At 68.6% G+C, this 57256-nt stretch carries 56 protein-coding genes and 1 pseudogene (2 of these 57 cut by a window edge); 26 read left to right on the top strand and 31 right to left on the bottom strand.

Annotated features, from left to right (window positions below; translation table 11 throughout):
• From A3CU_RS46235 to A3CU_RS0123375, 4 genes are all read right to left on the bottom strand, one after another.
• Positions 1-269 carry the start of an ABC transporter ATP-binding protein gene (locus A3CU_RS46235; RefSeq protein ID WP_156960513.1) on the bottom strand. Its footprint begins 1825 nt before the window's first position, so the window shows 269 of its 2094 coding nt (coding positions 1-269); its start codon is at positions 267-269; its stop codon lies off the left edge, out of view.
• A complete protein-coding gene (locus A3CU_RS49980; protein ID WP_245617282.1) occupies positions 266-1159 on the bottom strand; it encodes an ABC transporter permease in 894 nt (297 codons plus the stop codon). Before A3CU_RS49980 ends, A3CU_RS46235 begins: the two co-directional genes overlap by 4 nt.
• Before the next feature lie 10 nt (positions 1160-1169).
• Entirely contained in the window at positions 1170-2144 is a 975-nt protein-coding gene (locus A3CU_RS0123380) for an ABC transporter permease (protein ID WP_027944356.1), read from the bottom strand.
• A gap of 170 nt (positions 2145-2314) precedes the next feature.
• Positions 2315-3487 (bottom strand): acyl-CoA dehydrogenase family protein, encoded by a 1173-nt coding sequence (locus A3CU_RS0123375; protein ID WP_027944355.1) that lies wholly within the window; start codon positions 3485-3487, stop codon positions 2315-2317.
• Positions 3488-3787: 300 nt separating this feature from the next.
• Here A3CU_RS0123375 and A3CU_RS0123370 point away from each other — a divergent pair, with 300 nt between their 5' ends.
• Positions 3788-4477 carry a 4'-phosphopantetheinyl transferase family protein gene (locus tag A3CU_RS0123370; RefSeq protein ID WP_027944354.1) on the top strand — a complete coding sequence of 230 codons (690 nt, stop codon included), beginning with the start codon at positions 3788-3790 and terminating at the stop codon, positions 4475-4477.
• A gap of 9 nt (positions 4478-4486) precedes the next feature.
• Here the strand turns inward: A3CU_RS0123370 and A3CU_RS0123365 are convergent, their stop codons facing one another.
• Positions 4487-5659: an isochorismate synthase gene (locus tag A3CU_RS0123365; RefSeq protein ID WP_027944353.1), complete on the bottom strand. Its 1173-nt coding sequence runs from the start codon at positions 5657-5659 to the stop codon at positions 4487-4489.
• A 95-nt stretch (positions 5660-5754) separates the two neighbouring features.
• Positions 5755-6066, bottom strand: coding sequence for an integration host factor, actinobacterial type (gene mihF / locus A3CU_RS0123360; protein ID WP_027944352.1), 312 nt, complete (start codon positions 6064-6066; stop codon positions 5755-5757).
• A gap of 225 nt (positions 6067-6291) precedes the next feature.
• Between mihF and A3CU_RS0123355 the strand changes: the two genes are divergently transcribed.
• The 7 genes from A3CU_RS0123355 to A3CU_RS0123325 all read left to right on the top strand — a co-directional run bounded on the left by A3CU_RS0123355 (position 6292) and on the right by A3CU_RS0123325 (position 13328).
• Positions 6292-7920, top strand: a complete 1629-nt coding sequence (locus A3CU_RS0123355) for a long-chain fatty acid--CoA ligase (protein ID WP_027944351.1) — start codon at positions 6292-6294, stop codon at positions 7918-7920.
• 584 nt (positions 7921-8504) lie between these two features.
• Entirely contained in the window at positions 8505-9638 is a 1134-nt protein-coding gene (locus A3CU_RS0123350; RefSeq protein WP_084143625.1) for a C39 family peptidase, read from the top strand.
• 162 nt (positions 9639-9800) lie between these two features.
• Complete coding sequence (locus tag A3CU_RS0123345) at positions 9801-10901, top strand: S-(hydroxymethyl)mycothiol dehydrogenase (protein WP_027944349.1); 1101 nt, start codon at positions 9801-9803, stop codon at positions 10899-10901.
• 33 nt (positions 10902-10934) lie between these two features.
• On the top strand, positions 10935-11717 hold the full coding sequence (locus A3CU_RS55730) for a hypothetical protein (RefSeq protein WP_052372026.1): 783 nt from the start codon (positions 10935-10937) through the stop codon (positions 11715-11717).
• Between the two features lie 85 nt (positions 11718-11802).
• Entirely contained in the window at positions 11803-12471 is a 669-nt protein-coding gene (locus tag A3CU_RS46230) for a TetR/AcrR family transcriptional regulator (protein WP_052372024.1), read from the top strand.
• A gap of 66 nt (positions 12472-12537) precedes the next feature.
• Positions 12538-12807, top strand: a complete 270-nt coding sequence (locus A3CU_RS0123330; protein WP_027944347.1) for a helix-turn-helix transcriptional regulator — start codon at positions 12538-12540, stop codon at positions 12805-12807.
• Positions 12804-13328 (top strand): DUF2178 domain-containing protein, encoded by a 525-nt coding sequence (locus tag A3CU_RS0123325; RefSeq protein WP_027944346.1) that lies wholly within the window; start codon positions 12804-12806, stop codon positions 13326-13328. The genes A3CU_RS0123330 and A3CU_RS0123325 overlap by 4 nt, the downstream gene beginning before the upstream one ends.
• 214 nt (positions 13329-13542) lie before the next feature.
• Here the strand turns inward: A3CU_RS0123325 and A3CU_RS0123320 are convergent, their stop codons facing one another.
• From A3CU_RS0123320 to A3CU_RS0123295, 6 genes are all read right to left on the bottom strand, one after another.
• Complete coding sequence (locus tag A3CU_RS0123320) at positions 13543-14001, bottom strand: PaaI family thioesterase (protein ID WP_027944345.1); 459 nt, start codon at positions 13999-14001, stop codon at positions 13543-13545.
• A 147-nt stretch (positions 14002-14148) separates the two neighbouring features.
• Positions 14149-15459: a citrate synthase gene (locus A3CU_RS0123315; protein WP_043842209.1), complete on the bottom strand. Its 1311-nt coding sequence runs from the start codon at positions 15457-15459 to the stop codon at positions 14149-14151.
• A 192-nt stretch (positions 15460-15651) separates the two neighbouring features.
• Complete coding sequence (locus A3CU_RS0123310; protein ID WP_027944343.1) at positions 15652-16629, bottom strand: carbohydrate kinase family protein; 978 nt, start codon at positions 16627-16629, stop codon at positions 15652-15654.
• 86 nt (positions 16630-16715) lie between these two features.
• Positions 16716-17312, bottom strand: coding sequence for a maleylpyruvate isomerase family mycothiol-dependent enzyme (locus A3CU_RS0123305; protein WP_027944342.1), 597 nt, complete (start codon positions 17310-17312; stop codon positions 16716-16718).
• Positions 17313-17373: 61 nt separating this feature from the next.
• On the bottom strand, positions 17374-18339 hold the full coding sequence (locus A3CU_RS0123300; RefSeq protein ID WP_027944341.1) for an RNA polymerase subunit sigma-70: 966 nt from the start codon (positions 18337-18339) through the stop codon (positions 17374-17376).
• A 132-nt stretch (positions 18340-18471) separates the two neighbouring features.
• Positions 18472-19074, bottom strand: a complete 603-nt coding sequence (locus tag A3CU_RS0123295) for a TetR/AcrR family transcriptional regulator (protein WP_027944340.1) — start codon at positions 19072-19074, stop codon at positions 18472-18474.
• Between the two features lie 74 nt (positions 19075-19148).
• Here A3CU_RS0123295 and A3CU_RS0123290 point away from each other — a divergent pair, with 74 nt between their 5' ends.
• Positions 19149-20288 carry an acyl-CoA dehydrogenase family protein gene (locus A3CU_RS0123290; RefSeq protein WP_027944339.1) on the top strand — a complete coding sequence of 380 codons (1140 nt, stop codon included), beginning with the start codon at positions 19149-19151 and terminating at the stop codon, positions 20286-20288.
• A gap of 19 nt (positions 20289-20307) precedes the next feature.
• Here A3CU_RS0123290 and A3CU_RS0123285 read toward each other — a convergent pair whose 3' ends face one another.
• The 3 genes from A3CU_RS0123285 to A3CU_RS0123270 all read right to left on the bottom strand — a co-directional run bounded on the left by A3CU_RS0123285 (position 20308) and on the right by A3CU_RS0123270 (position 23464).
• The gene (locus A3CU_RS0123285) at positions 20308-21111 is read right to left on the bottom strand and encodes an ArsR/SmtB family transcription factor (RefSeq protein ID WP_425388276.1); all 804 of its coding nucleotides are present in this window, start codon (positions 21109-21111) and stop codon (positions 20308-20310) included.
• Between the two features lie 113 nt (positions 21112-21224).
• Entirely contained in the window at positions 21225-22436 is a 1212-nt protein-coding gene (locus A3CU_RS0123275) for an amidohydrolase (protein WP_027944337.1), read from the bottom strand.
• A gap of 53 nt (positions 22437-22489) precedes the next feature.
• Entirely contained in the window at positions 22490-23464 is a 975-nt protein-coding gene (locus A3CU_RS0123270; protein ID WP_027944336.1) for an aldose 1-epimerase family protein, read from the bottom strand.
• Between the two features lie 133 nt (positions 23465-23597).
• Here A3CU_RS0123270 and A3CU_RS0123265 point away from each other — a divergent pair, with 133 nt between their 5' ends.
• Positions 23598-24161 carry a TetR/AcrR family transcriptional regulator gene (locus A3CU_RS0123265; RefSeq protein WP_027944335.1) on the top strand — a complete coding sequence of 188 codons (564 nt, stop codon included), beginning with the start codon at positions 23598-23600 and terminating at the stop codon, positions 24159-24161.
• A gap of 61 nt (positions 24162-24222) precedes the next feature.
• Positions 24223-25029: an MBL fold metallo-hydrolase gene (locus A3CU_RS0123260; protein ID WP_027944334.1), complete on the top strand. Its 807-nt coding sequence runs from the start codon at positions 24223-24225 to the stop codon at positions 25027-25029.
• Here the strand turns inward: A3CU_RS0123260 and A3CU_RS0123255 are convergent.
• The 9 genes from A3CU_RS0123255 to A3CU_RS0123215 form a co-directional block, all read right to left on the bottom strand.
• Entirely contained in the window at positions 25022-26293 is a 1272-nt protein-coding gene (locus A3CU_RS0123255) for an MFS transporter (protein ID WP_027944333.1), read from the bottom strand. The genes A3CU_RS0123260 and A3CU_RS0123255 overlap by 8 nt on opposite strands.
• A gap of 273 nt (positions 26294-26566) precedes the next feature.
• Positions 26567-27238 carry a pyridoxamine 5'-phosphate oxidase gene (gene pdxH / locus A3CU_RS0123250; protein ID WP_027944332.1) on the bottom strand — a complete coding sequence of 224 codons (672 nt, stop codon included), beginning with the start codon at positions 27236-27238 and terminating at the stop codon, positions 26567-26569.
• A 514-nt stretch (positions 27239-27752) separates the two neighbouring features.
• Positions 27753-28793 carry a hypothetical protein gene (locus A3CU_RS0123245; protein WP_156960512.1) on the bottom strand — a complete coding sequence of 347 codons (1041 nt, stop codon included), beginning with the start codon at positions 28791-28793 and terminating at the stop codon, positions 27753-27755.
• Between the two features lie 748 nt (positions 28794-29541).
• Entirely contained in the window at positions 29542-30297 is a 756-nt protein-coding gene (locus tag A3CU_RS0123240; RefSeq protein ID WP_027944330.1) for an urease accessory protein UreD, read from the bottom strand.
• Entirely contained in the window at positions 30294-30950 is a 657-nt protein-coding gene (gene ureG / locus A3CU_RS0123235) for an urease accessory protein UreG (protein WP_027944329.1), read from the bottom strand. Before ureG ends, A3CU_RS0123240 begins: the two co-directional genes overlap by 4 nt.
• 121 nt (positions 30951-31071) lie before the next feature.
• Positions 31072-31758 carry an urease accessory protein UreF gene (locus A3CU_RS0123230; RefSeq protein ID WP_027944328.1) on the bottom strand — a complete coding sequence of 229 codons (687 nt, stop codon included), beginning with the start codon at positions 31756-31758 and terminating at the stop codon, positions 31072-31074.
• Positions 31759-31760: 2 nt separating this feature from the next.
• Entirely contained in the window at positions 31761-33479 is a 1719-nt protein-coding gene (locus tag A3CU_RS0123225) for an urease subunit alpha (protein WP_027944327.1), read from the bottom strand.
• Entirely contained in the window at positions 33476-33778 is a 303-nt protein-coding gene (locus A3CU_RS0123220) for an urease subunit beta (RefSeq protein WP_027944326.1), read from the bottom strand. The genes A3CU_RS0123225 and A3CU_RS0123220 overlap by 4 nt, the downstream gene beginning before the upstream one ends.
• Positions 33779-34008: 230 nt before the next feature.
• Positions 34009-34311 (bottom strand): urease subunit gamma, encoded by a 303-nt coding sequence (locus tag A3CU_RS0123215; protein WP_027944325.1) that lies wholly within the window; start codon positions 34309-34311, stop codon positions 34009-34011.
• Positions 34312-34582: 271 nt separating this feature from the next.
• On the opposite strand from A3CU_RS0123215, the gene A3CU_RS0123210 reads away from it, so the two are divergent.
• The 8 genes from A3CU_RS0123210 to sepH all read left to right on the top strand — a co-directional run bounded on the left by A3CU_RS0123210 (position 34583) and on the right by sepH (position 42849).
• On the top strand, positions 34583-35701 hold the full coding sequence (locus A3CU_RS0123210; protein ID WP_027944324.1) for a citrate synthase 2: 1119 nt from the start codon (positions 34583-34585) through the stop codon (positions 35699-35701).
• A 255-nt stretch (positions 35702-35956) separates the two neighbouring features.
• On the top strand, positions 35957-36793 hold the full coding sequence (locus A3CU_RS0123205; RefSeq protein WP_027944323.1) for an ABC transporter ATP-binding protein: 837 nt from the start codon (positions 35957-35959) through the stop codon (positions 36791-36793).
• Positions 36790-37605: an ABC transporter permease gene (locus A3CU_RS0123200; protein ID WP_027944322.1), complete on the top strand. Its 816-nt coding sequence runs from the start codon at positions 36790-36792 to the stop codon at positions 37603-37605. Before A3CU_RS0123205 ends, A3CU_RS0123200 begins: the two co-directional genes overlap by 4 nt.
• Positions 37569-38741 (top strand): sensor histidine kinase, encoded by a 1173-nt coding sequence (locus A3CU_RS0123195; protein WP_245617280.1) that lies wholly within the window; start codon positions 37569-37571, stop codon positions 38739-38741. Before A3CU_RS0123200 ends, A3CU_RS0123195 begins: the two co-directional genes overlap by 37 nt.
• Positions 38738-39355, top strand: a complete 618-nt coding sequence (locus A3CU_RS0123190) for a response regulator (protein ID WP_027944320.1) — start codon at positions 38738-38740, stop codon at positions 39353-39355. The genes A3CU_RS0123195 and A3CU_RS0123190 overlap by 4 nt, the downstream gene beginning before the upstream one ends.
• A gap of 63 nt (positions 39356-39418) precedes the next feature.
• A complete protein-coding gene (locus tag A3CU_RS0123185; RefSeq protein WP_027944319.1) occupies positions 39419-40777 on the top strand; it encodes a serine hydrolase domain-containing protein in 1359 nt (452 codons plus the stop codon).
• A 69-nt stretch (positions 40778-40846) separates the two neighbouring features.
• Entirely contained in the window at positions 40847-41968 is a 1122-nt protein-coding gene (serC, locus tag A3CU_RS0123180; protein WP_027944318.1) for a phosphoserine transaminase, read from the top strand.
• A 113-nt stretch (positions 41969-42081) separates the two neighbouring features.
• The gene (gene sepH / locus A3CU_RS0123175; RefSeq protein WP_027944317.1) at positions 42082-42849 is read left to right on the top strand and encodes a septation protein SepH; all 768 of its coding nucleotides are present in this window, start codon (positions 42082-42084) and stop codon (positions 42847-42849) included.
• Between the two features lie 213 nt (positions 42850-43062).
• Here sepH and A3CU_RS0123170 read toward each other — a convergent pair whose 3' ends face one another.
• A complete protein-coding gene (locus A3CU_RS0123170; protein ID WP_027944316.1) occupies positions 43063-43683 on the bottom strand; it encodes a DUF2537 domain-containing protein in 621 nt (206 codons plus the stop codon).
• Positions 43684-43712: 29 nt separating this feature from the next.
• The gene (locus tag A3CU_RS0123165; protein ID WP_043842203.1) at positions 43713-44504 is read right to left on the bottom strand and encodes a TrmH family RNA methyltransferase; all 792 of its coding nucleotides are present in this window, start codon (positions 44502-44504) and stop codon (positions 43713-43715) included.
• A 229-nt stretch (positions 44505-44733) separates the two neighbouring features.
• On the opposite strand from A3CU_RS0123165, the gene A3CU_RS0123160 reads away from it, so the two are divergent.
• The 4 genes from A3CU_RS0123160 (at position 44734) to A3CU_RS0123145 (ending at position 48955) form a co-directional block, all read left to right on the top strand.
• Positions 44734-46230, top strand: coding sequence for a glutamate-cysteine ligase family protein (locus tag A3CU_RS0123160; RefSeq protein ID WP_027944314.1), 1497 nt, complete (start codon positions 44734-44736; stop codon positions 46228-46230).
• A gap of 132 nt (positions 46231-46362) precedes the next feature.
• Positions 46363-46983: a superoxide dismutase gene (locus A3CU_RS0123155; protein ID WP_027944313.1), complete on the top strand. Its 621-nt coding sequence runs from the start codon at positions 46363-46365 to the stop codon at positions 46981-46983.
• 109 nt (positions 46984-47092) lie between these two features.
• Positions 47093-47881, top strand: a complete 789-nt coding sequence (locus A3CU_RS0123150) for an arylamine N-acetyltransferase family protein (protein ID WP_027944312.1) — start codon at positions 47093-47095, stop codon at positions 47879-47881.
• Positions 47882-47989: 108 nt separating this feature from the next.
• On the top strand, positions 47990-48955 hold the full coding sequence (locus tag A3CU_RS0123145) for a hypothetical protein (protein WP_027944311.1): 966 nt from the start codon (positions 47990-47992) through the stop codon (positions 48953-48955).
• Here the strand turns inward: A3CU_RS0123145 and A3CU_RS46225 are convergent.
• The 3 genes from A3CU_RS46225 to A3CU_RS0123130 all read right to left on the bottom strand — a co-directional run bounded on the left by A3CU_RS46225 (position 48902) and on the right by A3CU_RS0123130 (position 52287).
• Complete coding sequence (locus tag A3CU_RS46225) at positions 48902-50278, bottom strand: MFS transporter (protein WP_084143621.1); 1377 nt, start codon at positions 50276-50278, stop codon at positions 48902-48904. The genes A3CU_RS0123145 and A3CU_RS46225 overlap by 54 nt on opposite strands.
• A 92-nt stretch (positions 50279-50370) precedes the next feature.
• The gene (locus A3CU_RS0123135; protein ID WP_043842249.1) at positions 50371-50793 is read right to left on the bottom strand and encodes a MarR family winged helix-turn-helix transcriptional regulator; all 423 of its coding nucleotides are present in this window, start codon (positions 50791-50793) and stop codon (positions 50371-50373) included.
• Between the two features lie 54 nt (positions 50794-50847).
• A complete protein-coding gene (locus A3CU_RS0123130) occupies positions 50848-52287 on the bottom strand; it encodes an NCS2 family permease (protein WP_084143619.1) in 1440 nt (479 codons plus the stop codon).
• A gap of 74 nt (positions 52288-52361) precedes the next feature.
• Here A3CU_RS0123130 and A3CU_RS0123125 point away from each other — a divergent pair, with 74 nt between their 5' ends.
• Together A3CU_RS0123125 and A3CU_RS46220 are read left to right on the top strand one after the other, a co-directional pair.
• Entirely contained in the window at positions 52362-52649 is a 288-nt protein-coding gene (locus tag A3CU_RS0123125) for a DUF2530 domain-containing protein (RefSeq protein WP_245617278.1), read from the top strand.
• Positions 52650-52767: 118 nt separating this feature from the next.
• Positions 52768-53352 (top strand): RDD family protein, encoded by a 585-nt coding sequence (locus tag A3CU_RS46220; protein ID WP_156960511.1) that lies wholly within the window; start codon positions 52768-52770, stop codon positions 53350-53352.
• 190 nt (positions 53353-53542) lie between these two features.
• Here A3CU_RS46220 and A3CU_RS0123115 read toward each other — a convergent pair whose 3' ends face one another.
• Both A3CU_RS0123115 and A3CU_RS0123110 read right to left on the bottom strand, forming a co-directional pair.
• Positions 53543-56293 carry a sacsin N-terminal ATP-binding-like domain-containing protein gene (locus tag A3CU_RS0123115; protein ID WP_043842201.1) on the bottom strand — a complete coding sequence of 917 codons (2751 nt, stop codon included), beginning with the start codon at positions 56291-56293 and terminating at the stop codon, positions 53543-53545.
• A gap of 7 nt (positions 56294-56300) precedes the next feature.
• On the bottom strand, positions 56301-57083 hold the full coding sequence (locus A3CU_RS0123110; RefSeq protein WP_027944306.1) for a DUF3027 domain-containing protein: 783 nt from the start codon (positions 57081-57083) through the stop codon (positions 56301-56303).
• Positions 57084-57185: 102 nt separating this feature from the next.
• Here A3CU_RS0123110 and A3CU_RS46215 point away from each other — a divergent pair.
• Positions 57186-57256 (top strand): annotated as a pseudogene (locus A3CU_RS46215) (glutaminyl-peptide cyclotransferase) (it continues 657 nt past the right edge of the window).

Here is a 57256-nt window from a genome sequence, read left to right as displayed (position 1 = left end):
CGCTTGCCGCGGATGGTCGAGAGGTCACGGTCACTCAACCCGATCAGTTCGCGCCCGGAGAACCGGATCGATCCGGACACCCGGGCCCGCTCGGGCAGCAGGCCCATCACCGCCAGCGACGAAACGGACTTGCCCGAGCCGGACTCCCCGACGATCGCGAGCACCTCGCCCCGGTCGATCCGGTAGCTCAACCCGCGCACCGCATGTACCTCGGTGTCCTGGCCGGGGAAGCCGACCTCCAGCCCGCTCACTTCCAGCACCGGTGTCACGACCGGCCTCCGGTGGGGTCGAGCGCGTCACGCAGGCCGTCACCGGCGAAACTGACCGCGAGCACGCCAACGATCAGCAGCAGCCCCGCGGGCAGGAACAACCACGACGAAGTGAGCGCGAACGGCGCGCCGTCACGGATCAGCGTGCCCAGCGAAACGTCGGGCGGTTGCACGCCGAACCCGAAGTAACTCAGGCCCGTCTCGGCAAGCACGGCCGTGCCGACGTTGATCGTCGCATCGACGATCAGCAACGACGCCATGTTCGGCAGGATGTGTCGCCCGATGATGCGCCACGCGCTCTCGCCCGCGTACTTCGCCGCCTTCACGAACTCGCGTTCCTTCAACGAAAGCGTCAGCCCGCGCACGATCCGTGCCGTGATCATCCACAGGAACGCGGCCAGCATCAGCACGAACATCAGCCAGCCCTGGCGCCGCAGCCACTGGCTCATGATCGCCAGGAGGAGGAACGAGGGCAGCACCAGCAGCAGGTCCACCAGCCACATCAGCGCCCGGTCCGCCCAACCGCCGAAATAACCCGCGGCCGCGCCGACGATCGCCGCCAGCCCGGTGGCGATCAACGCGACCAGGAGCCCGATGGACAGCGACTTCTGCAGGCCGTGCATGGTTTGCACGAATACGTCGCCACCGATCTGGGTGGTGCCGAACCAGTGTCGCGGGCTCGGCGGGGAAAGGTAGGCGTTCGGGTCCTGGCTGGCGTAGGTCCACGGCGAAAAGAGCGGTGCGACGAACGCGAGCGCGTACATCAGCAGAATTACCACGATTCCGCCGACAGCGAGTTTCTTCCGCAGGAACCTGCGCAATACCAGCTTGCCGCGGCTGACATGTTCCGGAACCGGCTGGCTTGGCGCGTCGGAAGTGCTGTGCGTCATGACCATGGCGCTACACCCGCACCCTCGGGTCGAGGGCGGAATACAACACGTCCGACAACCAGCCGGAGACGAGAATGCAAACCGCCACGAACAGCGTGACCGTCGCGGTTATGTTGGTGTCCTGCTGACCGATCCCGTACACCAGCCAATCTCCCATGCCGTACCAGCTGAACAGGTTCTCGGTGAACACCCCACCCGTGATCAACGTGCCGAAACCGAATGCGAACAGCGTGGCCATCGGGATCAACGCGGTCCGCATGCCATGTTTGAACAGTGCTTTTCGCCGGGTGAGGCCCTTGGCCCTGGCGGTGCGCAGGAAGTCGGAACCGAGCACGTCGAGCATCGCGCTGCGCTGATACCGGGAATAGAGCGCGATTTGACCGAGCGCGATGGTCAGCGTCGGCACGATGAGATGGCGAACCCGGTCGCCGACCGACGCCCAGAAGCCACCGGTGAAATTCGGCGTCGTCTCCCCCGTGAACTGGAGTACGTTGCTCCCCGCGGCCTGGTTGATCTGCAGCGCGCCCTGCTTGAGCAACAGGCCGAGCAGGAACACGGGGGTGGACAGGATGACGAACGATGCAATGGTGACCAGGTAGTCGCTGAACCGGTACTGGCGGATCGCGCCGATCACGCCGGCCAGCACCCCGACCACGATGCCGATCACGGTGCCGAGCAGGAACAGCCGCAGGCTCACCCCGACGCGGCGGCCCAACTCGCTGGTGATCGGGGCACCGTCGATCGTCTGCCCGAAGTCCCCGTGCAGCACCCCGCCCAGCCAGCTGAAGTACCGCGCCGGCACCGGTTCGTCGAGGTGCAGGTCGTGTGCCTTGGCGGCGAGCGTTTCCGCCGACGGCGGCGGGTTCCGGGTCAGCAGCACGTCGAGCGGATGGAAGGTCAGCGAGGCCAGCGTGTACGCCAGGAAGGTGGCGATAAGGCACAGCACGAGGTAGTTCACGAGGCGGCGCGTCAAGAATCCGGTCACGTACGAAGTTCCTTCCGCACGGCCCGTTTCGCCGCACCGATGTAGGCTAGGTCACATTCGTTGGTTACCAACCCTACAAAGGTTTGGACGTTCGTTACAGTCCGATTTCGATCGATAACCGTAAGTATTACGGCCCCACGCCGGAGCGAGAGCCGTGCGGGAGGCAGGCGTCAGCCCAGCACGCCACTGACCTTGACGTGCCCCTTGAGCAGGTTGCGCGCGATCGTCCGGCGCTGGATCTCGTCCGTACCCTCGTAGATGCGCAGCAGGCGCAGCTCGCGATACCAGCGCTCGATCGGCAGCTCACGGGTGTAGCCCATGCCGCCATGGATCTGCAGGACCCGGTCGACGATCTCGTTCGCCTTCTGCCCGCCATAGAGCTTCGCGACGGACTGGGCGTGGCGTGAGTCCATGCCCGAGTCCACCTGCCACGCCGCGTGCAACACCAGCCAGCGCAACGCTTCGAGTTCGACCCCGGAATCGGCGATCAGCCACTGGATCGCCTGCCGGGTGGCGATCGGCGCGCCGAAGGTCTCCCGCGTGTTCGCGTACTCGATCGCCATCGAGATCAATCGCTCGCAGGAGCCGATGGCCCGTGCGGGCAGCAGGTACCGGCCCCGCCCGATCCACTGCATGGCCAGGGTGAAGCCCTGGCCCAGCTCGCCGAGGATCTGCGTCTCGGGCACCCGGACGTCGGAGAACACCAGCGAGGCCGGGCCCCATTCGCCCATGGTGTCGATGGGTTCGGACTTCCAGCCCAGGTCGCGGTCGACGAGGAAGCAGGTCACCCCGCCATCGGCGCCCTTGGCCGGGTCGGTCACCGCGAAGACCATGACGAAGTCGGCCTCGTTGCCGCCGGTGATGAAGGTCTTCTCGCCGTTGATGATCCAGTCGGCACCGTCCTTGCGCGCCGAGGTCCGGATCGCCTTGGCGTCCGAGCCGGCGCCGGGCTCGGTGATCGCGAAGCACGACTTCCGCTCGCCCGAGATGGTCGGCAGGAGGTAGCGCTCCTTCTGCTCCTCGTTGGCGTAGTACAGGATGTTGTCCGCCTGGCCGCCGAACCGGAACGGCACGAACGTCTTGCCCAACTCGGCTTCCAGCAGCGCGGTCAGCACGGCGGAGAGCCCCATGCCGCCGTATTCCTCGGGTGTCTGCACGCCCCAGAACCCGGACTCCTTCGCCTTGAGCTGCAACGCCGTGAGTTCCTCGGCGGGCAGGCCGGGCTCGCCACGGCGTTCCCGCCGGAGGACCTCCGGCTCCAGCGGCATCAGTTCACGCTGGACGAACGTGCGCACCCAGTCGCGGACCTCGCGCTCCTCGGTGCTCAGGCTGAAGTCGACCATCGGACCTCCCATTCGGTCGCGGCTCGAGCGCACCTGGGCCGCCGCTCCCGTGACTAAGCGCTCGCTTAGTTCACGGTACTTACCGGCCGGAAACGACACAACCCACGCGAGTCCCACGCTCCCGTCGCGCGAGTCCCACACTCCCGACACGCGAGTCCCACACTCCCGACGCGCGAGTCCCACGTTCCCGTCACGCGAGTCCCACACTCCCGTCACGCGAGTCCCACGTTCACGGCGACCGGAAGGTGGAACACGCGCTACGGGATTGTGGGACTCGCGTCAGTAGGTAAGTTGGGCAGCGTGATCGAATGTGGCGTTTGGTGGGCGCTTCCGCTGCCGGTTGAACCGCGCTACCTGGACCTGCTGGATCCACTGGAGCAGGACCGCTATCACGCCTACCGCCAGGAAATCGACCGGCGCCGGTTCCTCACCGGGCGGGTCCTGGCGAAGACCGTCGTCGGCGAGTTCCTCGGCCGTCCACCCGAGGCGATGAAGTTCGACGCGACCTGCGAGGACTGCGGCAAGCCGCACGGCCGGCCGAGAATCGCGGGCGCACGGTTTTCCATCTCGCACTCCGGCGACCGGATCGGTCTCGCGGTCACCACGGACACGCCGGTCGGCCTCGATGTCGAGACCACCGGCCGCGGCGCGGACGATTCGCTGATCTCCTACTCGCTCAACGAAACCGAGCAGGCGGACCTGGCCGGGTTGGCGGGCGAGGAGCGCGTCCAGGCGTTCTTCCGGTACTGGACCCGCAAGGAAGCGCTGATGAAGGCGACCGGGCGGGGACTGAAGATCCCGTTGACGAGCATGACACTTTCCGGTCCGGGAGAACCGGCCCGGCTCGTCGCGTCGGCCGACGCCGCGCTGCGGCCCGAGACGACCCGGCTGGCCGACCTCGAACCGGGCGAGGGCTACCGCGCCGCGATCGCCGTGCTGACCGCCGACGAAATCAAGGTGACCGAGCAACGCTGGGATGCCCCCGCGTAACCGTCGCGCTCAGAGGTCGAGGCCCATTGCGCGCAACAGGGTCTGGAACTTGGCGGAAGTCTCGTCGAGTTCGGCCTTGGGATCGGAGGCCGGGACGATGCCGCCGCCCGCGTACAACCGCAGCGACCGCGGCCCGGCCTCGGCGCAGCGAATCGATACCGCCCATTCGCCGTCGCCCTGGGCGTCCATCCAGCCGACCGTGCCCGCGTAGTAGCCCCGGTCGAACGGCTCCAGCTCGTTGACCAGCCGCCGGGCCTCGGCGGTGGGCGAGCCGCAGATGGCCGGGGTCGGGTGCAGGGCGGCGGCCAGGCGCAGCGCGGTGACGTCCGGGTCGACCAGCTCACCGGTGACGACGGTGCCGAGGTGCCAAATGGTGGGCGTCGAGACGAGCGAGGGCTTGCGGGGCACGTCGAGGCGGCGGCAGAACGGCCGCAGCGTCTCCACAACCGCCTCGGTCAGCACCGCATGCTCGATGTGGTCCTTGCGGGAGGAGGCGAGGGTTTCCGCGTTTTCCCGATCGGTCACCGGGTCCGCCGAGCGGGGCGCCGAACCCGCGTGCGGATGCGAGACCACCCGTCCGCCGTACCGGGAAAGCAGCAGTTCAGGCGTGGCTCCGGCCAGGGTCCGGCCACCCGGCAGGCCCGCGGCGAAGATGTAGCGGCCCGCGCCGTCGGCCACGAGATTGCGCAGGATGGCGCGCAACGGGACGTCGGAATCGAAGTCGAGATCCAGCGCCCGGGCCAGGACGACCTTGCGCATCCCACGGTCGCCGAGCGTCTTGATCGCTCTGGCCACGGCCTCCACGTGGCGCACCGGCTCGGGCACCGCGCGCACCGCGACCGGCGCCGCGACGGCTTCGCGCGACCCGGCCCGCGCAGGCCCGGTCACATACGAGGTTTCAGGCAGCACGATGTGCCCGGGAGCGGCCTCGGTGTCGAAGGGAAGCACACCGACCGCGAGCCGCGGACCAGGCTCGGAGTGCATGAGTGGCCCGTTCCTACCGGATTTCGACAGTAACGGGTCACTCATCTCACTCAAGGCAGCGGAGACGGCATCGCTGAGGTATACGGCATCGGTTCCGGTGAAAGTCCGGTGAGAACCTGATCCGTAGATCGTGTGCCGGTCGGTGCCGAAGAAAAAGTCACCGGGGTGATAGTCCGCGAGCAGTTCTCCTGCATCCATACGGACATTCTCCCCCGGGCACGGGTTCGTGTCCGGCCTGCGAGTGGAAAGTGTCGCCAGGGCAACACTTTCCACTCATAAGCAGAAATTCCGAGTTACTTGAGGGCGTCGATGAGGGCTTCGCGCTGACGGTCGCCCAGGCCCGCGGCACGCCGGTCCGGGTCGATACCGGCCTGCTCCAGCAACGCCGCCACCTTGACCGCGCCCAGGCCGGGTACCGCCTTGAGCAGCTGCGTCACCTTCGTCTTACCAATGGTCTTGTCCTCCTTCGCCTTCAGAAGCACCTTGTCGATGCTCTGCTTGCCGGATTTGATCGACGCGAGCAACTCGGAGCGCGCCTTCCGGGCCTCGGCCGCCTTGGCCAGGGCCTCCGCGCGCTGCTCCGGGGTCAACGTAGGCAGAGCCAACGTACTAGTCCTTCCTCTATCGGCTGTCCCGCTTTCGCGGCGTGACCCGACTCCCAGCGTGCTTGCCCGAGCAAGCGCTGGCCAGACCGTCGGGTCCACGGCCCCAGTAAACGCCACCTGGGCCGATGCCGGAAATCGACACGCGCGCACTCGCCCGGTCGAGGGGTCCCGATCTAGAGTCTGCGGTGACGAATTTCATACCTGAGAGCCCGCGGGAGTTCCTCAATGTTGAGCACGATGCAGGACGGACAACTGTCCCTGGCCAACCTGCTCCGCCACGGCTGCCACGTCCACGGGGCCAGCGAAGCCATCACCTGGACCGGTTCAGAAGCGCGACGCGAGAGCTACGCCGAACTCGGCCGGCACGCCGCACGGCTCGCCAACGCGCTGCGCGCACTCGGCATCACCGGTGACCAGCGCGTCGGCACCTTCATGTGGAACAACACCGAGCACCTCGCCGCCTACTTGGCAGTCCCGGCGATGGGTGCCGTGCTGCACACCCTCAACGTCCGGCTCTTCCCCGAACAACTGGTCTACATCGCCAACCACGCCGAGGACGAGGTCGTCCTGGTCGACGGGTCCCTCGCGCCGCTGCTGTCCCGGCACCTGCCCGCGATGGAAACCGTCAAGCACGTGCTCGTCGCGAACGGCGACCCCGGCGCGCTGGAGGCACCCCGCGGCGTCGAGGTGCACGCCTACGACGAGGTTCTGACCGCCCAGCCGGACACCTTCGACTGGCCGTCGGTGGAGGAACGGTGGGCCGCCGCGATGTGCTACACGTCCGGGACCACCGGGGACCCGAAGGGCGTCGTCTACTCGCACCGGTCGATCTGGCTGCACTCGATGCAGGTGTGCATGACCGACAGCATGGCGCTCGCCCAGAGTGACAAGGCGCTGGCGATCGTGCCGATGTTCCACGCGATGGCGTGGGGATTGCCTTACGCCGCGATCATGGTCGGCGCGTCACTGCTCCTGCCGGACCGGTTCCTGCAACCGGAGCCGGTCGCCCGGATGCTCGCCGCCGAGAAACCCACCCTCGCGGGCGCGGTGCCGACCATCTGGCAGGGCCTGCTCCACCATCTCGAAACCAATCCACAGGACATCTCGCATCTGCGGGAGGTCATCGTCGGCGGCTCGGCTGCCCCGCCCTCGCTGATGCATGCGTTCGAGGAACGTCACGACGTGCCCATCGTGCACGCCTGGGGTATGACCGAGACCTCACCGCTGGGTAGCGTCGCGCGGCCACCGGTACAGGCCACCGGCGAGCAGGTCTGGGCGTATCGCTACACCCAGGGCCGGTTCCCGGCTTCGGTGCGCGCCCGCCTGATCGGCGATGCGGGTCAGGAACTGCCTTGGGACAACGAATCCGTGGGCGAACTGGAGGTCCAGGGTCCGTGGGTCGCGGCGTCGTACTACGGCGGCGCGGACGTCGACCCGGAGAAGTTCCACGACGGCTGGCTGCGCACCGGGGACGTGGGCAAGATCAGTCCCGACGGGTTCCTCACCCTCACCGACCGGGCCAAGGACGTGATCAAGTCCGGCGGCGAGTGGATCTCCTCGGTGGACCTGGAAAACCTCGTGATGAGCCATCCCGCGGTGGCCGAGGCGGCGGTGATCGGGGTGCCGGACGAGAAATGGGACGAGCGCCCGCTGGTGGCGGTGGTGCCGGCCGAGGGTAAATCGGTGACCGCCGCCGAGCTGCGTGATTTCCTGGCCGCCCAGGTCGCGAAGTGGCAGCTTCCGGAGCATTGGACGTTCATCGACGAAGTGCCCAAGACCAGCGTCGGCAAGTTCGACAAGAAGCGCCTGCGGGGCTCCTACGCCGAAGGCAAGCTCGATGTAACCCACTTCTAGCGCAGGACACACGCACCCGAACCAGGAGCACGCCCGCCTGAACCGGGAACTCGCCCGCCTGAACCGAGAACACGCGCACCTGAACCGGGAACACGCGATCCTGAACCGGGAACTCGCCCGCCTGAGCCGGGGACACGCCGGGCTTGGCGTGTCCCCGGTTCAGGAAGCTGTGTCCCCGGTTCGGGAGGCCGAATTCTGGGTTGGGGACGGCGAATTCTGGCTTCAGGCACCTGAGTTCGGGCTTCACGCACCTGAGTCGCGGGTTCAGACGCGTGACCGCGCGCCTGAACCGGGAACACACGCGCCCGAACCGGGGACACGCCGGGGCTGGACCGGGAACACACGCGCCCGAACCGGGAACACACGCGATCCTGAACCGGGGACACGCGCGCCTGAACCGGGAACTCGCGCGTCTGAACCGGGAACTCGCGCGCCTGAGCCGGGGACACGCCGGGCTTGGCGTGTCCCCGGTCCAGGAAGCTGTGTCCCCAGCTCGGGGTCAGAGGGGTTAGTTGCGGGGTCAGACGCTTGGTAGCCCGGGGTGCTGGGTGGTGCAGCGCTTGCTCGGCGGGGGTGCTGTCGCCATGATGGCGACGGTGACCGCCCTGCCCGCCGAAGCCCAGACCGCGCCCGTCGACTACCACGAGTTCGCCACGCCCGGCGGGCTGTGGATCGGCAAAGCCGGCATCGTCGACTACTCCGGCAAGACCTACTCCTACGCCCGGTGGACCACTCCGGTCCGGCAGCAGGGTTTCGACGCGACCCAGCTGATCGCGTCGTGGAACGCGCGGACCCCGGAGGGGACCTGGATCGAGGTCGAAGCGCAGGGCTGGACCAACAACGGCGTACGGACCGCCTGGTACGTGCTGGGCCGGTGGGCCAGCGGCGACACCGACATCCAGCGCACGAGCGTCGGCGGGCAGGACGACGCGAACGCGACGGTGGACGTGGACACGCTGGAGATGAAACCCGGCGTGACGTTGCGCTCGTATCACCTGCGGGTCAACCTCTACCGCGAGGAAGGCTGCCACGATGCCCCGGCCGTCATCCGGATCGGCGCGATGACCTCGGCCATCCCCGACCGGTTCGACGTTCCGGCGGCCAAACCGGGCAGGGCCACCGGAATCGAACTGCCGGTGCCCGCCTACGCGCAGAACCTCCACAAAGGACGGTTTCCGGAGTACGGCGGTGGCGGCGAAAACTGGTGCAGCCCGACATCGACGGAGATGGTCGTCGAATACTGGGGCCGGCGGCCCAGCGAGGCGGACATGTCGTGGATTCCCGCCGGATACCCCGACCGCACCGTCGCCTACGCGGCCCGCTACACCTACGACCACGCCTACGAAGGCACCGGGAACTGGCCGTTCAACACGGCCTATGCGGCGAAGTTCGGGCTGCACGGGCACATCACGCGGCTGCGTTCGCTCGCCGACGTCGAGGGCTACATCGCCCGCGGAATTCCGGTGATCACGTCACAGTCGTTCCTCGCGAGCGAACTCGACGGCGCCGGGTACGGCACCGCCGGTCACATCATGGTGGTCGTCGGGTTCACCGAGGACGGCGACGTGATCGTCAACGACCCTGCCCGCGACAAGGACGTGCGAAGCGTGTACAAGCGTGCACAGTTCGAGAAGGTCTGGCTGCGCACCAAGCGCTACACGGACTCCGGGTCGGTCGCGGACGGCTCGGGCGGCATCGCCTACATCATCACCACTTAGCCGAACTGTCCCGCTGACCTGCGTAAACGACTGAGGCCGGGCGTAGCATGCAGGAAGATGCGGGCTATCTCGCTATCGCGATCGCCATGGTTTCCGTGGCAAGCTCCAAAGGTCGCTATCCGCACACGTCCTCCAACGACACGCGCGAGAAAGGTGATCCACATGCCGCACGAGGTACAGGGAGTGGTTTCCCGGGCAAAGGGCGAGCCGGTCTCATTGGAGACCGTGATCGTGCCCGACCCGGGGCCTGGTGAAGCGGTGGTCTCGGTGAGGGCATGCGGGGTCTGCCACACCGACCTGCACTATCGCGAGGGCGGCATCAACGACGAGTTCCCGTTCCTGCTGGGCCACGAGGCCGCCGGCTACGTCGAGCAGGTCGGTGACGGGGTCACCGATGTCGCGCCGGGCGACTTCGTCATCCTGAACTGGCGCGCGGTGTGCGGCATCTGCCGGGCCTGCAAGCGCGGCCGCCCGTGGTACTGCTTCAACACGCACAATGCGTCACAGCCGATGACCCTGGCCGACGGCACCAAGCTCACCCCGGCGCTGGGCATCGGCGCGTTCCTGGAGAAGACGCTGGTGCACGCCGGGCAGTGCACCAAGGTCAACCCCGAGGCGGAGCCCGCGGCGGCCGGGCTGCTCGGCTGCGGGGTGATGGCCGGGCTCGGCGCGGCGATCAACACCGGCGCGGTCACCCGCGGCGACACGGTCGCGGTGATCGGCTGTGGTGGGGTCGGCGACGCGGCCATCGCGGGCGCGTACCTGGCCGGAGCGCGCACGATCATCGCGATCGACACCGACGACGGGAAGCTGGCCTGGGCCAAGGACTTCGGCGCCACGCACACGTTCAACTCCCGTGGGCGCAGCCACGACGAGGTGGTCCAGGCCACCCAGGATCTGACCGAGTCGTTCGGCGCCGACGTGGTGATCGACGCGGTCGGCCGGCCGGAGACCTGGAAGCAGGCCTTCTACGGGCGGGACCTGGCCGGCACCGTGGTGCTGGTCGGCGTGCCGACGCCGGAGATGCGCCTGAACGACATGCCGCTGATCGACTTCTTCGCGCGGGGCGGCTCGCTGAAGTCCTCGTGGTACGGCGACTGCCTGCCCTCACGGGACTTCCCGATGCTGGTCGACCTGTACCTGCAGGGCCGGCTGCCGCTGGACAAGTTCGTCACCGAGCGGATCGGCGTCGACCAGGTGGAGCACGCCTTCGAGCGAATGCACAAGGGAGAGGTGCTCCGTAGCGTCGTCGAGTTCGGCTGAGCGGTCTTGCCTTCCCGCCCCAGCAAAGAACATTTGTTCACCGACGAGGACTTTCCGGCCGACCCCTACCCCGGGGTCCGGCCGGACCGGTCCTTCCTGCACCGCGACGGCCGCGGCTACGAGTTGCCGGACCCGCTCGCGGTGGACGGCCGCATCCCCGTGCTCGCCTACGGCTCAAACGCGTGTCCGTCGAAGATCACTTGGCTGCGGGAGAACCTGGGCCTGCGCGGCGACGTGATCGTGTTGCGCGCCCGGTGCACCGGGATCGCCGCGGTGTGGGCGTCGGGTGTGCGGCTGCGTGACGGGCAGCGCACGGCGACGCTGGCCGCCATGCCGGGTGTGGTCGAAACGCACGCCGTGTGGCTCGCCACCCCGGAACAACTCGCCGTGCTCGACGTGTGCGAGGGCCGTGGGAAGCGTTACCACCTGGCCCGTCTCGGCACCTCGCGGCCGGCGGGGCCCACCGTCACCGTGGACGGGCTGAAGTACGTCTCAGAGTCCGTGTTTCCGCCCGATGTAACCACGGGCACGCGCGCCGGAGGCCTCCGATTTGGGGAGGTAGGCCGCCGACCTCGGAAGGCATGGATCACGCGGGAGTCACGGCCTGGCTACCCGAATCCGATCGCGTGCACTTTGAAACACTGGATGGGCCTGCCCGAGGTATTCGCCTACGTCGGCGCTTCTCCGGCCCGGATGCCGTTGCTCGTCAACGGCCGGCCGGTGCGGGTTGAAGAGTTGCCGCATCCCGGCGCCCAGGCGTTGAAGGGCGTGCCCGCGTCTTCGCACGGACTCAACGTTTCAGTCATTCAACGATGACGGAAGACCGGTCAAATCGCTCGCCATTTCGATAACATCACGCTCGTCAGGGGGCGTGGTCGTCGGAACGGCAAAGCGGGGTGCAATGGCTGAGGAAGCGCAGCGGGCTTTTGCGCCGTCCGCGTCCGAGGATTCCCCGGCGTCGAGTGCCGGTGCGGCCAATGGCCGGGCACGGCCGGGCGGGGTGCGGGTCTCCGACGACCTGCTGCTCGACGCCGCGCGGACCTGTGTGCTGGCGGCCGGCCTGCGCCGCACCACCCTCGCCGAGATCGCCCGCACCGCGGGGGTAAGCCGGATGACGCTGTACCGGCGTTTCCCCGATGTCGGCAGCATCCTGTCCGCGCTGATGACCAGGGAATTCGGCGCGGTGCTGCGCGAGGCCGACGCCGCGGGCGAGAGCGCACGCACCGCCCGCGAGCGGCTGACCCGCAGCGCCGTCGCGGCGGTACGCCTGCTCAACGCGAACCCGCTGCTGCGTGCCGTGGTCGACAAGGACGCCGAGGTCCTGGCGCCCTACGTGGTGGTGCGCCTCGGCCGCACGCAGCGGTTCGGTGAGCAGGTCATCTCCGCGCTGCTACGGGCCGGCCGCGAGGACGGCTCGATTCGCGCCGGCGACCTCGCGGCCCAGGCCAGGGCGCTGCTCCTGGTCATCCAGTCCTTCGTCCTGTCCCTGCGCGCGGCCACCTCCGGCATCGAGGCCGAGTCCCTGCTCGATGAGCTGGCCCAACAGCTGGACGGCGCCCTCCGACCCTGATCGACCGCACGACCTTGACGTTGGCCAGACTTGCCAACGTGTTGGGTTTTTGCAACACTACATTGTATGAGCCCAGTGAGACGTGGCAAAGAGCTACCGATTTACAACCGGCTCTCGGTACTTCGCGCCGAGCGAGGCATGAGCCGCGTGGCGCTGGCCGAGGCCGTCGAGGTGAACCCGCAGACCATCGGCGCCCTGGAACGCGGCGACCACTACCCGAGCCTCGACCTCGCATTCCGGCTCTGCACCGTGTTCGGCCTGCCGGTGGAGGCCGTATTCAGCCGCGAACCATTCGCACCACTGTCCACTCAGGTCTATGGGAAAGGGGAACGATGAACGCGATAAGGGTGTGGTGGGAGAACCGCTTCTTGGCCGAGCTGGAAGCGCGGGAGCGCAAGCGGGCACAAAGGATGCCGTCCTGGCGCACCAGGCAGCGACGCCGGGCGCTCGTCGCCGTTCTCGTCATCGCCGAGTTAGCCATCGTCGTCGGTCCACTGGCCGTCTGGCCACGCCAGCTCGATGCGGCCAGCCTGTCATTGGTGTTCGTTCCGTTGGTCGCCGTCGCTGTCGCGCATTCTCTGCTGCGTACCTTGACCGGACGGATGTCTTCCGGGTTCTCGTCATTGCTCGACGAGCGTGAGCGCAAATTGCGGAACCGGGCGAGCCATATCGGCTATCACGTCCTCGGCTGTCTCATGCTGGTCGAAATCGTCTACCTGCTGGTCATGCGGAACCAACCCGAGGTAGCCACCCAAGGTGCCGTGCTGCTGGGTGCGCTCGTCCTGATCGGGGGCACCGCGCCCATGGTCGTTCTCGGCTGGCAACTTCCCGACGACGAAGTGGAAGACGGGCATTGACCGGGAAACCGGAGCTGATGATCGCTCGAGTGTCCAAACGCTACGGTGGGCGCTCGACCGTGTCTCCGTCAAGGTTCGCGCCGGCGAGTTGTTCAGCTTCGTCGGTGGGAACCAGAGGCAACCAGCAGCCCGGACGTCAGTAGCGCGAAAGCGCTTTCCCTGACCCGTTCTTCGCCCCGATGTTCATGCCGACGCGCATGCGGCTGACAGGCCGTCACTGGTCCGGCCGTGATTCGAGGCAGATGAGGGTCTGCTGTCCGGTGGCGATGAGCGTCTTCTGGCCCTCTTCCTGACTGAAGACCTGCAGCTGGCATACCGTCAGCGTCCGGCCGGACCTGAGGACGGTTCCCACCGCCTCGATGCTCTCGCCCGCGGCCGGGGCCAGGAGGTTGATCTTGTATTCCACCGTGAGCACCGTGGAGTTCTCGGGGAAGAGCGTGAAGGCCGCGTAGCCGCCCGCGCTGTCGGCGATGGCGCTGGTGGCGCCGGCGTGGATGTAGCCGTGCTGCTGGGAGAGTTCCGTTCGCCTTGGCAGGGTGATATGCACCCGGCCAGGAGCGATGTGCGTGATGCGGGCGCCCAGATGACGCATGAGCCCTTGCCGGTCGAAACTGTCCTGAACGCGGGCCCGCACTTCGGGGGTGACCTGGTCCGGCAGCGTTTGCTCTTCCACGTCTCTCCTCGCATTGTCGTCATCGACGGTTGCGGCCTGGTGGCCGGAGACCAATGGCCGCTGACCGAGCGGTGCTCCGACCTCGGGGACAGGTCGCCGACCGGCCGGAGTCGGTGGGCGCCCTGTCCCCGAGATCGCGAACGCGGGTCAGCGCTCGCCGAGACCGACGTACTCGCGCGGCTTCTCGCCGGTGTAGATCTGGCGCGGGCGGCCGATCTTGGTGGCCGGGTCCTGGATCATCTCGCGCCAGTGCGCGATCCAGCCGGGCAGCCGCCCGAGCGCGAACAGCACCGTGAAGAACTTCGTCGGGAAACCGAGTGCCCGGTAGATCAATCCGGTGTAGAAGTCCACATTCGGGTACAGCTTTCGCTCGACGAAATAGTCGTCGGAAAGCGCGGTCTCCTCGAGTTCTTTCGCGATGTCGAGAAGCTGGTCACTGACTCCGAGCTTGGCGAGGATCTGGTCCGCGGTGCGCTTGATGATCTTGGCGCGCGGGTCGTAATTCTTGTAGACCCGGTGCCCGAAGCCCATCAGCCGGACGCCCTTTTCCTTGTTCTTCACCCGAGTGACGAACCGCGCCACGTCGCCGCCCTCGGCCTTGATGCCCTCCAGCATGTCGAGCACCGCGCTGTTCGCCCCGCCGTGCAGGGGGCCGAACAGGGCCATGATGCCGGCCGAGATGCTCGCGAACAGGTTCGCCTCCGACGAGCCGACCAGCCGCACGGTCGAGGTCGAGCAGTTCTGCTCGTGGTCGGCGTGCAGGATGAACAGCAGGTCGAGCGCGCGGGCGACCTCCGGGTCGATCTCGTACGGCTCGGCGGGCAGCCCGAAGGTCATCCGCAGGAAGTTCTCCACCAGGCCCAGCGAGTTGTCCGGGTACAGGAACGGCTGGCCGACCGACTTCTTGTAGGCGTAGGCGGCGAGCGTGGGCACCTTGGCGAGCAGCCGGACGGTGGACAGCTCCACGTTCGGTTCGTCGAACGGGTTGAGCGAGTCCTGGTAGAACGTCGACAGCGCGGACACCGCGCTGGACAGCACGGGCATCGGGTGGGCGTCCCGCGGGAAGCCGTCGAAGAAACGCTTCAGGTCCTCGTGCAGCAGGGTATGCCGACGGATCTTGGTGGTGAAGTCCTCGAGCTGTGTCGCCGTCGGCAGCTCACCGTAGATGAGCAGGTAGGAGACCTCGATGAAGTTCGAACGCTCGGCGAGCTGCTCGATGGGATAGCCGCGATAACGCAGGATGCCCGCGTCGCCGTCGATGAACGTGATGGCCGAGGCCGTGGACCCGGTGTTGACGAAGCCTGGGTCGTAGGTGATGTAACCCGTCGAAGCCAGCAGCTTCCCCAGTTCGATGCCGGGAGCGCCCTCGACGGCGTTGACCACCTTCAGCTCGTGTTCGCCGGTCGGCAAGCGCAGCGTTACCGTGCCGCCGCCGGACGCCGCAGTCGCGTCGGACATTCGAGTCCCTCTCACGGTCACACGGGCCGGCGGCGCCTGCAGGTCACACAGGCGGCCGTTTGTTCGCACGTGACCGTAAAATGGCCTCGGCGCACACCGCCCCGCTGGGGTATGAATTCCCTTCTCACGCTAGTCGACGCACCGGCTCCTGCGCAGCCATTGTGTTACGTAGCGCAAAGCCCGAGATCAGATTCACATCATTTCCTCAGCCTTCGGAGGCTCCGCACCACTGCGCGAGACTGTGATCGACGCCGCTTTCGCGGCGAAAGCAAGAGCCTCGCGCCACTCTTCTCGGGATATTTCAGTGAGCTGGCGCACATTTCGAGTATGCAACCAGGCCAGCAGTGCCCCCTGCACGGTGTCGCCCGCACCGATCGTGTCGATCACTCGGGCGGGTGCCGAAGGCACCGAGACCGGAGCGGATCCGGTGTGGACAGTGATCCCGCCGGCACCGTGCGTCAGCACCACCGCATCGACACCGGCGTCCAGCCAGGTCTTCACCGCGTCGGCCAGTTCACCCCCGGCGGCCAGCCACAGCGCGTCGTCGTCCGACAGCTTCAGCAGGCGGACATCCGGCAGCCAGGAGACGAACCGCTCGCGGTAGGCGGCCGGATCGGCGATCAGGTCCGCGCGGACGTTCGGGTCGAGCGCGGTGAGCACCCCGCGTGCCGACTCGCGCCGCAGCACCGCCTCGTATGCGGTCGCGCCGGGTTCCAGGACCATGCCGAGGGTGCCCAGGGACAACACGGACACCTCGGCGGGCAACGGGCCCGGGTCGGCGAAGAGCCGGTCGGCGGTTCCCTCGGTGTAGAAGGTGTAGCTCGCCGAGCCCCGATCGTCGAGCGCGACCACGGCCAGCGTCGTCGGCTCGTCGCCGTGCTGGATCATCGACAGGGCGACCTCGGAGGCGGCGAGCCGCTCGCGTAACGCCTGCCCGAACCGGTCGCCGGATATCCGCGACAGGAACGCCGTGGGCGCTCCGAGCCGGCCCGCTGCCAGCGCCACGTTGTACGGCCCGCCGCCGAGCCTCGGCACCAGCGCCCTTAGCCCACTGTCCACTGTGTCCTGTGGGGGCTCAGCCCCCACACCCCGACTGGGGGCAAGCCCCCAGACCCCCTTGAAATCTCCGGGCACCAGGTCGACCAGCGCCTCACCACCGACCACGATCACGGTCGTGATGGTAGCCAGCACCGGTTTCGAGCGGAACATTTCGCGTCGCCGGCACTGTGTTCTTCCAGACGCGATCGCGAACTACGTCAAGCGGCCTGCGGGAAGGGACGTCGTCCGGAGATGGCCAGCAGGATGTCCTTGGCCGGCAGGTCGATCGGCTCACCATCGCCCAGCCGTACGTCGGCGTCCGTGGCCCGCAACTGGACGCCGGTGAGGTCGATACCGAAGTGGGAGAGGCTACGGGCGTTGGTGGCCGCCAGCACGAGGGCCAGCCGCTCGACCGGGGGCGAGGGCAGGCCCAATGGCTCGGTGATGTCGAGTCCGTGGATGGTGTCGTGACTCAGCGCTCCGGCGTACCCGCCACCCGGCGGCCGCCAGTCGTGGGTGATGTTGGCCCGCAGGGACGCCAGGAGTTCGGCGTCGGACAGGCGAGCGGTGTCCTTGCGGGCGGTCCGGTCGGCGTACCGGTTGAAGGAGAACCCGGCACCGATCAGTCCCGGTAGGAACCGGAGCGGATTGATGCGGAACGGCATCGTGATATGCGCGACGACTTCCCGCACCCGCCACCCCTCGCACAAGGACGGACGGCCCCAGTCCTCGTCCCGGAGTCCGGCGAGCAGGTCGGCCAGTCGCGTTCGCTCGGCGTGGATGTGCTGCTTCAGGTCTGCGTCGGTCGGTGACATGAACATCGCCTTCGAGTCGTGTTGGACGTGTCGTCCCTTGTACGACCGAGACCGGCCGGACTCATCGGTTCTCGAGGACTTCCGGCAGGCCGAACTCACCGAAGCGGTCACCCCAGCCCAGGAACGTGACGATCTCGCTGATCCGGTCGCCCCGGAGTTCGAGCACCAGGAGAGCGAACGGCGACAGGGCGCCGGTCCCGTGCGGCCGGTACTGGCCGAGCGTCCAGCACCCGTTGGCCGGCTCGCCCAGGACGTACCGGTCCCCGGCGCAGGCATCCCCGCCCTCGGACAGCACTGTGGCGAGGTGAGCGGGCCCGTCCAGCCACCACAGGAAGGGCGGCATCCCCGACCGCACGTCGTCGGCCAGCACGCCGACCAACTCGTCGACGTCGTGTGCCTCGAAAGCATGCACGTAGCGCTTCAGAAGGTCGCGCTGAGCCACGTCGTCCGGATCCGGCGCGTCCGCGGGACGCGGCCGGTGCTCCTCCAGCGTCGCCCGGGCTCGCTGCAGTGCGCTGTTCGCCGCCGCGACCGACGTATCCATGACCTCGGCAGCCTCCACGGCGGTGAATCCGAGGACATCCCGCAGCACCAGCACGACCCGCTGACGTGGCGGCAGCCATTGGAGCGCGGTGATGAACGCCAACCGCAGCGTCTCGTGTCGCACCGCGAGGTCCGCCGGGTCGGCGGTGCCGGCCAGCCGCGAGTCCGCCAACGGCTCCACCCAGTGCGTGGGCGGAAGCGGGACGCCCAGGCCGTCACCGCTCGCCGCCGGCCCCAGATCCCACGGCAACGCCCGCCGTTGGGCGCTCCGCACCATGTCCAGGCAGACGTTCGTGGCGATTCGGTAGACCCACGTCGACAGCCCCGCTCGTTCCGGGTCATAACGGTCGAGTGCCCGGAACGCCCGCAGCATCGTCTCCTGCACAGCATCGTCGACCTCGCCGGAGGCGCCGAGAATGCGATAGCAGTACCCGGTCAACGGGCCACGCAACGACTCCAGCGTCGTCAACAGGGAGCCGGTCACGTCTCAACCGCCTTTCAGGCTCTCGAGCAGGGTCCGGGAGCCATTACTGGCGGTGTAGCCGTTCTCCGACATTGGTGCCTCGTTCCAGCCTGCATTCGAATCCACGGCGGATCGATCATGCCAGGAGATCGGTCAGCGGGTGGCCAGCCCTCCCAGGAGCAGCTCCGCGAGCGCCGTGAATGCCTCGGCGTCGGAGACCCCGGTCCGCGCGCCGAGCACCCCGGTCTGGATGCTCTCGACGAGCAGCCCGGCCATCTCGGCGATCAGCGTGGCGTGCACCTCCCGGAACACGCCGTCCCCCACGCCTTGCTTGATGAACTCGCGGATCCGCCCGGCGGCGGCCCGGCTGTTCATCTCGTACGCCGCCCGCGCGGGCGCGAAATCACCGATGTCACGCATGAACTCGGCCGAAGCCCGGTTGAGGTACTCGGAAATCCCGGCCAGGTACTCGCCGATGATCTCGCGTGCGTCGGTGAGCCCGGCGATGCGGTCTTCGAGCATGTCCGCGGCGCCCTTGAAGAACCGCGTCACGACGTGGACAGCGAGTTGTTCCTTACTCGGCGCCAACGCGTAGAGCGTGGACTTCGAACACCGCGTCTTCGCGGCCAACTCGTCGAGCGTGAACCCGAGAAAGCCCTCCGCGAGGAACAGCTCCTCCAGTTCGGCCAGCAGCGCGCGCTGGCGACCGGTGAGCTGCCGGTCGCGGGGAACCCGCGGGGTAACACGTTCGACCATTTCGCAACCGTAGGCGGGGTACTCTAGACAGATCTACAGTACTATGCGGAGTACTGCTGGGGAGGGAGGCAAAGATGCCGGTCGAAAGGTTGCTGCCGAGTCAGGAGGCGCGCGACCTGCTCGCGCTGACCACCGAACTCGCCCGGGACGAGCTCGCCCCGCTGGCCGCCGAGTACGAGGAGGCGGAGCGGTTTCCCCGCGAGCAGTTCCGGTTGCTGGGCAAGTCGGGACTGCTCGGCCTGCCCTACCCGGAACGCTGGGGTGGCGGTGAGGTGCCCTACGAGGTGTATCTCCAGGTCCTGGAGGAGATCGCGGCCGCGTGGATGTCGACCGGCGTCGGCCTCTCGGTGCACACGATGTCGTGCTTCGCGCTGGTCCACCACGGCACGGACGAACAGCGGGACCGGTGGCTGCCCGCGATGCTGGAAGGCGACCTACTGGGTGCGTACGCGCTGTCCGAACCGCACGCGGGCTCCGACGCAGCGTCTCTGTCGACGCGCGCGCGACGTGACGGCGACCAGTACGTCGTCAATGGGACCAAAGCGTGGATCACGCACGGCGGCGAGGCCGACTTCTACACGACCATGGTGCGCACGAGCGACGCGGACGTCTCCTGCCTGCTCATCGACGGCTCGACACCCGGCCTGGCCGCCGGGAAGCCGGAACGGAAGATGGGCCTGACCGGCTCGACCACGGCCCAGCTGCAGTTCACCGACGCCCGGGTGGACGCCGACCGGTTGCTCGGCGAGGAGGGTGCCGGCCTTCGCATCGCGTTGTCCTCTTTGGACTCCGGACGGCTTGGCATCGCCGCCTGCGCGGTGGGCCTGGCCCAGGCGGCACTGGACGAAGCGGTCGCCTACGCCAAGGGGCGCACCCAGTTCGGCCGCCCGATCATCGAATTCCAGGGCCTGGAGTTCCTGCTCGCGGACATGGCCGCGGCGGTGGATTCCGCCCGCGCCACCTACCTCGACGCGGCGCGCCGCCGGGACCGCGGGATGTCCTTCCGGCGCCAGGCGTCGGTCGCGAAACTGGTCGCGACCGACGCCGCCATGAAGGTCACCACGGACGCCGTCCAAGTGCTCGGCGGCGCCGGCTACACGCGCGACTTCCCGGTCGAGCGGTACATGCGCGAGGCCAAGGTCCCGCAGATCTTCGAGGGCACCAACCAGATCCAGCGGGTGGTCATCGCGCGCACCCTCCGCGACGCCCCCTGACCAACTGCGCGGGTCGGCGTCAGGCGTCGACGCGAGACATCTCCCATGGCGCCTGCGGGAGGACCTCGCCGGTCTCGAGCAGCGACTTGAGGTTCGCCAACACGGCCGGCCATCCGTCCGAAATGTCGGCGAACGCCTGAGCGTTGGCGAGCTTTTCGTGGGTCACGGTGAGGCGGACGATGTCCTGGTGCGGTTCGACGACAAAGGTGACAACCGACGGTTCTGCCGACGATCCGGGATTTGCGGGGTCCTCGAAGGTCATGACCAGGCGCGTCGGCGGCTCCGCCTCGATCACCTGACCGACGACATCGGCGATGCCTGATCCGTCGACCCGCTGGTGTTCCCAGGCGGAGCCCGCCTGCCAGTCCGACACGTTGGAGTGCCCCCAGTAGCGCGCCGTCAGGTCTGCGTCCGTCAGTGCTTTCCACACCTGTTCCGCGTTTGCGCGGATGTAGGTGACATAGACGTAGTTCGGCACGGTCTCGGTGGTCATGGCGTACTCCTCTGCCTGGTTCTTGATGGCACTGATCATTTGCAAGCGGGGCTTGTCGAACCCGGAGATCCAGCGTTCGTCGATCTCCTGGATCGGCACCGGATTGAGGTAGTGAAACCGCTCCCGTCCGCGTCGCACGACGGTCACGAGGTTGGCCCGCACCAGGATGTCGAGATGCTGTGTCGCCGACTGGCGCGCCATGTCCAGCCGTTCGCACAACTCGCGCAGCGTCTGGCCGTTGTGCTCGCGCAGACGGTCCAGCAGGAGTCGCCGGGTGGGGTCGGCCAGCGCTTTGAAGACCGAGTCCATGGCCCTCGCTTCGGGGTTCACGACGAAGATTATGCAGGCATTTACCTGCATATGCAACAGGAACCACCCCAGACAGACTTCGACCGGCCGATCATGGCGATCGGCCGGTCGAAGTGGACTGCGCTGGAAGCCCTCTACTCGCGGTAGCGGCGCTCGGTGACGACGCCCTCGCCGCTGGCCTCGTCGAAGCGGTAGACCTCGTTGCCGCGGACGAAAACGCGCAGCGCGCGGTTCATCACGTCCAGCGGATCGCCGGACCACACGACGACATCGGCGTCCAGCCCCGGCTTCAGCGCGCCGATGCGGTCGTCCAGGCCGAGCATGCTCGCCGGGTTCACGGTGAGCGCCCGCAGCGCGGCGTCCGGCTCCAGGCCCTCCTTCACCGCCAGGGCCGCCTGGTAGACCAGGAAGTTGATCGGCACCACGGGGTGGTCGGTGGTGATCGCCACCTTCACCCCGGCCCGGTGCAGGATGCCGGCCGAACGCAGGGTGCGGTTACGCAGCTCGACCTTCGAGCGCGTGGTGAACAACGGGCCCAGGATGACCGGAACGCCCTGCTCGGCCAGCACGTCGGCGATCAGGTGTCCCTCGGTGCCGTGGTTGACGACGAGCTTGTAGCCGAACTCCCGCGCCAACCGCATCGCGGTCACGATGTCGTCGGCCCGGTGGGTGTGCTGGTCCCAGTACAGCTCGCCGTCGAGCACCTTGGCGAGCGTGTCCAGCGTCAGGTCGACGTCGAACGGCTTGCCCTCGGACTGCGCGTGCTCGCGCTGGGCGGCGTAGTTGCGGGCGTTGGTGAACGCCTCGCGGATGATCGCCGCCACACCGAGACGGGTCGACGGGGTCTGCTTCTTCTCGCCGTAGACCCGCTTGGGGTTCTCGCCGAGGGCGCTCTTCACGCTGACCTGCTCGGCGAACACCATGTCCAGCGCGGTCCGGCCCCAGGTCTTGACCGCGACCGTCTGCCCGCCGATCGGGTTACCCGAGCCGGGCTTGATCACCACGCTGGTGACCCCGCCGGACAGCGCGTCGTCGAAGCCGACTTCGAACGGGTCGATGCCGTCGATCGCGCGGAACCGGGCGCCGTTCGGGTCGGTCATCTCGTTGGTGTCGTTGCCCGACCAGCCCTCGCCCTCCTCGTGCACCCCCAGGTGGACGTGCGCGTCAACGAAGCCGGGCAGGACCCAGGACCCGGCCGCGTCGACCAGCTCCGCGTCCTCGGGGACCTCCACATCTGCTTCGGACCCGACGGCCACGATGCGGCCGTCGGAAATCAGTACGGTCCCGCCTTCGATCGGCTCACCGTCGATCGGAACCACATAACCGCCAACAATCGCCCTCAACATGTTAGACACGCTAACGGATCATCGGCATGCCGCGGTTTGCGGATTCGCAACTCTCAACCGTGAATCTTCACGCCCCAGCTGCCGGTCCACGACGTGCCCGGTTCCAAGTCGATCAGGTCGTCGCCGGAGTTCAACGCGTCGGCCGGGCAGGTCATCGGCTCCAGCGCGATCGCCCGGCCCCGGCCCACCAGGTCCTCGGGCGTGAACACCTGGACCCAGCGGAAGTCCGGGTCGGTCCACACGTCGATGCTCTTCTCGCCGTGCGAGAGCACGTGGTGATGACGGCCGTCCCCGGCAGTGTCGTCTGGGGGTGCAACCCCCAGACCCCGCCTGGGGGCAAGCCCCCAGACCCCCTTGGCGAGCCCGGTGAAGGCGGTGTCGAGGTCGACTCCGGCCAGCAGCCGGCCGGCGCGGAAGTCGTAGTCGGTGCCGTCGACGTCCTGCTCGTCGCCGTAGGGCAGTTGCGCGTCGGGCAGCGCGGGCCGGACCCGGGTCGCGGACAGGGTCAGCGTGAGCTCGTCGGTGGGCAGGTCACCGAGCCGGAAGTACGGGTGGGCGCCGACACCCACGCCGATCGGCGAGTCGCCCTCGTTGCGGATGTCGTGGGTCACGGTCAGCTCGCGCGGGGCCAGCTCGTAGCGGATGCGCGCATGCAGCGGCACCGGCCAACCCGGCTGCACTTCGATCCCGATCTCGAAGGTGATGGACGACTCGGCGTGCTCGACGAGCGTCCACTCCGCGTGCCGGGTGAGGCCGTGGATGGCGTTGCCCCGCTCGGGCTCGGTGACCTCGAGCTCCTGCGTCTCGCCCTGGTAGGTCCACCGCGCGCCCTTGGTGCGGTTCGGCCAGGGCAGCAGGATCTGCCCGGCGCCCTTGGGCGGTGCGGCGTCGGCGGCGAAGGTCTCGACATAGGACACATCGCCGATCTCGAACACACGCAGCCCGGCGCCGATCTCGGTGATGACCGCGCGGGCGTCACCGCGCGTGATCTCGAACTGCTCTCCTGTGGGACCGGTGGGATTCGCCATGCCTGATTAAACCGTGGCGGCCGGAGTCGGCGCCGAAGGCGGGGCTGATCACGTGTGACGGGAGGTCGGCAAGGTTGAGCTGGACGACCGATAATAACTAGACCGGTCGTCATAGTTCAGCTACGCTTCCGGTATGGCCCGCAGAACCGACACCCGGCGGCGCATGCTCGAATCGGCCGCCGATCTGTTCCACGTCCAGGGCTACCACGCCACTGGCCTGAACCAGCTGACCGCCGCGGGCGGAGCCCCGAAGGGATCGCTCTATTTCCATTTCCCCGGCGGCAAGGAGCAACTGGCCGCCGAGGCAGTGGAGGTGTCCGGCGCACGCTGGGCCGGACTGCTCAAGGAGGCGCTGGAGGCCGCACCGGACCCCGCCACGGCGATCGAATCGGTGATCGAGACACTCGCCCACAACCTCACCGAATCGGACTTCCAACGCGGCTGCCCGATCAGCAACGTCGCCCTCGACGCGGCCCGGAGCGAGCCGATTCGCCATGCCTGCGAGGAAAGTTACGCCTCGTGGCGCGAAGTGATCGAAGAATACCTGGTGGCACAAGGAATGAAGCCGGACCGCGCCGGCGCACTGAGCATGGTCGCGCTCAGCGCGATCGAGGGTGCCCTGCTACTGGCCAAGATCCACCGAGACCTCGCCCCGCTCCGCACCGTGGGCGAGTACCTGAAGAAGGATTTCGCGTGAGTGCCAAGTCGCGGCAATCAGGCGAAAAAGAAGGAGTTCGCGTGAAGGGACCGGCATGGCACTGAAGATCCATCACCTCAACTGCGGCACCATGCGCCCGATCGGCGGCCAGCTCGTCGACGGGCGGGGCGGACCGCTGCGCCGGGCCGAACTGGTCTGTCACTGCCTGCTCGTCGACACCGGCAAGGAACTCGTCCTGATCGACACGGGAGTGGGCACACCGGCCGCGCTCCGGCCGGCGGAGTGGCTCGGCGGGCCGTTCACCCGCCTTGTCGGCCTGCGCACCAGTCTCGCGGAAAGCGCCGTGGAGCAGGTGAAACGGCTCGGATACGCGGCCGAGGACGTGCGGCACATCGTGCTCACGCATCTGGACCTCGACCATGCCGGAGGGCTCGTCGACTTCCCGCACGCGACCGTGCACGTCTACGCCGAAGAGTTGCGCGCGCTGGAATCCCGGCATCCGCGGTACCGGGCCGCGCAGTTCGCTCACCGTCCACAGTGGAGGTCATACGCGGACCTCGGCGAGCCCTGGCTGGGTTTCGACGCGGTGCGCGAACTCGCCGGGCTGCCGCCGGAGATCCTGCTGGTCCCGCTGATGGGGCACACCCCGGGCCATGCCGGCGTCGCGGTCGACACCGGTGACGGCTGGCTGCTGCATTGCGGAGATGCCTTTTTCTTCCACGGCGAGGTCGACCCGTTCCGCCCGTACTGCCCGCCGGGGCTGGTCCTGTTTCAAACGGTCATGCAGACCGTCGGCGAAATGCGCCGGAAAAACCAGCGCCGGTTGCGGGAACTGAACCGCCGTGACGACGTCACGATGTTCGCCGCGCACGACGCGCACGACTTCAAGCGACTTCGGGCTATTTGACGGCGGCGGCCCGGTATCGCCAGAACGCGGGTAGCAGCGCGATCGCGACGACGATCAGCACGATCACCAGCAACCCGCCCCCGGTGGCCGCGGCCGCGGTACCCACCCCGGCCGCCGTCCAGCCGTGAGTGAGGTCCGCGATGCGCGGCCCACCCGCGACGACCACGGTGAACGCGCCCTGCATCCGGCCGCGCATCTCGTCGGTGGCGGCGGCTTGCAGGATCGCCTGCCGGTAGATGGCGCTGACCATGTCCGCCGCGCCGCCCAGCGCGAGGAAGACCACCGCCAGCCACAGCGACCCGGCGAGCCCGAACCCGGCCACGGAAAGCCCCCACGCGCAGATCGCGACGACCACCGCGACACCCTGCCGCCGGACCCGGCCCAGCCAACCGGAGAACAGCCCGCAGACCACCGAACCGATCGGGATCGCCGCGAACAACCAGCCCAGGGCCAGCCCACCGCCGTGCGGGTCGCCGAAGGTCCGCTCGGCCATCTCGGGGAACAGCGCCCGCGGCATACCGGCGACCATGGCGATGATGTCCAGAACGAAGGAGGCAAGCAGCACCTTCTGCGTGCCCATGTAACGGAATCCGTCCAGCACGTCCCGCAACCCGGCCCGGCGTACCTGGCCGGACAGCGGCGGAAGCGGAGGAAGACGCCAAACCGTGTACATCGCCAGGATCAGGGCGATGGTGTCGATGAGGTACAGCACGGGCAGGCCGAACGCGGGCATCAGAGCGCCCGCGGCCATCGGGCCGAACACCGTGCCGAACATGCTCATGGTGCCGGACAGCGCGGTGGCCGCGGGCAGCAGCCTGGGCTCGACAAGGCGGGCGACGATCGCACTCCGCGTTGGCAGGTTGATCGCGAAGAACGCCTGGTTGAGCGCCAGTAGCCCAAGCACAAGCCAGACGGAGCCGATGTCCAGCCAGGCTTGGATCCACAGCAGTGCCGACACCACGGCGATCCCGGTGTTACCGACCAGCAGCAGCTTCCGCCGGTCGACGGTGTCCGCGATCGCGCCGCCCCACAGCCCGAAGACCAGCAGCGGCACCATCGCCACCGCGCCGGTGAGCCCGACGTAACCGGACGAACCGGTCAGGTCGAACACCTGCTTGGGCACGGCCACGGTGGTGAACTGGCTGCCGACGGCGGTGATCGCCGTGCCCACCCAGAGCCGGCGGAAGGCGGGGATGCGCAGCGGTTCGATGTCGATGACAACCGAGCCGAGTCTTCGCCGCTTCGTCCCCGTCCCAACTGTCACAGGGGGATATTTTAGGCGCGCTAACTAACCTTTCGCGCGTGATTTTCGACGCTCACGCCCACCCGGTCAAGATCCGCCACGGCATTGGGTTGCCATAAGCGGCGACAGCCGCTTGCGGTGGGCCGTCAGCTTGCACCGCCGCGGGTTCTCAGGCGTCTTCTCGCGAGGACAGCGTCGACGTGGTGAATTGGACATTCATGAGGAGGCGATCCCGGAGCGAGAAGACGTCTGAGGTTCCGCCACCCGCACCGCTACGCACGCCGCCGAACAGCTCTACGGAGCGACGCGCTCGATGCGCCAGCCGTCGTCCTTGCGCACGTAACGAAGTCGGTCGTGCAGGCGGTTCTGCTGGCCCTGCCAGAACTCGACCAGGTCCGGGCGGATCCGCCAGCCACCCCAGTGCGGCGGGAACGGCACCTGCTCGACGTCGGCGAACCGGCGCTCGATGGCGGCCAGCGCGTTGTCGAGGTCTCGCCGGCTCTCCACCACCTGCGACTGCGGCGAAGCCCACGCGCCCAGCTGCGAGCCCCGTGGCCGTGAGGCCCAGTATTCGGCGGTTTCCCGGATGTCCACCTTCTCCACCTCGCCACGCACCGTGACCTGGCGGTGCAGCGCGTACCACGGGAAGGTGACCGAGGCGTAGCGGGTGACGGTCAGGTCGTGGCTCTTCGCCGAGGTGTAGTTCGTGTAGAACACGACACCCCGATCGTCGAGACCCTTGCACAGCACGGTTCTGGACGACGGCCGGCCCTCGGCGTCGGCGGTCGCCAGCACCATCGCGTTGGCTTCGGCGACCCCGGCCGCGATCGCCTGGTTCAGCCAGCTTTGCAGCTGCTCGGTCCAGGTCCCGGCCAGATCGGCCTCGTTGAGGGAGTCCCCTTCGTAGGCAACGCGCATGCCAGGCAGGCGCACCGTCACGTCGTCGATGCCGCCGACTTCAGTCATGTCCCGACCTTTCCGGCAAATGAAAGTGGATAACTGCCGACGGTAGGGCCTTGACGCCGATGACGAAACCCGCCGAACGGTGACACGTACCACGCACGCCCCACCAGTCCCACCTTCCAAGCCCACACCGGCGCGAGACCGCCGACCGTACCTGTGCGTGAGGCCAGGGTCCTGGCCTTCCCCAAGTGCACCTGACCTCGCGACTCACTGGCACCAACGATGCCGAGCGTTACTCACGATCATGCGCGCGCGACGTCGAGTGGTGGGTTCCGGAAGTTCTTCGGGGGTTGGGCGGGCTGTCAGGCAGGGTCGTCGAGGTACAGCCCGCAGGCACGTGCTTGCTCATGAGACACGGTGGGCACCCGGCGGAATGCAGAAAGTGCCTTCCCACTGTGATGACAGAGACTTCGGGGCAAGCCTCGTCGTTCCAGTGGGAAGGCACTTCGCTATCCCGGTCAAGGCCCAGCGCTGGCGCGACCAAGCCGCGGGAGGTCGGGTGCGGTCGAATTTTCGGCTATGTGACGCGGATTTCGCCTAGCGGCGTGAATCCGGCCCAGCAGCCTGTCGGTGCCGTGTCCAGGCGCAGCCTGCCGGTGCCGCCGGCTCCGCCGTCGCAATAGACGTAGTAAGCCGGGGAGTTGACGAAGGCCCCGTTCGGGTCGATGTTCGCTCCGACATACGGCGATTCAGGGTAGGTGAACGCCCCGAGGTTGAGGTTGTCGTAGGGGCACCCAGGCGAGCCCGGTTGGGTCAACATGGCTTCGTAGCAGGGCACGTTCCCGCCGATGGGGTTGCTGCCCAAAGTAGTTGTGTTGAACGTGACTGTCCAGATGACCTCCCTGGGCAGAACGGTCCCGGGAGGGAAGTCGAACGTCAGCAGTTGCGGGCTGCTGAACACGCACCGGTCGTTGACAGGGTTGAACCACGCGCCCTCGGCATCCCCCGTGCATTCCGGGCTGGATGTGGGCCGGAAGGCGATGGCCTGGTTCTGGGTGACCGTGGCGAGGAGCGGACCCGGTTCCGGAACCGGGCCGCTGTTGTCCACGGCGTAGATGTTCGCCGTGATCGGGTGGATGAAGGTCTGTCCGGGGTCCGTCACACAGTCCCTGAACCATGCCCCGCTCACGCCGCACGCAAAAACCTGGAAATCCACCGTCAATGAGTCGAGGATGCCCGTCGAGCTGAGTTCCACGCCGTTGCCGAGCTCGCTCACCGGCCCGCCCTCGAAGGCCTGGCTGCCCGGGGGATCACAGGCGGGGAAGTTCGTGGGGATGGCCGAGTACACCGTTCCGGGGGCCTCGCCGCCGAAGTCGCAGGCGGTCGAGGGGGGAACAGGAGGAACAGGCGGAACGGGAGGAACCGGAGGAGCAGGAGCGGGCTTGCACTTCTTCTTTTTCTTCCCCTTCTCCGGCTTTTGGGATTTGCTCAGTTTGTGGCCGTGGAAGTTGTTCGAAGACTGGCTGAACGGACAGCCGTCCAACTGGCGGGGCGGCGGCGCGGCGGACGCCGCCTCGACGCTTCCCGGACCGAGCGCAGCCACCATCGCCAGCCCCACTATCAGGAGAATCCGTGACAGTGGGGATTGGCCTGGCCTTCCCCGTCGCCAGCGGACCTCGATGTGTGCCCTCATGCGTTGACCTTCCTCCGCGTTTCCGCGGCGTTCAATGCGCAGGAATGCCATTCTTGGCTGTCGGTGGCGGGCGGAACATCAACCGACCCGACATAACCGCGGCTGATCTGACACACCCGCGTGCGTTGAAAATCGACCTACCAAATTTGTGACAACCGGCCCAAGATTGGAGTTTTCCAGCTCCACACTTCGGCGACGTGCTATCGAGGGAGCGCCGCGATGTTCGCGGAGTGGAAAGAAAATTAATTTGGACCAGCAGCGTGAGTCCCCGAAATTCTGCCGTTCCTTTCCCCTGGCGGCTCCAGGTGATCAGCTCAATCGACAATAGTCATGAATCACCGCACGACCGCCCCCCTGCACGCCCCGGACTGCCCTCTCCTGGAACGCATAGAACCTACGTCGCCGCTCCGACACGGCCAATCCGTATCATCCATGCCTTCACAATCCGGGCGTGGAAACAGTCTGGTGACATTCAACGCATTCACCAGCACGACAACGTTACGGCCCAGGTCTCCGCGGCCAGCCCCATGCCCATTCACCCCGGGATCGACGCCGTAACGGCACGAGCCTGTCCAGAATCGACCGCCATGAACAACAAGGACAACACCAGGAACTCGCCGCCCACGTCCCACAGACCGCCGGATCGACCCCGAAAAACTTACGAAACCGACTGCTAAGTGAAGGGCGTCGAGGCCCAGCCGGGGTGGTGGCCTCGGGCCCGGGCGAGATCTCGCTCGGCCCCGATCGCATCGGCGGCCAGCGACACGATCAACGAACCCCCGGCCGCCAACGGGGTGAGCGACCACCAGTCACCGGAGACCGGTTCGGCGCCGTCCTCACCCCAGACCAGCAGCTCCGTGGCCAGGACACGGCGGCCGGCCAGGTGGGCGATGCTGTTCTCCAGCGACGGATCGCCGATTTTCAGTGTCTGATGCAGCAAAGGGACGCCACATCGGACAACCCGCTGGGTAGTGCGCAGCCGGCCCGGAGGTTCGCCAACGCGGCCGAGCACGAGGACCTCGCGGGTGCGCAGTCTCGCGTCCGGGGAAAGCGACATGATCAACTCGGCGGTGTGCCGGGCCCGAGCGGTGACCACTGTCGGTTCCGGCAGGTATTCCAGCACGGCCCCGAATCCGACCTCGATATCCACAGTGGACACGCTGCCGCCCGCGTGCGGGCCGGGTAAGGCGAGGATCGCCGCGACGCCGGACAGCCGGAGCCGGGCCCGCGGGCCGACTCGCACACTGAGGCGCAGCTCGTCACCGCCCAGCGGCGCGCTGGCCGAGTTGACCATGTGCACCACACACTCGCCGGGATCACCGACCGAAGCGTGCCGGGGCACGAGCGTGAGGGGTGACACCGAGCGAAGCTCCCGCAACACCGTGCGCCCGTCTCGCCACTCGGCGACCAGCCGGGCGTGCGCCTTCACGCGGACAGTTGCTTACGCACCCAGGCGGCGACCTCCGGCGCGTCCGGAGTGTCCACAAGGGACTGGGTGATCACCGGTAGCTCGCCGCGCATCCGGTGTGCGTCGGAGGTCATCACGTCCAGGTCCGCGCCGACCTGGTGGGCGAGGTCGATTTTGTTGATCACCAGCAGGTCGGCGGTGGTGACGCCGGGACCACCCTTGCGCGGCACCTTGTCCCCGCCCGCGACGTCGACGACGAAGATCTGGCTGTCCGCGAGGCCGCGACTGAACACCGCGGTCAGGTTGTCCCCGCCGCTTTCGACGATCACCAGTGCCAGCCCGGGAAACCGCGCTTCGAGACGTTCCACCGCGTCGAGGTTGGCGGTGATGTCGTCGCGGATCGCGGTGTGCGGGCAGGCACCCGTCTGCACCGCCTCGATGCGTTCGGTGTCGAGCACGCCCGCGTTGCGCAGGAAGTCGGCGTCCTCGGTGGTGTAGATGTCGTTGGTCACCACGGCCAGGTCCAGCTCGTCGCCGAGCGCCCGGCACAGCGCCGCGACCAGCGCGGTCTTCCCGCTGCCCACCGGCCCGCCGATGCCGATCCGGTAGGCCCGGCCATGCACCGGCGAAGACGGGTGGCGGTCCGGGCCGGCGACGGCCGGATCGAAGTTCACCGGGTGCCCATGTCCGTGACCATGTCCATGTTCCGTGTTCGTTCGAGGACCCGCGCTACCTTCGGACGGCGGGTTCGAGGAGTCGCCTTGACGAGGGATCCGGCGGTTCCGGAACAGATTCTCAACTAGCAAAGAGACGCACCTCTTCCTTGTGCCGCCGCAGCTGCGACTCGGCGAACAGGTCCAGCCCCGGCGCGCCGGGACCGGGCAGATCCGCCGGGTCCGCCGCGGCACCCGCGGCCGCGCGCTCGGCGACCGCCTCGAGTTCCGGCGCCAGCCGGGCCACCGTCGCGTTCACCACGAGCGGGTCCAAGCCCAGCAACCGGACGGCCGCGCTCGCCGGCCCGCTGACGGCCAGATAGGCCACGGCAAGGGCGGCGTCGCGCGGCGAACCGCCGGCGACCCCGGCCAGCGCGCCGGTGATCACCGCGTGATGTGGCCGGGGCGTGACCTCCAGCAGGTCGGCGATCACCGTGACGGGCCAGGCGATCCGGCCGGCGCGCGCGGTGCCTCGCCCCTGCGCACGCGAAGCCTCGCGCTGCGCGAACGACGGCGTGCGCGCGTCGAGTTCGGCGTCCAGCGCCAACCAATGTCGCTTGTGGACACGGCGACCGGCGGCGTGTGCCGAGGCCGCGGCGAAAGCCGACGCCAGCAACCCGGCGGTCCACAGCCGGCCGTGCAGGAAGGGCGGCAGGTCATTTTCGGCGGTGACCAGCTTGCGGGCGACGGCCTCCTCCAGCCCGCCGGAATGGATGTGCCCGCCCCCGGGGAATCGGGAGTCGGCCAGCAGCAGCGCAGGAGCGTCCATGATCAGAACAGGAAATATCGTTGCGCCATCGGCAGTTCCGGCACCGGTTGCGGCTCGATCAGCTCACCGTCCACGTACACCGAAAAGCTGTCCGGGTCCACCTGGACATTGGGCAGTTCGTCGTTGAGCACCATCTGTGCCTTGGTGACCGAACGGGTGTCCGCGACCGCCACCAACCGCCGTTGCAGCCCGAGCGTCCCGGCCAGATCCGCCTTCACCGCCGCCTCCGTCACGAAGTGCAGGCTCGACGCGATCGCCGCCGAGGGCTGTGCGCCGTACATCGGCCGCGCGAGTACCGGTTGTGGCGTCGGGATCGAGGCGTTGGCATCGCCCATCGCGGCCCACACCGGGAAACCGCCCTTGAGCACGACGTGCGGCTTCACGCCGAAGAACTTCGGCTCCCACAGCACCAAATCGGCGAGCTTGCCCACCTCGACGGAGCCGATCTCGTCGGCCATGCCGTGCGCGATCGCCGGGTTGATCGTGTATTTGGCGACGTAGCGGCGCGCCCGCCGGTTGTCCGCGGCACCGTCGCCGGGCAGGACACCGCGCCGCCGCTTCATCGCGTGCGCCGTCTGCCAGGTCCGGATGATCACCTCGCCGATCCGGCCCATCGCCTGCGAGTCCGAACTGATCATCGAGATGGCGCCCAGGTCGTGCAGCACGTCCTCGGCCGCGATCGTGGTCGGCCGGATCCGGCTCTCCGCGAACGCGAGGTCTTCCGGCACCGACGGGTTGAGGTGGTGGCAGACGATGAGCATGTCGAGATGCTCATCGAGGGTGTTCACGGTATGCGGGCGCGTCGGATTCGTGGACGAGGGCAGCACGTTGGCCAGCCCGACCACCTTGATGATGTCCGGCGCGTGCCCGCCGCCGGCGCCCTCGGTGTGATAGGTGTTGATCGAGCGGCCCGCGATGGCTTCCACGGTGGACTCGACGAACCCGGCCTCGTTGAGCGTGTCGGTGTGAATGGCGACCTGTGCCCCGTACTCGCCGGCCACGGTCAGCGCGGCGTCGATCGCGGCCGGGGTCGAGCCCCAGTCCTCGTGCAGCTTCAACCCGCCGGCGCCCGCGTCGAACTGCTCGCGCAGCGCGTCCAGCCGGACCGTGTTTCCCTTGCCCAGCAACAGCACGTTGACCGGCATGGCGTCCATGGCCCGCAGCATCCGGCCGAGGTTCCACGAGCCGGGCGTGATCGTGGTGGCCTTGGTGCCCTCGGCCGGGCCGGTGCCGCCGCCGACCAGCGTGGTGAGCCCCGCCGCCAGCGCGGTTTCCACCAACTGCGGGCAGACGAAGTGGACATGGCAGTCGATCCCGCCCGCGGTGAGGATCTTTCCGTTGCCCGCCAGCACCTCCGTCGCCGGACCGATCACCAGCGCCGGGTCGACCCCGTCCATGGTGTCCGGGTTGCCGGCCTTGCCGATGCCCACGATCCGGCCGTCCCGCACGCCGATGTCCGCCTTGACCACACCCCAGTGGTCGAGCACGACGGCGCCGGTGATCACCAGGTCGGGCGCGCCCTCGGCGCGGGTGGCCATTCCCTGGCCCATCGACTCGCGGATCACCTTGCCGCCGCCGAAGATCACTTCGTCACCCGCGCCGGCGCCCATGCTGCGGTCCTCGGTGACCTCGATGAGCAGGTCGGTGTCGGCGAGGCGGATGCGGTCGCCGACCGTCGGCCCGAAAAGCTCGATGTAACGCTCCCGATCGATGCTGGTCACCGAGGCTCCTCCGGCTTGCGCAGGCCCGGCACGACGCGGTTGCCGGCCAGCGGTACCAGGCCGACCTCCCGCTCGACGCCCGGCTCGAAGCGCACCGAGGTACCCGCCGGGATGTCCAGGCGGTGCCCTCGAGCCGCTTCACGGTCGACATCGAGCGCCGGATTCACCTGCGCGAAGTGAAAATGTGAGCCAATCTGGACGGGACGGTCGCCGGTGTTCACCACGCGCAGCCGCACGCGGGCCCGCCCCGGGTTCAACTCGACGGAGCTCTCCGCCGGAATGATCTCTCCTGGACGCACGCCATTCCCTCCACCCTGTGTTTTCCGAACGTGTTCGGGTAGTCAGGCCGTGACTTCTCCTCGTCGGCTGCCGGTTGACCACGTCGGCGGCCTGCCTCCCCGCCCACGTGACGGGGGTCTGGGGGTTGCCCCCCAGTCCGGGGTGTGGGGGCGGAGCCCCCACAAAACACTGTTGTGTGCTGTGTCACCAAGCATGCCCATCTTGCGTTTCGGATAACCCTCCTCATGGTTCAGGTGATGGGGTCATGCACGGTGACGAGCTTCGTGCCGTCCGGGAAGGTGGCCTCGACCTGCACCGCGTCGACCATCTCGGGCACCCCGTCGAGAACCTGGCCGCGGGAGAGCACGTCGCGCCCGCTGACCACCAGGTCGGTGACCGACCGCCCGTCGCGCGCGCCCTCGAGGACGTGGTCCGTGATGAGTGCGACGGCCTCCGGGTAGTTCAGCTTGACCCCGCGGTCCAGCCTCCGCCGGGCGACGTCGGCGGCGACGTGAACGAGCAATTTGTCGCGTTCCTGCGGGCTGAGGTGCATGGGCTAGGTCTAGCACCGCGAGCCGCCCACCGACGGCGATGAGACAGAGGATTTACGTCGATGTCCCACGGTGGGCTGAATCGTTCTCGTAATCGTGACCGAAACCACCATATCTTTCGCTTGTTACCGGCGCGTACGAGGAGCACCCTGTGGGCTAACCGTGCGATGGCGCGCGTCGGGCGCGTGTCACTCGCAGGTGGCTCGAGCAACTGTCGGGGAACGCGCATCGAAAGGTCTCCAAGTGACTACCTCAGCGCCTGTTGCTAACACCGTGTCGACCACGGAGGACGACGGTTTCCGGCCGGGTCTGGAAGGCGTGGTCGCGTTCCGCACCCAGATCGCCGAACCGGACCGCGACGGCGGCGCGCTCCGTTACCGCGGCGTGGACATCGAGGACCTGGCCGGAAAGGTCACCTTCGGTGACGTCTGGGGTCTGCTCGTCGACGGCCGGTTCGGCAACGGCCTGCCTCCCGCCGAACCGTTCCCGCTTCCGGTGCACACCGGCGACGTCCGGGTCGACGTGCAGGCGGCTCTGGCCATGCTCGCGCCGATCTGGGGCTACCGCCCACTGCTGGACGTCAGCGACGGACAGGCGCGCGACCAGCTCGCCCGTGCCTCGGTGATGGCACTGTCCTATGTGGCCCAATCGGCTCGCGGCATCGGCCTCCCGGCGGTGCCGCAGTCCCGGGTGGACCAGGCGGAGACCGTCACCGAACGGTTCCTGGTCCGCTGGCGCGGCGAGCCCGACCCGGCGCACGTCAAGGCCATCGACGCGTACTGGGTTTCGGCCGCGGAGCACGGCATGAACGCCTCCACCTTCACCGCCCGCGTGATCGCCTCCACCGGAGCCGACGTGGCCGCGGCGCTGTCGGGCGCGATCGGGGCCATGTCCGGCCCGCTGCACGGCGGCGCGCCCGCGCGGGTGCTGCCGATGATCGAAGAGGTCGAGCGCAGCGGTGACGCGGCGAAGCTCGTCAAGGGCATCCTGGACCGCAAGGAACGGCTGATGGGCTTCGGGCACCGGGTGTACCGGGCGGAGGACCCGCGAGCCCGGGTGCTGCGCCGGACCTGCAAGGAACTCGGCGCGCAGCGCTACGAGGTGGCCGCCGCGCTGGAGCAGGCGGCGCTGACAGAGCTGCGGGAGCGTCGCCCGGACCACGCCATCGAGACCAACGTGGAGTTCTGGGCGGCGGTGATCCTGGACTTCGCGGAGGTGCCGCCGCACATGATGCCCGCCATGTTCAGCTCCGCCCGCACCGCCGGCTGGGCCGCGCACATCCTGGAGCAGAAGCAGACCGGACGCCTGGTACGGCCCTCGGCCAACTACGTCGGCCCGGGCCCCCGCAAGCCGGAAGAGGTCGAGGGCTGGGACCTGGTCCACCGCCACTGACCCACCCCCGGCGTGTCCCCGCCCCAGGCACGCGAATTCCCGCCTCAGGCACGCGAATTCCCGGTTCAAGCACGCATGTCCCCGGTTCAGGCGCGCGAATTCCCGATACAGGAGCCGGAGATCTCCGTTCTCGGCACCGAAATCCGGCCTCGCGACGTGACCGCCCAGGACCGGTTTGTCCACCGTTCGGTGGACACCGGAATTCAGTGCCTCGGACGTCCCGGACGCACCAGGTGCACCGCCACGATATGAGGCATGACCTCAGCGGTACGAGTTCGCGGCCTGCGCAAGGAATATCCCGGCCAGGTCGCGGTGGACGGCATCGATCTCGACATCGAGCGCGGCGAGGTGTTCGCCCTGCTCGGTCCCAACGGCGCGGGCAAGACGACCACCGTCGAAATCCTGGAAGGGTACAGAAGGGCCACTGCGGGCCAGATCGAAGTGCTGGGCGAGGACCCGCGCACGGCGGGACGGGGCTGGCGCTCCCGCCTCGGCATAGTGCTGCAGACGGTGAACGACGCCGCACAGCTGACCGTCGCCGAAACCGTCCGGCATTTCGCGCGGTGCTACCCGAATCCGCGTGATCCGGACGAGGTGATCGAACAGGTCGAGCTCACCGAGAAGGCACGCGCCCGCGTGCGGTCCCTTTCCGGCGGACAACGCCGGCGCCTCGACGTCGCGCTCGGCATCGTCGGCCGGCCGGACCTGCTCTTCCTCGACGAGCCCACCACGGGTTTCGACCCGGAGGTGCGCCGCCGGTTCTGGGACCTGATCTCCGGCCTCGCCCACGGCGGCACCACGATCCTGCTGACCACGCACTACCTCGACGAGGCGGAGGTGCTCGCCGACCGGGTCGCGGTGCTGGCGGCCGGGCGCATCGTCGCCGAAGGCACCCCCGCCACCCTCGGCGACCGCGACCGCGCCGAGGCGCTCGTCCGCTGGCGCGACGACAACGGCTACCACGAGGAACGCACGCCGTTCCCGACGAAGTTCATCACCCAACTGGCCGGCGACCGCGAACTGGCCGAGCTCACCGTCACCCGCCCCAGCTTGGAAGACGTTTACCTGAACCTGATCGGAGAGGGCCGATGACCACCGCCACCGTGGCGCTACCCAGCACGTTCTCACTCGGTCTTGCCCGTGGCCGGGTGGAGCTGCGCCGGTTCTTCCGGCAGAAGGAAGCCGTCGTATTCACCTTCTCCATGCCGGCCTTCCTGCTGGTGCTGCTGGGCTCGATCTTCGACGGCACCCACGAGGGCACCGGCGTCAGCGCGGGCCAGTTGTTCGCGGCCGGCATGATCGGCTCGGGCATCGTGTCCACCTCGTTCGTGAACATGGGCACGGGTGTGGTGTTCGATCGCGAGGACGGCACGTTGAAGCGCCTGCGCGGCGCGCCGGTGCCGGCCGGCGCCTACTTCCTCGGCAAGATCATGCTGGTCGCGGTGGCCGGCCTCGCCGAAGTGGTGCTGTTGCTGGTGGTCGGCGCGCTGCTGTTCGGCCTGAAACTGCCCGCGACGCCCGAAAAGTGGCTGACGCTGGGCTGGATCTTCGTGCTGGCGGCGACCAGTTGCAGCCTGCTCGGCATCGCGGCCAGCGCGGTGGCGCGCTCGGCGACCGGCGCCGCCGCGCTGATGAACCTGCTCTACGTGGGTTTCCAGTTCATCTCGGGCGTGTTCGTCACACCCATCACGGTCCTGCCGGACGCTATGGTCGATTTCGCGTCGTTCTTCCCGGTCAAATGGATCTGCCAGGGCCTGCGCTCGGTGTTCCTGCCGGAGTCGATGGCCTCCTACGAACTGGCGGGAACATGGGAACTGGGCAAGGTGGCACTGGTACTCGGAGCGTGGTGTGTCGTCGGGGTGGTGCTGTGCCGGCTGACGTTCCGGTGGACGGACGACAGGTAGACGCCTGGCAGCGGTGGTTCTGGCTGTGGCGGTTGCTCTTCGCGGTCGACTATGTATTCGCGTCGTTGGCCGTGCTTACCGAGGACCAGTCGCTGGCTCTCCGGCTGACCAGTTTCGGCGCCCTGACCGCCCTCGCCATCGTGGTCGCCATCGTTCTCCCCCGGCCACTGGGAAACCGGGCGGCGCTGAGCTTTTCGGCGGCCGTGCTGGTGCTGATCACGGTGGCGATCTTCACCGACCCGTCCGCCTCGTTCGCGTTGTTCTCCGTTTGCCCCGCGGTGGCGATGAAGGTGCGGCAACCGGTGGCGTGGGTCGTCATGGCACTGTCGATCCTGCCGTCGCCAATGGCAGTGCTTATCCGCAGTGGTTTCGACGACGAGTTGCTGACCATGCTGCTGCCGATGACGGCGCTGTTGATCATCTTCGGCATCTGTGTGAGCATCTGGATCGACCGGGTGATCGTGCAGAGCACCGAGCGGGCACAACTGATCGAGCAACTCGATGCCAGCCGGGCCGAGCTGGCTCGGCTGTCCCACGAGGCCGGCATCTCGGCCGAGCGGGAGCGGCTGGCCCGCGAGATCCACGACACGCTCGCCCAGGGCTTCACCAGCATCGTGGCCCTGCTGCAGGCGATCGAGTCCGAATTGGACACAGACCTGCCGTCCGTTCGCCGCCATGTCGGCCTGGCGACCCGGACGGCACGGGAGAACCTCGCCGAGGCGCGGGCGATGGTCGCCGTGCTCCCACCGTCCGCGCTGACCGGCTCGCTGGCGGACGCACTCCGCCGGCAGGCCGAGCATTTGGCCGAGGAGACCGGGATCGAGGTGGACTGCCGTGTTCCCGACTCCCTTCCGCCGCTGCCCACCGCGACCGAGGTGGTCCTGCTGCGGGCCGCGCAGGAAGCAATCGCGAACGTGCGCAAGCACGCCAACGCCTCACACGTTTCCATGGAGGTGACCGTGGCCGATGACGTGGCACGCCTCGTCATTACCGATGACGGTGCCGGATTCGACCCGGACCGGCCCGCGCGGGGCTACGGGCTGGCCGGCATGCGGGACCGGGCCAGGCAGGTGGGCGGCGCGATGACCGTACGAACCGGGCCGGGCACGACCGTGACCGTGGAGGTGCCATTGTGATCGCGGTACTGCTCGTGGACGACCATCCGGTGGTTCGCGAGGGCCTGCGCGGGATGCTCGAAGCGGAGCCGGACCTGACCGTCGTGGGCGAAGCGTCCTCGGGCGAGGAGGCGGTCGCGGTGAGCCGGGCCGAGCGGCCCGACGTGATCCTGATGGACCTGCGGATGCCCGGCCTCGACGGGGTCGCGGCCACCAGGAAGATCCTCGCGGAGACACCGGAGCGGCGGGTGGTCGTGCTGACCACGTTCGAGACCGACGCCGACATCCTGCGTGCGGTGGAGGCGGGCGCGGCGGGCTACCTGCTCAAGGACGCCACCCGTGCCGAACTGTCCGGCGCGATCCGGGCGGCCGCGCGCGGTGAAACCGTGCTGTCGCCTTCGGTGGCCGGAAAACTGGTGCGCCAGGTGCGCAACCCGGCGCCCCAGCCGCTTTCCGCGCGGGAGATCGAGGTGCTCGGACTGGTCGCACAGGGCCACACGAACGCCGACATCGGCCGGAAGCTCTACATCAGCGAGGCCACCGTGAAGACGCACCTGCTGCGCATGTTCGGCAAGCTCGGCGTCTCCGACCGCACCGCCGCGGTGACCACCGCCATCTCCCGCGGCATCCTCTGATCCGCGGGCGACAGGGGATATATCCGGTCTCGGGTGCCGACGGCCTTCGGGCAAGATGTGGGCATGTTGCCCAGCACCGACACCGCCCTGCTGCGCCGGATCGCCACCGAGCAGTCCGCCAACCGCGTACCCTCGCTGGTCGCCGCCGTCGTGCGGGACGGCGAGCTGGTCTGGTCGGGCGCGCGGGGCTGGGTCACCGACGGCGAAGCCCCGGGCAGTGCTCCGGACAACGACACGCAGTACCGCCTCGGCTCGATCACCAAGTCTCTGGTCGCCGCGCTGGTCATGCGGCTGCGCGACGAGGGCCGGCTCCACCTCAACGACCCGCTCGACAAGCACCTCCCCGGCACCAGCTTCGGCTCGTCCACCATCGGCCAGTTGCTGTCGCACACCGGCGGCCTGACCGCCGAGTCGCCCGGTTCCTGGTGGGAGCGCAGCCCGGGCAGCGACTGGGCCGCGCTGGAGGCGAGCCTGACTCCGGAGACGATCAAGAACCGGCCGGGCAGCCGCTTCCACTACTCCAACGTCGGCTACGGCGTGCTCGGCGAGCTGGTCGCGCGGCACCGCGGCATGAGCTGGCTCGACGCGTTGCGTCACGAAGTCCTGACCCCGCTGGGCATGTCCCGGACCACGCCGCACCCCGAGGGCCGCCACGCCGAAGGCTGGGCGGTGCACCCGTTCGCCGACGTGCTGTTGCCCGAACCGGCGCCGGACGCCGGGGCGATGGCGCCCGCCGGGCAGCTGTGGTCCACGGTCAACGACCTCGCCCGGTGGACGTCGTTCGTCGGCGGGCACACCGGCGGGGTGCTGAACCCGGACACCGTGGCGGAGATGCGCGCGGTCGCGACCGTCGACGACGCCGATGCCTGGACCTCCGGCTACGGCCTCGGCCTGCAGGTCGTGCGGTACAACGGCAGGCGGCTGGCCGGCCACAGTGGTTCGATGCCCGGCTTCCTCGCCTGCACGCTCGTCGACGAGAACAGCGGCACCGGTGCGCTCGCGCTGGCCAACACCACGTCCGGCGCCGCGATCATGTCACTGACCATGGACCTGATCAGGATCGCCGACGAGCAGGAGCCGAAGCTGCCCGAACAGTGGCGCCCGGCCGAGGTGGACAAGGGCCTGCTCACGCTGACCGGGTTGTGGCACTGGGGTCCCACGCCCTACCACCTGCGGCTGATCCCCGGCGGGATGCTGGACCTGAGCCCGGTCGGCACCGGCCGCGCCTCCCGCTTCCGCCCAACCGGCGAGGACGAATGGGTCGGCCTCGACGGCTACTACGCCGGTGAGACGCTGCGGGTGGGTCGCGCCGCGGACGGCACACCCACCCACCTCGACCTGGCGACGTTCATCTTCACCCGCACCCCCTACGACCCGGGCGCCCCGATCCCCGGCGGGGTCGACGAGGCCGGCTGGCGTTGACCCGTCCTGCGATGTGGGATCCAGGCGACCGGAGGGCTCGCAGGTAAACGCGCCTGCAAGACTGGGAGCATGACCGAGCTGACCATCCCTGCTGAACTCAAGCCCTCTGACGGCCGCTTCGGCTGCGGGCCCTCGAAGGTCCGCGCGCAGCAGCTCGCCAACCTGGCCTCCGAGGGAGCGGCCTACCTGGGTACCTCCCACCGGCAGAAGCCGGTGAAGTCCCTGGTCGGCCGGGTGCGCGCGGGATTGTCCGAACTCTTCGGACTGCCGGCGGGCTATGAGGTCGTACTCGGCAACGGCGGCACCACCGCCTTCTGGGACGCCGCCGCGTTCGGCCTGGTCCGCGAACGGGCGCAGCACTTCACCTACGGCGAGTTCTCGTCCAAGTTCGCCGCGGTCACCAAGGGCGCCCCGTTCCTGGCCGACCCGATCGTGGTCAAGGCCGAGGCCGGCAGCGCCCCGGACATCACCTACGAAGCCGGCGCGGACCTCGTCGGCTGGGCGCACAACGAGACTTCGACCGGGGTGGCCGTGCCGGTGCGGCGGCCGGCCGGCAGCGACGGCGCGCTCGTCGCGATCGACGCGACCTCGGGCGCCGGTGGTCTGCCGGTCAAGGCCGAGGACTTCGACGTCTACTACTTCGCGCCGCAGAAGTCGTTCGCCGCGGACGGCGGGCTGTGGCTGGCGCTGATGTCCCCGGCGGCCATCGACCGGGTCGGCGAGATCGCCGCGAGCGGCCGGTGGATCCCGGAGTTCCTGTCGCTGTCCACCGCGCTCGACAACTCGCGCAAGGACCAGACCTACAACACCCCGGCGGTGGCGACCCTGTTCCTGCTGGCCGACCAGATCGAGTGGCTGCTCGGCAACGGCGGGCTGGACTGGGCGGTCGCCCGCACCAAGGACTCCTCGGACCGGCTCTACGAATGGGCGGAGGAGACCAGCTACACCACGCCGTTCGTGAAGGACCCGGCGCTGCGCTCGCAGGTCGTCGGCACCGTCGACTTCGTCGACGAGGTGGACGCCTCGGCGATCGCGAAGACCTTGCGCGCCAACGGGATCGTGGACGTCGAACCGTACCGGAAGCTGGGCCGCAACCAGTTGAGGATCGGCATGTTCCCGGCCATCGAGCCGGGCGACGTCACGGCTCTGATCAGCTGCATCGAGTGGGTCGTCGAGCGGCTGGGCAAGTAACGACGAGGCTTTCTCCGGGGCCGAACCAACTCATCGGGTGTCGGCGCGCCTCCCACGTCAAGCCGACGCGCCGTTCTACCGTGGGCCGACAGGAGTTGAGTCAGGAGGCGGGGATGCGAGCGCTGAGGGTTGTCGGGTTGCACGAGGACGGCAAGTCCATCGTGTGCGAAGACCCGGCGCGCGGCGAGCGTTTTCTCCTCCCGGCGGACGAAAGGCTGCGGGCGGCCGCGAGAGGAGACGTCACCCGGCTCGGTCAGATCGAAATCGAGACGGAGTGCCAGATGCGACCACGCGAGATTCAGGCCAGAATCCGGGCGGGCGAGTCGGTCGAGCAGTTGGCGGCCTCTGCCGGTATCCCGGTCCAGCGGGTGGAGCGGTTCTCCTACCCGGTGCTGCTGGAGCGTGCGCGCACGGCGGAACTGGCCCAGCAGGCGCACCCGGTTCGCGAGGACGGCCCGGACGTGCGCACGCTGGGCGAGGTCGTGGCGTACGCCTTCGGCGTGCGGGGGCAGGACTACTCCCGCGCGGAATGGGACTCCTGGCGTGGCGAGGACGGCAAGTGGGTCGTCGCGTTGCGCTGGCACGCGGGCCGGTCCGACAACAGGGCGCACTGGTCGTTCTCTCCCGGTGCGCACGGCGGCACGGTGACCGCGCTCGACGAGCACGCCGAGGACCTGCTCGACCCGCACCGCGCGCCGCTCACACTGCGCGCCGTCGATGCGGAGTCCCCCGACCAGCCCGGCCCGCCGACGCCCAGATCGGAGTCGGCCGGGTCCGGCTCGCGGGGTGCCAAGGAAGCCAAGCCCAAGGTCAAGAACGGCCACCCGGTGGTGCCCGCCTGGGAGGACGTGCTCCTGGGCGTCCGCTCCCGCCGCGGCTGAGTCCACTCGCGGCGCGGCCAACCCTGTTGTTCGGCGCGAGTCCCACCTTCCCAACGTGCGTGTCCCACATTCCCATCCTGCGAGTCCCACCTTCCCGACGTGCGTGTCCCACCTTCCCGGCGCGCGAGTCCCACCTTCCCGTCGACCGGAACGTGGAACTCACGCGACACGAGTGTGGGACACGCGCGACGGGAGTGTGGGACACGCGCGGGGTCAGAGGGCGATGGCGAGGACGCCGAACCAGGAGAGCACTATGCCGGCGGCCGCGCCGAGGGCGACCCAGCGGATGATCGGGAGCCGCCTGGCCAGCCACAACGATGGCGCCAGGCCCACCGTGACGATGAGCGCCGCGAGCAGCACCAGCCAGCCACTGACCTCCGCGGCCAGCGCCGCCGCCAGCGCGAGCATCGCGGTGATCACGACCACCGCGATGAACCCGGCGACGAGCAGTCCGGTGCCCCACGGCGTCGGCTGGCCGTCCGCCGCCGGCGCGCCGAAGAGCCGCCTCGCCAGTGTCGGCTCGGGCCGCCGGGGAGGCGGCGGCGCCACTATGAGTAACTCTTCGGTCACAGGATCAACGTAGTGCACCGCGCTCCCCATCGCCGCCGCCACACGCGCCGCCAGTTGCCGCCCGCGCTGGGAGACCACCGCGGCGGCCTGGCCCGGCTCTCCCATGTCCGGGACCCGGCGCACCGCGGCGGCGACCCGGGCCCACTCGTGCAGCGCGTCAGCAAGTTCCCCACCGAGCGCGAGGGTGTGCGGGTCGATCTCGCGCGTGTGCGCGCCACCATGCCCCTTCAGCACCGCGCGTTCCCCGCGGACTCTCAGCTCCACGCCTTCCTCCCGAATACGGCGTCGCCAATTTACCGCTCCGCGAGTTCGTAGAACGCGATGGCGGCGGCCGTCGCCACGTTGAGCGAGTCGACCCCCTCGGCCATCGGGATGCGCACGGCCAGGTCGGCCGCCGCGATCGCCTCGGCGGTCAGTCCCGGCCCCTCCGACCCGACCAGTACGGCGATCTTGCCGCCGTCGACCGAACTCAGCGGGATCGCGTCGGCCCGCGGGGTGAGCGCGGCGATGCGGAAGCCGTGCCGCCGCACGAGGTCCAGCCCCGCGGGCCACGGGTCGATCGACGCGAACGGCACCCGCAGCACGTTTCCCATGGACACGCGGACACTTCGCCGGTACAGGGGATCCGCGCAGCCCGCCCCGAGAAGCACCCCACCCACGCCGAGCGCGGCGGCGTTGCGGAACAGCGAGCCCAGGTTTTCGTGATCTCCCACGCCTTCCAGCACGGCGACGACCCGCGAGCGCGCCAGGATCTCGTCCACCTGCGGTTGCGGTGACCGATCGGCTACCGCCAGTACCCCGCGGTTCAGGTGAAAACCGACCACTTCGGCCATCATCTCGGCCGAGGTCACGTAGGCCGGCACGTCGGGCAGTTCTGGCGCCAGCTCACGAACCCGGCGTTCCACGCCCAGCACCGCCCGCACCGGATACGGCGAGGAAAGCAGCCGCCGTACCACCACCGTGCCCTCGGCGATGACCAGCCCGCGGCCGCCCGGGCGATCCGGCCGACGGTCCGCAGTGGACAGAGCACGGAAATCGTCGAGGCAAGGGTCGCCCGCGTCACGCGGGTAGATGAGAGAGGTCACAACGATCAGTGTCGCTCACGGGTTGATTGCCCCGTATGCCCTGGGTACCCAGGGCATACGGAGCTTGCCCCCAGTCAGGGCAGGCGCTCAGCGGACAACGCGGAAGGAGCAAAACTACAACAAGTTAGGTGCGGGTAGCGGAGAGCACCAGTTTGGCCGATGCCCCCGGATGGGCGAGTGTGTAAATCTTGTCCGCCGGGCCGTACCGCGGAAGTAGGGCGGAGATCTGATGAGCAAGGACCTCTCGGCGGAAAGCTCCCAGCCACGGGAACGGACGAGGTACCGCCGGAAGGTACAGCGTTGTCTGGACACGCTCGGCCGAATGCTCGCAGACGGCCATTTTTCCTTTCCTCGAAGACAAATCGGGCTCGAGGTGGAGCTCAACCTGGCCGACGAGAAGATGCGCCCGTCGATGTCGAACGCGATGGTGCTGAAGGCGCTGGGTAACCCGTTCTTCACCACGGAGTTGTCGCAGCACAATCTGGAACTGAACGTACCGCCGCGGCCACTGGCCGGCGACAGTTTGCTGCATTTGGAGCAGGATCTGCTGGCATACCTTGGCGAAGCCGGCGACAAGGCCGGCGAGTTCGGTGTCCAGCTCGCCATGATCGGCATCCTGCCGACGCTCGCGCCGAGCGACTTCGACCAGAAGTGGATCACCAACAACCCGCGCTACAACCTGCTCAACGACCGGATCCTGGCCGCCCGCGGGGAACGCACCGTCATTTCCCTGGACGGCGCCGCGCTGCCGGGATGCAAGCCGGAACGCCTGCGCGCCTACGCCGAATCGATCCTGCCCGAGGCCGCGTGCACCTCCATCCAACTGCACCTGCAACTGGCGCCGGAAGAATTCGCCGCGCACTGGAACGCCGCGCAGTGCCTGGCCGGGGTGCAGGTGGCCGTGGGCGCGAACTCGCCGTTCCTGCTGGGCAAGGCACTCTGGCACGAGACGCGCATCCCGTTGTTCCTGCAGGCCACCGACACCCGCCCGGTGGAGCTGAAGAACCAGGGCGTGCGCCCCCGGGTGTGGTTCGGCGAACGCTGGATCACCTCGATCTTCGACCTGTTCGAGGAAAACGTCCGGTACTTCCCCGGCCTGCTGTCCGAAACCGATGCCGAGGACCCGGTGGAGGCACTGGAATCGGGACAGGCGCCGAAACTTTCCGAACTGCGCCTGCACAACGGGACGGTGTGGCGGTGGAACCGTCCGGTCTACGACGTGGTGGACGGCGAACCGCACCTGCGCGTGGAGAACCGGGTGCTGCCGACCGGTCCGACCGTGGTGGACATGATGGCCAACGCCGCGCTGTTCTACGGCGCGCAGCGCGCACTCGCGGTTGCCGAGCGTCCATTGTGGACTCGAATGTCGTTCCAGGCCGCCGAGGAGAACCTGTACGCCGGGGCCCGCAACGGGTTCGACGCGCAGCTGTACTGGCCCGAGATCGGCTGGATCCCGCCGGACGAACTGGTGCTGCGCGTGCTGCTGCCATTGGCCCGTGACGGCTTGCGTGCCGCGGACGTCACCGAGGAAGTCATCGACCGTCACCTCGGCGTCATCGAGCGGCGCTGCGTCACCCGTCGCAACGGTGCCTGGTGGCAGCGGGAGACCGTCGCCCTCGCCCAGCGCCACGGCGCCGACCGGGACACCGCGCTGGCCGTGATGCTGTCCCGGTACCTCGAGCTGGCGCGAACCGAGCAACCGGTCCACACCTGGCCAATCGAGTGATAAGACTCACCTCGGTTTGACCTCTATCAAGGTCAAACTTGCATGCTTGCTTCGTGCGCCGGTTCGCTACGACATCCGGTTGCCGCTAGTTTTGGGCATACCACTGAACGTCCCACACCAGAAGGAGGGCTGATGGCCCGCTACGAGCTCCCTGAACTCGACTACGACTACGGCGCGCTCGCCCCGCACATCTCCGCTCAGATCAACGAACTGCACCACACCAAGCACCACGCGACCTACGTCAAGGGTGCGAACGACACTTTGGACAAGCTCGCCGAGGCCCGGGAGAAGGGCGACTTCGGCGGCATCGTCGGCCTGGAGACCACCCTGGCCTTCAACCTGGCCGGCCACGCCAACCACGTCGTGTGGTGGAAGATCCTTTCGCCGGAGGGCGGCGACCGTCCGACCGGCGAACTGGCCGCCGCGATCGACGAGGCGTTCGGGTCCTGGGACAAGTTCCAGGCGCAGTTCACCGCCGTGGCCACCACCATCCAGGGCAACGGCTGGGCGGCCCTGTCCTGGGACCCGGTGGGCAAGACGCTGATCACCCAGCAGTTGCGCGACCATCACAACAACCTCATCCTGCCGACCGTGCCGGTCCTGCTCGTGGACGTGTGGGAGCACGCGTTCTACCTGGACTACAAGAACGTCAAGGCGGACTACGTCAAGGCGCTCTGGAACGTCTACAACTGGGGTGAGATCGCCAGGCGGTTCGACAACGCCGTCTCTGGCGGTAACGGCATGCTCCTCTGAGCGAGCCGAGCCATCACAGGGCCTCTTCGGTGTGCGATGCGGCATGCCGAAGGGGCCTTCGTCATTCCTGGCTTGACCTCTAGTGCGGTCGAGATGGTGGAGTGGCGGTATGGACATCGACGCCTACCTGAGCCGCATCGACGCCGAGCGACCGGACGAACCCAGTCTCGAGGCGCTGCGTGAGCTGCACAGAAGCCATCTGGAGACGGTGCCGTTCGAGAACCTCAGCGTCCACCTGCCGGAGCGGATCGAGCTCACCGAGAAGGCGTTGTTCGACAAGATCGTGCGCCGGCGGCGGGGCGGCTTCTGCTACGAGCTCAACGGCGCGTTCGCCGCGCTCCTGCGCGCGCTCGGATTCGAGGTGACGCTGCTGTCCGCGCGGGTCTTCGCCAACGAAAATCCCGGCCCGCCGTTCGACCATCTCGCCCTGCGCGTCGACCTGGACGAGCCCTGGCTGGCCGACGTGGGCTTCGGGCGGCACGCGCGCTATCCGTTGCGGCTGAACGCGTGCGAGCCGCAACAGGACCCAGAGGGCGAGTTCCTCGTGCTGGACGCCCCGGACGGAGACGTGGACGTGCTGCACGACGGCAAGCCCGTCTACCGGGTGGAACGGCGGGCCCGCGAACTGGCCGACTTCGTGCCGGCCTGCTGGTGGCATGCCACCGCACCGGGCAAGACGTTCACCCGGAGCCTGACCTGTTCGCTGGCCACCGCGACGGGCCGGATCACCCTCTCCGGCGACCGCCTGATCGAAACCGTGGACGGCGAGCAGACCGAGCGGATCCTGGCTGGTGACGAGATCTTGACTGCTTACCGAACACATTTCGGGATCGAACTGAGTGAGGCCCCGGTGCTGGGTTCCTTCCCAGCACCGGGGCCTCATCCGTTCCCGATCTGACTGCCGCTCCCACCACGAAGCGGGCGAGATAAGGTTAGCCTACCCTGAATTTCGACCGCAAGTCGATCTTCCGTCAGGCCGCCACTTTCGCCGCTGTAACCTCCGGGCGTGAAGACGTCGACAGTGGGCGCGGTCGTCATCGGGGTGCTGTTGGCTTTCGCCTCCGTAGCCGCCGCCTCGGGCTACCTGTGGTCGCGAACCAGCAGCGCCGCACCTGCCACCACCTCCGCACGGCCGAGCACCGACGGCCAGGCGCTGCGGCCCGTCCCGATCCCGGCCGGCGAGCTGGTGACCGCGCTCCCGCCCGATTCCATCGGTCAGGTGCTGTGTCAGGCGCTGAGCCAGGACCGCTGGAATCTCGTTCTCGGCGGCGCCACGCTGCGCGAGGTCAGCGGAGACGGCTGCCACCTCGTCGCCGGCGCCCTCGATCTCAACCTGACCCTCGATCGCACGCCCGCCGCGCTGAACGGCGCGAAGGCGGTGAACATAGCCGGGCACCCGGGCGAGGTCGAGTTCCCCGAGCCCCGAACGAACGCGCGGCTCAACGTCCACCTGGTGACGGCCCCGGCGACCGAACAGATCCGGCCCTACCTCCGGATCGGGGTCAGCCACACCACGCCCGGCGTGCCCCTGGACGAACTGATCGTCACGGTGGCGCGCGAGGTGGTGGCCGCGACGATGACGGATGGGCCGGCTCTGCCGAAGGTGGGTCCGGGCCGCGCGATCCCGCCCAAGCAGGTCGAGCCGATCGCGGATCACGGCATCGTCGACGCGCCATGGCCGATGATCTCGTGGCAGTTGTGCACCGCGCTCGTGGCCGAGCTCGGCGGAACCGGCAAGCCCGAGTTCGACGGCCGCTGCACGGTGCGCGGAATCCAGGCCGCCTACACCGACCTCGTTTCGCCCCGCCGCTACCCCGACCTGATCGCCGGGCAGCCGGCACTGATCACCGACGACCTGGTCGCGGTCAAGCTCACCGGTGACTCGGCGCAGGAGCTGACCTTCACCGGAAGCGGCCGGTCACTCGAGGCGATCGCCGAGCACGTACTGCCGGCCCTTCTTGGGCGCTCCTGACTTCATCGCGGCCCTCGCGGCCAATCGGCCCGTGCGGCGCGAACCGCCGGGCAACAGGACGCGAAACCCCGTGACGGGACGGGCACGCGGTACCGGCTGAGGGCTTGGGCCCAAATCCGGCTGTATGCCACTGCGGCGGGCCAGGATGACGGCACCGGCGACGGCGGCGGCCACGGAGATCACCCCGCCGATCCAGAACGGCGACCGGCCGCCGAAGGTGCTGGCCATCCAGCCGACCATCGGCCCGCCGACCGGGTTACCGCCGATCATCACCAGCACGTAGATGCCCATCACACGTCCGCGCATCTCCGGGCTGACCGAGGTCTGGACCAGAGTGTTCGCGGTGTTGAGGAACGTGATGGTGGCGAACCCCAGCGGGATCAGGGCAAGACCGAACACCAGGTAGGTCGGCATGAAGCCGGCGACCACCTCGATCGCACCGAGACCGAACGCCGAGCCCACCAGAAGTTCCACTCGCGGGCGGCCGCGCGCGCCGCGCCGGGCGGCCATGAGGGAACCGGTGAAGCTGCCCACGGCGAGCAACGTGGAGAGCAGGCCGTAGCCGTCGGCCTGCGTGCCGAACACGTTCCCGGCGACGATGGCCAGCGAGGTGAAGAAGGTGATTCCGAACGTGCTGACGAAGAACATCAGCGTCATGACGGCCATCAGGTCGGCACGGCCCCGGACGTAGGTGAGCCCTTCCCGCAACTGGCCCTTGGCGCGCTCGACGGCCGGTGAACGCAACAGCTGGTCCGGGTTCATCAGCAACAGCCCGGCGATCACCGCCAGCGTGCTCACCGCGTTGGCCAGGAACATCCACCCGGTGCCCAGCCAGGTGATCGCGAACCCGGCGATCGCCGGGCCGACGATCCGGGCCAGGTTGAACACCGACGAGTTGAGCGCCACCGCCGCCGGAATCTGCTTCGGCCCCACCATTTCCGCCACGAAGGCCTGACGCGCGGGCACGTCCAGCGCGCTCAACGCGCCGAGCACGAGGCACAGTAGGTACACCTGCCACAGCGTCACCACGCCGCTCACGTCCAGCAGGCCGAGAACCAGCGCCTGGGTGGCCATCCCACTCTGGATCATCACGCACAGCCGCCGCTTGTCCACGCGGTCGGCGAGCACCCCGGCCCACAGCGAAAGCACCAGCGTCGGCAGGAACTGCAACGCCACCGCGATACCCAGTGCGAGCGGGTCGTTGCCGGAAAGCCGGAACACCAGCCAGTCCTGCGCGATCCGCTGCATCCAGGTGCCGATGTTGGAGATCACCTGGCCGGAGAAGAAAAGCCGGTAGTTGCGCACCCGCAGGGAAGAGAACATGCCCGGCGGGCGGGAAGATGGTGGTGGGTCTTGGCCTTGGGTAGCGTTCGTTCTCGGACTTTTCTGCTCGCTACCCTTTTCCGGCCGCACCGTTATTCGTTCCCCGCCATCCTGTCGATGATCTCCGCTGCCCTTGCCAGTACCGCGCGCTCTTCGGCGCCCAACTCCGCCAGTTTGCGGTCCAACCATGCCTCGCGCGCCGAGATCGTCTCCTCGACGTAACTCCGGCCCGCCGCCGTGACCGCCACGATGAACTGCCGGCCGTCGGTCGGATGCGCGCTGCGCTCGACGAACCCCAGGTCTTCGAGCGCGGCGATGACCCGCGTCATCGACGGCGGCTGGACGCCTTCCTTCGCGGCGAGCCGACCCGGGGAGAGCGGTCCGCATTTGTACAATGTGGACAGTGCCGCGAGTTGTGTGAGCGAGATGCTCTGATCGGCCCGTTGTGCCCTCAGCTTGCGGTTGAGCCGCACCACGGCTAGCCGGAGCCGGCTCGCCAGCCCCAACTCCCCGATATCGGACACATACTTAGCATACCTTACGATCGGCGAGCCAGGCAGACAGACGAACTACTTCAACGCCTCCTGGATCGGACCAACCGCGAAGTAGGCGACGAACGCGACCGAGATCGCCCACATCAGCGGGTGGATCCGGCGGGCCTTACCGGTGGCCACCTGAAGTACCGTGTAGGTGATGAACCCCGCGCCGATCCCGTTGGCGATCGAGTAGGTGAACGGCATCACGACGATGGTGACGAACGCGGGCAGCGCCACGGAAAAGTCGGTGAAGTCGATGTCGCGGACCTGGCCGATCAGCATCGCACCGACGATCACCAGCGCCGGCGCGGCCGCTTCCACCGGCACCGACGCGTAAAGCGGGGTGAGGAACATCGCCGCGAGGAACAGCACTCCGGTCACGATGTTCGCCAGCCCCGTTCGCGCGCCCTCGGCGATGCCGGACGCCGACTCCACGAAAACCGTGTTGGAACTGGCCGAGCCGAGGCCGCCGGCGGCACCCGCGAGTCCCTCGACGAACAGCGCCCGGCCCACCCGCGGCAACTGACCGTCCGGACCGAGTTGCCCGGCTTCCTTGGCCAGCCCGGTCATCGTGCCCATCGCGTCGAAGAAGTCCGCCAGCACCAGGGTGAACACCAGCAACAGCACGGTGATCGCCGGCAGCCGGGTCCACGCCCCGAACGACACGTCCCCGACCAGGGACAGGTCCGGCACGCCGAAGACCTGGCCGGGCAGCGCCGGGTAACCAAGGCTCCAGCCCTTCGGGTTCGTGCCGTTGGACGGCCCGGCGTGCACGATCGACTCGACGATGATCGCCAACGCGGTGGTGGCGAGCACGCCGATCAGGATGCCGCCGCGCACCCGCTTGGCCACCAGGATGCCGGTGATCAACAGCCCCACCACGAAGACGACGGTGGGCCAGGACGCGATCGACCCGTTGAGGCCCAGCCCCACCGGCACCGTGGTGTTCGCCGCGTCCGGCAGCCGGCGCACGAACCCGGCGTCGACCAGGCCGATGAAACAGATGAACAGGCCGATGCCGGCGGCGATCGCGGACTTGAGCGCGGCGGGTACCGCCTTGAACACGGCCGTGCGGAAGCCGGTGAGTACAAGCGCCACGATGATCAGGCCCTCGATCACCACCAGGCCCATCGCCTCCGGCCAGGTGACCTGCGGGGCGATGGTGACCGCGACCAGGCTGTTGATGCCCAGCCCGGTGGCGATGGCGAACGGGTAGTGCGCGACCACTCCCATCAGGATGGTCATCACGCCGGCCACCAGGGCGGTGACCGCGGCCACCTGAGGCACCGGCAGGATGCCGCCGAGCACGTCCCGGTGCGCCGCGGGCGACGAGGCCGAGAAGCTGCCGATGATCAACGGGTTGAGCACGACGATGTAGGCCATCGTCACGAAGGTGACCAGGCCGCCGCGAACTTCGCGGCCCACCGTCGACCCTCGTTCGGTCACCTTGAAGTAACGGTCGATCACGGACATGCTTCCTGCCTTTTCCACGGCCACGCGCAGCGCCGGCGCGGACCCACCGAGCCCCGGCGGGTAGCCTTCCTGACGTGGGCGATCCAATCAACTCTTCGGGGGCGAAGGACACACTGCGCCCGGTCCCGGAGTTGCCGGCTCGGTTGGTCGACCTCTTCCCGATCGTGGTCGTCGGCACAGTTCTGTGGCTGGCCGGCCTCATCGTCCTGGGCATCCGCTGCGCCGTCACCGGCCAGTCACCGGACGTGTGGCTGTGGACGACCGTCGCCGGTGTCGTGATCAGCTGCATGGGCCTGGGCATCATGTCCTGGCAGCGCGCTGCCGCCCGCCGTGGCTCCCGCGGCGCCCAAAACGGCCTCTGACCCGCGAGTCCCCCACTCCCGACCCGCGAGTCCCCCGTTCCCGTCGCGCGAGTCCCTCACTCCCGTAGCGCGAGTCCCACGTTGGCGACCCGCGAGTCCCACACTCCCGGCGCACGAGTTGCGCTCGGCGTACCGATTTCCCCCAAAAATTCACCCGGCGAGTTCTATTCTCATCACCACCATGACGATTCCGCCTCCGCCCGGCCACCCGCACCAGCCGGTGACCGAAGTCGCATCGCGAGAACGGGTCAAGACGCGCTTCGATGTCGAATCCGTGCGGCGCCGCGATGTCCGGCGGCTCCGGCAGTACGGCCCGCCGCCCGGTGTCTCGTTTCCAGCCAAACACGGTCGCGCGTCGGACCCGCGTTACCCGTCGCCGAGCAGCTTCCGGTTCGGCGTCGGATTCGCCATCGACCTGCTGCTGCACCTGGCCGCCGCGGTAGGCACCCTCGGAGCCCTCGCGGGTTTGCCCAACGTCCCCTTCTGGTACCCGCTCCTGGGAGGGGTGGGCGCGTACGTCGCACTGTCGATCATCAACCGCATCTTCGTCCAGTGGGCATTTCAAGCCACCGTGGGAAAAGCGCTGGTCGGCCTGTGCATGATCCGTGACGACACGGGCGGACGGCCGACCCTTTGGTCACTGACCAAGCTCTGGTTATTCGGCCTTTTCGGGACGATCGTCAACGTTTTGACTTCTTGGTGAGTGACGACGCTCGAAGCTCAACTCGCCCAACCGCACCGCCGAACTCGCACGACGGCAACGGGGGACTCGCGCGACGGCAACGGGGGACTCGCGCGACGGGAACGGGGGACTCGCGCGACCGGAACGGGGGACTCGCGCTACGGGAACGTGGGACTCGCGTGACGGGAACGGGGGACTCGCGCGGATGGGGTTAGGCGAGGGAGGCGGCGGGGTCGGGGTCCTCGAGTAGCGCGGTGATGAGGTGGCGGTCGGACCAGCGGCCGGTGGCCCAGGAGAAGGCGCGCGCGAGACCGAATGGCGTGTCCTCGGCGTGTTGTTCCCCGTGAAACGAACCACTTTGGACCCACCACGGCGCGGCGTGCTTGACACCGTCAACCTCGACCACCAGTTCCTCGTGCACGACGACCCCGCCGTCGGGCACCGGGATGTCGAGCAACTCCGCGACCATGGTGATGGCGGTCAGCTCCGACCACGGCACGTACTCACCGTCATCCGGCACACGAGCGGAGACCAGTTCGCTCAGCAGTGGCACGTCGAGCAGTTCGGCGAGTGTCTCGGCCCGGCCCGGCGCGGTGGCCACCAGGCGGGCAGACGGCCATACCGCGATCAGCCACGGCCGGTCCAGGACGGCAGCGTCCTCGGCGTCCAGCACCGTGCCGTCAAGCGCGCGAACCCGCTCGGGCGGGTCCAGGTCCGGCCATTCCAGGTCGGCGTCGACGACGGCGGCATACGCCCGCGAAGTCAGCCCAGGCGCGATCGTCCGGGCCTGATCGCCCAGGCGGTCCAGCAGGTCGGCCGCGTCGTCGAGATCGGCCACCGTCAACTCGGCGCGGACCCCGACTGCTGCGAGCACGTCGAGGCGCACGCCGACGTCCGGAACCGGGTCGTACAGCCCGGCCAGCGCCGAAGCGTCCGGCAGCCGCCAGTCCTCCGGCGCACGGCCGGCGAGCACGGCGTTACGGGCCAGCCACTGGCCCGCCGGACCGGTCAGCGCCTGCCACGTCTCCCGCTGCCCGGCGAGCAGCCGGAGCGCCTGCGGCCAGGCGTCGTCGGCCACCAGGTCGAGATCGCGGATCTCCCCCTCCGTCACCACGAAGCCGTCGAGCACGCCGACCCGGGTCAACGTCTCGGCCGGCCACTCATCGGCGAAATCCGCGTCCAGCACGGAAAGCGGGCCGTCGCCCTCGAGCGCATCGGGATCGAGGACCTCGAGGATCGGCGAGGTCGGCAACACCAGTTCGTCCGCTCGGCGCCACCCGTCCGACGCGGGCAGGGCGAGCGCACCCAGCCCGCTCGCCGACGCCTCGGAAGCCAGTCGCAGCACGGCTTCCACGAGTGGCAGGATGTCCAAACCGGACTGTGCGTCCTCGACGCTGCGGTCCACCGCCTCCCGCAGCGCGGGCGCGTCGAGCACCTCGGCCGCCTCGGCCCGGCTCGCGCCCAGGCGCAACAGCAGCGGGTGCGCGGCGTCGGGGTGGACCAGCCGCAGGCCGGTGACCTCCGCCCGGGCCAGCAACTCCAGCAGCTCACCGCCGAAGAGCAGGGCGCCGCGCGGGCCGGGCACGGTGCGACCGTCGGCGAGCGGCACCGGCAGGGCCCCGAGGTCGTCCGCGGACACCGCATGCGCTTCCAGCAACGTCTGCAACTCGTCGAAGAGCGAATGCCACCAGGGCGGCGGGCGATCGACGCCGGTCAGCATCTCGATCAGTTCCGGCAGGTCGAGCCGCTCGGCGCCCACGGCGGCCAGTACACGAGCCGGCTCGGGTCCGCACGCGGTGACCAGGCGCGGCACGATCGGCGCGAGCAAGCCGATCAGAACGGGCGACTCCACACCCAGCACGCGCGCGCCCGAACCGGCCAGCTCACCGCCACCGGCCGCGGGCAGCCAGGGTTGCTCGGCGAGCTGCCGCACCACGTATTCGCGCAACCTGCCGTCGGCTTCGGACAGCGGGAAGCCGGCCTTGGGCACCAGCGTGAGCCGGTCGTCCGGGGGAAGCGCTCGGACCAGTTCGGGATAGCCACGCGCGGCTGCCTCCAGTGCGGCTCCGGCGTCCGGCAGCAGGCGGCGGCGCGAGGGTTCCAGCGGAACCGACGCGATCAGCCGGGCAGGCAACGACAGGCGCTCGTCGGTCGGCGTCGGCGCGTGCAGGACGTCACGTTCCAGCGGAACCGGTCCGTCCTCGACCGGCACCGCCCACAGCCAGCCGGGGCCGGACCGGGTGAGCCAGCGCCGCACGTCCTCCGGCGTCGCCAGCACGACCTCACCGTCAACTTCGGACCGCGTCCAAACGACGCCGTCGACCTCGAACCGGGCCAGCCAGGGCAGCGCGAGCAGCAGGTCCTCGACCTCCACGGCGAGACGGTCGAGCAGGTCATCGGGATCGATCGCCGCGAGCAGCGGCAGCCGCACCTCGGTGTCGAACCCCTCCGGCGGCTGCTCGTCGACCGGCCACGGCAGCCGCAACACGGGCACATCTCCGGCAGTCCCGATGGCTTCCCGGGTACGCGACTCGGAAAACGCGACCCCGCCGGTACGCGAGATCACCCGGGGCTCGGTGCTGACCGCGAGCACGGCCGCGAACCCGACCCCGAACTGGCCGACGGTGCCCGCCTGTTTCGCCGAGGCACGCAGCGACGAGAGGGCTTCCACCCCGGGCGCGTCCAGCGGTGCACCGGTGTTGGCGAACCGCAACTCACCATCCACAACAGACACTCGGACGGTGCCGGGAGTGCCCGCGGTAAGCGCCGCGTCGGCGGCGTTCTGGGCCAACTCGACGAACAGCCGGTCCCGGTAGGCCCCGACCCGCAGGTCGTGCTCGACGTTGGTGTCCTCGGTGAGCCGGGTCGGCGAGTCGCGCCACGCGCGCAACACCGCTTCCCGCAGCGCCCCGGTTTCGAACGGATCTTCTTCGCGCGCGGAAACTTCCGCCGACTCGCTCACGAGGTGATCATTCACCGTCGCCGGCAGGCTTGCCCAGGGGCTCCATGTCGAGCAGCGAGTCGTCGTAGACGAGTTCGGCCACCGGCACCGAAGAGGTCACCTCGACCTCGACCTCGGAATGTGCGCCGCAGCCGTACTCGGTGTTCACCACGTGCCCGTCGGCCGGGGAGATCTCGTTGCCGCACACGCCGAACGCGGCCCGCAGCGAACCGGCCAGCTGAAGGTAGAAACCGCAGGTGCCGCAGGTCGCTGGCGCGCTGCGGGCCATGTCCGAGCGCGGCCCGAACTCCCCGTTCCGCCACCGCGTGGCGGCTTCCTGACGGCCGAACCGGGACAGCACGTGTACCCGGCCGAGCCCGATCTCGCGCGCCACCTCCTCGACGGCGGGATCGTCGGAGCTCAGGTACGCGGGGACGAGGCGCGGATCGTCCTCGTCGGTCGGGAAGATGTCGCCGACGCCGAGATCGCCCGCCCGCACGCGGCGCTCCCACGGCACCCACTTGGGCGCGACCAGCGCCTCCGGTCCCGGGGTCAGCATGACCTCGCTCACCGTCACCGGCTCGCCGGCGCCCGCCGTCGCCACCGTGACCGACCAGCGCCAGCCGCGGTAGCCGGGCATCTCGGCCTCGAACAGGTGGCTGACCGAGACCGCGTCCTCGGGCTGGATCCCGACGTGGGCGCCGACCTGCCCGGCCCCGGCCTCGTCGACCGCGGCCGCGCGGGCAAGCTCCACGGCGTCGGCCAGTGCCCGCCGGACCGCGCCGTCGTCCAAGGTGAGCAGGAGCGTCATGCCCCAATTGTGCAGTGTTCAGGCCAGCGCAGTCATGTCAGGGTGGGTCCCGTGCGCACGCTCCTCACCATCCTGCTGATGGCCACGCTGACCGCGTGCGGAATGACCGCGCCGAGCGGGCTGCCGAACCTCCAGATGGTGGTGCTCGCCACTTTGCCACACGATACGTCCGC

The sequence above is a fragment of the Amycolatopsis taiwanensis DSM 45107 genome, from assembly GCF_000519205.1.
In the GTDB taxonomy this organism is placed as follows: Bacteria; Actinomycetota; Actinomycetes; order Mycobacteriales; family Pseudonocardiaceae; genus Amycolatopsis_E; species Amycolatopsis_E taiwanensis.
The sequence above is the reverse complement of the archived record's forward strand: the minus strand, read 5'-3'. Positions and strand labels throughout refer to the sequence as shown.

Coding starts and splice junctions, on each gene's coding strand:
- A3CU_RS49980 (WP_245617282.1), bottom strand. CDS start 1,159: ATGACGCACAGCACTTCCGACGCGCCAAGCCAGCCGGTTCCGGAACAT.
- A3CU_RS0123375 (WP_027944355.1), bottom strand. CDS start 3,487: ATGGTCGACTTCAGCCTGAGCACCGAGGAGCGCGAGGTCCGCGACTGG.
- A3CU_RS0123365 (WP_027944353.1), bottom strand. CDS start 5,659: ATGGATGCAGGAGAACTGCTCGCGGACTATCACCCCGGTGACTTTTTC.
- A3CU_RS0123355 (WP_027944351.1), top strand. CDS start 6,292: ATGTTGAGCACGATGCAGGACGGACAACTGTCCCTGGCCAACCTGCTC.
- A3CU_RS0123350 (WP_084143625.1), top strand. CDS start 8,505: ATGATGGCGACGGTGACCGCCCTGCCCGCCGAAGCCCAGACCGCGCCC.
- A3CU_RS0123345 (WP_027944349.1), top strand. CDS start 9,801: ATGCCGCACGAGGTACAGGGAGTGGTTTCCCGGGCAAAGGGCGAGCCG.
- A3CU_RS46230 (WP_052372024.1), top strand. CDS start 11,803: ATGGCTGAGGAAGCGCAGCGGGCTTTTGCGCCGTCCGCGTCCGAGGAT.
- A3CU_RS0123330 (WP_027944347.1), top strand. CDS start 12,538: ATGAGCCCAGTGAGACGTGGCAAAGAGCTACCGATTTACAACCGGCTC.
- A3CU_RS0123325 (WP_027944346.1), top strand. CDS start 12,804: ATGAACGCGATAAGGGTGTGGTGGGAGAACCGCTTCTTGGCCGAGCTG.
- A3CU_RS0123315 (WP_043842209.1), bottom strand. CDS start 15,459: ATGTCCGACGCGACTGCGGCGTCCGGCGGCGGCACGGTAACGCTGCGC.
- A3CU_RS0123305 (WP_027944342.1), bottom strand. CDS start 17,312: ATGTCACCGACCGACGCAGACCTGAAGCAGCACATCCACGCCGAGCGA.
- A3CU_RS0123295 (WP_027944340.1), bottom strand. CDS start 19,074: ATGGTCGAACGTGTTACCCCGCGGGTTCCCCGCGACCGGCAGCTCACC.
- A3CU_RS0123290 (WP_027944339.1), top strand. CDS start 19,149: ATGCCGGTCGAAAGGTTGCTGCCGAGTCAGGAGGCGCGCGACCTGCTC.
- A3CU_RS0123275 (WP_027944337.1), bottom strand. CDS start 22,436: ATGTTGAGGGCGATTGTTGGCGGTTATGTGGTTCCGATCGACGGTGAG.
- A3CU_RS0123270 (WP_027944336.1), bottom strand. CDS start 23,464: ATGGCGAATCCCACCGGTCCCACAGGAGAGCAGTTCGAGATCACGCGC.
- A3CU_RS0123265 (WP_027944335.1), top strand. CDS start 23,598: ATGGCCCGCAGAACCGACACCCGGCGGCGCATGCTCGAATCGGCCGCC.
- pdxH (WP_027944332.1), bottom strand. CDS start 27,238: ATGACTGAAGTCGGCGGCATCGACGACGTGACGGTGCGCCTGCCTGGC.
- A3CU_RS0123230 (WP_027944328.1), bottom strand. CDS start 31,758: ATGGACGCTCCTGCGCTGCTGCTGGCCGACTCCCGATTCCCCGGGGGC.
- A3CU_RS0123215 (WP_027944325.1), bottom strand. CDS start 34,311: ATGCACCTCAGCCCGCAGGAACGCGACAAATTGCTCGTTCACGTCGCC.
- A3CU_RS0123205 (WP_027944323.1), top strand. CDS start 35,957: ATGACCTCAGCGGTACGAGTTCGCGGCCTGCGCAAGGAATATCCCGGC.
- A3CU_RS0123200 (WP_027944322.1), top strand. CDS start 36,790: ATGACCACCGCCACCGTGGCGCTACCCAGCACGTTCTCACTCGGTCTT.
- A3CU_RS0123185 (WP_027944319.1), top strand. CDS start 39,419: ATGTTGCCCAGCACCGACACCGCCCTGCTGCGCCGGATCGCCACCGAG.
- serC (WP_027944318.1), top strand. CDS start 40,847: ATGACCGAGCTGACCATCCCTGCTGAACTCAAGCCCTCTGACGGCCGC.
- sepH (WP_027944317.1), top strand. CDS start 42,082: ATGCGAGCGCTGAGGGTTGTCGGGTTGCACGAGGACGGCAAGTCCATC.
- A3CU_RS0123160 (WP_027944314.1), top strand. CDS start 44,734: ATGAGCAAGGACCTCTCGGCGGAAAGCTCCCAGCCACGGGAACGGACG.
- A3CU_RS0123155 (WP_027944313.1), top strand. CDS start 46,363: ATGGCCCGCTACGAGCTCCCTGAACTCGACTACGACTACGGCGCGCTC.
- A3CU_RS0123150 (WP_027944312.1), top strand. CDS start 47,093: ATGGACATCGACGCCTACCTGAGCCGCATCGACGCCGAGCGACCGGAC.
- A3CU_RS46225 (WP_084143621.1), bottom strand. CDS start 50,278: ATGTTCTCTTCCCTGCGGGTGCGCAACTACCGGCTTTTCTTCTCCGGC.
- A3CU_RS0123130 (WP_084143619.1), bottom strand. CDS start 52,287: ATGTCCGTGATCGACCGTTACTTCAAGGTGACCGAACGAGGGTCGACG.
- A3CU_RS0123110 (WP_027944306.1), bottom strand. CDS start 57,083: ATGACGCTCCTGCTCACCTTGGACGACGGCGCGGTCCGGCGGGCACTG.